This is a genomic window from Pseudomonas sp. S36, assembly GCF_016647875.1.
Lineage (GTDB): Bacteria > Pseudomonadota > Gammaproteobacteria > Pseudomonadales > Pseudomonadaceae > Aquipseudomonas > Aquipseudomonas parafulva.
Window position 1 is genome coordinate 56,813 of record NZ_JACVVG010000008.1, and the last position, 55,283, is coordinate 112,095.

Here is a 55,283-nt window from a genome sequence, read left to right on the forward strand (position 1 = left end):
CCGCCCAGGCTCAGGGTAAGGCTGTCGAACAGCAGATAGGACAGGTCCAGGTCGGTGATCCATTTGGCGCCGAAGCTGCGGTCCTGCGCTGCGTTCTGCTGCCAGGTCTCTACCTTGCCGTAGCGGGTGGTCTGCAAGGTGCCGGTGAAGTTGCCCAGCAGCCATTGTCCCCCCAGTACCCACTTGGTTTTCGGCGAGGCCGCCACCAGGTCGCCCTCACGGCCATGCCCGACTACCTGAATGCCCGCATCCGCCAGCGCTTGTGGCGTGCCACGGGTACCGCGCACGGTGGTCTTGTTCCAGTTGAAGCCCAGGGTCCAGCGAACATCGCCCAAGGCACCGAACTCGCTGGTGTGGTCGGCCACCAGGTCCAGCCCGCGGGTACGGGTGTCGAACGCGTTGGTGTAGTAGTTGATCCAGGTGGTGCGGGCCAGGCCGAGTGATGCAAGGATGTCGCCCACTGCGCCTCCACCGCCGGCGCGGTCGTAGAGGTTTTCGGTAAGCAGAATGCGGTCATCGATGTCGATCAGGTAGGTATCCAGGGTCACGCTGGTGCGGCGTGCCGGCTGCCAGGTAATGCCCAGGCCTGCGTTGCGCGACTTTTCCGGGTCCAGGGTGCCACCGCCGAAGGCCTGCGCTGCGGCGCTGCCCGGGGCTACGGTGCGCCGCAGCGCGGGCACCACATTGCCATCGGCATCCAGCGCGGTGCGGTTGTCGCTGACGGTGTAGCCAGACTGGGTCAGAGAAGGGGCCCGAAAGCCGCTACCCAATGTGCCGCGCACGGCCAGCGTGTCGGTGAGGGCGTAGCGTGAATTGAGCTTGAAGCTGGCCGTGTTACCCGACTCGTCGTCATAGTGCTCGAACCGCGCTGCCGTACCCAGGTACCAGCGCGGTGACAGGTCGAACCCCAGGTCGAGGTAGGCGGCGTAGTTGTTGCGTTTGACGTCCGCTTCATCTTCCGGGCGAATGGTCAGCGCCGCCTGGGCACCCACTGCGGTCTGGCCCCTGGCCAGTGCATACAGCGGGTTTGGCCTGCCATCGGCCAGCGTTGCCGGGTAGGTGTAGGGCCCCACGCTGTAGGCCAGCGGGTCGCCTGCGAACGTGCGGAAACGCTCCCAGCGATGTTCCAGGCCAGCCGATACGCGGGTGGGTACGGCCAGCCCGAACACACTGTCGAACGCGCGGGTGATGTCGAGGTTGTTGACCCACTGGTCGAATTGCAGGGTGGCCAGGTCGTCGAAGGACGTGGGCGAGGCGGGGCCGTAAGTGGGGTTGATGGTGAGGTCGCTGGACTGCTGGTTCTTGTTGCGCCCGTAGCTGGTGGACAGGTCCCAGTCCCAGTTGCCGGCAGCCCCTTTTGCCCCGAGCAGCCACTGGTAGTCGGTGTCCTTGATATTGTTGAGCGGGTAGTAGCCGTCAGGGAACAGCTCGGGGATGGACGCATTGCTGTTGGGCAGACGGTAGTTGTTGTAGGCCTCGAGCTTGCGTTCTGCATAGGTGGCGAACGAATAGAGCTTCAGGTCATCGCTCAGCGGCAGTTCGGCGTTGTAGCCCAGGTTGAAGGCGCGTAGGTCGGGGTCGCCGTTCTTCACGGCGCGGCGGTCCCAGGTGGCCTGGCGGTCATCTTCGAAATAGGCGCGGTAACCGGGCGCAGCCTTGTCGATCCAGCTGGCGGTACCTCGCTTGCGCGCCTCGCCCGACAAGTGCAGGAAGCCACCATCACCCAACACGAAGCCTTGGTCGCCGGCCAGCTTGAGGGTTTCGCCCTGGCCACTGTACAGCTGGCCGTAACTGCTTTCGTAATGGCCGCCGCTGCTGGTGTTCTTGAGGATGATGTTGATCACCCCGGCCACGGCATCGGAGCCGTACTGGGCTGCGGCGCTGTCTTTCAGCACCTCGATGTGCGACACCGCGCTCACCGGGATCATGTCGATATCGACGGCATTGGCACCGCTGTTGTCGGTCGAGCCGCTGGCCGGTACGGCGCTGTTGTGACGCCGCTTGCCGTTGACCAGCACCAGGGTGTACGCCGGGCCCAGGCTGCGATTGCTCAAGGGCCGCACACCGGACTGAAAGCCGGCGATGTTGGTACCGAAGTTGAACGACGGCAGTAGCCTGGCGATGGCCTCCGACAGCTCGGCGCGGCCGGTGCGCAGCAGTTGCTCGCTGCTGATGACGTCGATGGGGGCGGGGCTGTCGGCCACGGTGCGCTGGTTGCCGCGCATGCCGGTTGAGATCACCGTGACGGTATCCAGGCGTGGGTCCTCGGGGGCAGGCTCGGCATTGGCCAGGGGGGCAAGCAGGCAGGCCAGCGGCAAGGCGATGAAAGGGGGTTTGGGCATCATGTCCTCGAAAAGCACGCAGGGGGGTAGGCGCCAGGCGCCTCATGGGCCTGGCGATTCAAGGTTTGCGGTGTTCAGGGGGCCGTTGTCGGCCTTTTTGCGGCGCCCGCCACCCCTACAGGAACGGCGCCGTTCCTGCAGGGCTGGGCTGGCCTACCACGGGGTTGCGCCGTTTCAGGCGCTGCGGGTGCCCAGGCTGGCTTCCCGTTGTGCCACCAGCGCACGGATGCGCGGGATCAGGTGCTGGCCATAGTCCACGGCATCGCGCAATTGCTCGAACCCGCGGAACAGGAAGGTGGTCACGCCGAGGTCGTAATAGGCCAGGGCTGCCTCGGCCACCTGCTCGGCCGTACCTACCAGCGATGTGGAGTTGCCAGCGCCGCCGCCGAGCGCGGCAATCTCGGTCCACAGGCGGGTGTCATGCACCTTGCGTTGGCTGGCCAGCTGCACCAGGCGTTCGGAGCCGATGTTGCTGCGGCCGAAGTTCTTTTCGCGGCGGTTGCCCTGGCGGATGCCGATGACGTTCTGGGCATCGGCCAGAATCTGCTCGGCACGGGCCCAGGCTTCTTCTTCGGTGGCCCCCAGGATCGGCCGCAACGACAGGCTGAAGCGGATGTGGTTTTCCCGGCCGTAGCGGGCCGCCGCCTTGCGTACCTGGGCAATGCGCTCGCGCACCTGCTCCAGCGGTTCGCCCCACATCATGTACACGTCGGCATGTTTGGCGGCCACTTCCACGGCCGCGTCCGACGCGCCGGAAAAGTACACGGGCAACTGGCCAACCGGTTTCACCAGCGTGAGGTTGTCCTCCACCCGGTAATGGGTACCGGTGTGGTCGAACGGTTGCTGTTGGGTCCAGGTGTTGCGCAGCACGTCCAGGTACTCGTCAGTGCGGGCATAGCGGGCATCCTTGTCGAGGAAGTCGCCATCGCGCTGCAGGTCACCACTGTCGCCACCGGTAATGACGTTGATAGCGGCTCGGCCGCGGCTGAGCTGGTCCAAGGTAGCGAACTGGCGCGCGGCGAAAGTTGGCGCCTGAAAACCTGGGCGGTGCGCAACCAGCAGGCCGATGCGCTCGGTGACGGCTGCCACGTAGCTGGCCAGGATCAGGGAGTCGGGCGCGCTGGTGCTCACCGCCAGCAGCGCCTTGTCAAAGCCTGCGTACTCTTGGGCTTGGGCGAAGGCCTTGATGAACGCCAGGTCCACCACCGGGCCACGGGGTGCCTGGGATTCGCTGCTTTCCTGTGGGCCGATCAGGCCGATGAATTCGAGGCTCATGCAAAGTGCTCCTGCGTTACGGTTGGGAGACTCATGCGTGCTCCACTGCAGCACATGAGGTGAGTGCTCGGTGTGGCGGCCACTGCCTGGGGGTCAGACCGCCACGGGCAGTACGCTGCGTGAATGCCCGGGTATCGCTGCAACCAGGGCTTGGGTATAGGGGTGGCCCGGGTGGCCCAGTACCTGGGCTGCCGGCCCTTGTTCAACCACCTGGCCGTGGCGTAGCACCAGTACCTGGTCGGCCATGCTGGCGACCACGGCCAGGTCGTGGGAGACCAGCACATACGCCACCTTCAGCTCGCGCTGCAGGTCGTCCAGCAGTGCAAGAATCTGCGCCTGCACCGACACGTCCAGGGCACTGACCGGCTCGTCCAGCAACAGCACCTCGGGCGCCAGGGCCAGTGCACGGGCGATGGCTACCCGTTGGCGCTGGCCGCCGGACAGCTCGCGCGGCAAGCGGTCCAGGAACTGCTCGGGCAGGCCAACCCGGCGAATCAGCTCGACGGCCTTGTGCTCCAGTGCCGGGCCTTTGAGCAGGCCAAAGGCGACCAGCGGCTCGACGATGCTGTCGTACACCGTGAAGCGCGGGTCGAGGGCGGCGAACGGGTTCTGTTGCACCAGCTGAACGCGCCGGCGCAGGGGGCGGAACTGCCGCCAGCTGTAGCCGCTCACATCCACACCTGAATACTCCACGTGCCCTGTGCTTGGGGGTTCCAGGCCAAGGGCGATACGCAGCGCCGTGCTTTTCCCGGAGCCCGATTCGCCAACGATGGCCAGGGTTTGCCCGGCATGCAGGCTCAGGCTCAGGCCCTGCAGCGCGGTGAACGTGCCCGCGGGTGCAGGCAGTGCGAACTGCTTGCCCACGTTGTGCAGGCGCAGCAACGGCTGGTCCGGTTGGGCGCGGGGCCGGCGCCGTGGGACGAAAGCCGGAGCGGCATTGAGCAGGGCACGGGTGTAGGGCTGTTGGGCGCCCCATAGCACCTGCCGGGGAGTGGCCAGCTCCACCGGTTCACCCTGTTTCATCACCAGCAGGCGGTCTGCGCGGTCACAGGCCATGCCAAGGTCGTGGGTAATGATCAGCAGCGCGATACCCCTTTCAGCCGTCAGCTGCTGCAAGTGATCGAGAATGCGCCGTTGCACGGTCACATCCAGGGCGCTGGTGGGCTCGTCAGCAATGATCAGGCGTGGTTCCCCGGCCAGAGCGATGGCAATCAGCACCCGCTGGCGCATACCGCCAGAGAGCTCATGCGGGTACTGCCTGGCGCGCAAGGTGGGGTCGTCCAGGCCTACCTGGGCCAACAGGGCCTGCACGTCGGCGTCCACGCCCCGGTAGCGTCGGCCCCGGGCCAGCACCAGCGCCTCGGCGATCTGCCGGCCAATGCGCAGGGTAGGGTTGAGGCTGACCATCGGGTCTTGCGGCACCAGGCCGACGGTGCGCCCGCGCACTGTGCGCCAGGTACGCTCGCTGGCGTGGGCCACGTCGACCCCCTCCACCCACACCTGGCCCTGGTCGACACGGGCATTGCCTGGCAGCAACCCCAGCAAGGCGTTGGCCAAGGTCGACTTGCCCGAGCCGGACTCGCCAACGATGGCCAGTGTCTCGCCAGGTGCCAGGCTGAATGTCACCTGTTTCAATGCCTCTACACGCTCACCGGCCACGCTGTAGCTCACGGCAAGGTCACGCACTTCTACCAAGGGTGGGCGGCTCATCGTGCGTGCTCCTCGGCGCTGCGCGCCAGGTGGTTGAGGCTGAACACCACCGCCACCACAAACAGCCCTGGCAGCAGGGATACCCACGGCGCTGTGATGAGGAAGTGCCGGCCATTGGCGATCAGCGTGCCCCATTCAGCAGCCGGCGGCGCGGCGCCAAAACCCAGGAAGCTGAGCCCGGCGGTGGCCAGGATGGCTGCACCGAAGTCCAGCGTTGCGAGCACTGCCACGGGCCCCCAGGCATTGGGCAGCACGTGGCGCCACAGCGTGCGCACCCAACTGGCACCCCCCAGCCGTGCTGCCTCTACATAGGGAAGGGTCTTGATGCGCAGCACTTCGCCGCGTGTGGTGCGGGCAAAGCCCGGCAGGATCCCGACGCCAACGGCCACTGCTACCGGCACTGTGCCAAAACCGATGGCGGTGACGATGGCCAGTGCCAGCAACAGGCCGGGCAGCGCCAGCAGCACGTCGACCAGGCGCATCAGCAGCGCATCGGTGCGCCCCCCGGCGAACCCCGCCAGCACGCCCAGGCCCAGGCCACCGACCAGCGCAATGGCCACCGCCAGCAGGGCAGCCAATATGGACAGGCGTGCGCCGTATACCACCCGGGTATAGAGGTCGCGGCCGAGTTCGTCAGTACCAAACCAGTGGACAGCGTTGGGTGCGACCAGCTTGTCGGCCGGCGAAGTGGCGTACGGGTCGAAACCGGTCAGCACCTGCGGCGCCAGTGCAGCGAACAGCGCAAACAGCACCACCAGCAGGGCCAGGTTGAAACCAGGTTTGCGCAGCAAAGGCGCCAGGGCCTGCACGGCGCGTTGCAGCCGCGCACGGCGCTGCCACGGCGTAGCGGCCCGCCCGGCGTGGCGGGTGCGACCCCGTGTAGCGGGCACGGCTTCGATGGGGGGCAGGGGGATGTCGACGGTCATGTCAGCTTACCTTGGCAGTGTGGGTGATGCGCGGGTCCAGATACGGGTACAGCAGGTCCACGATCAGGTTCACCACCACGAAGGCGGCGGCCGATACCGCGACGATTGCCAGCACCACCGGAATGTCCTGGCGCAGCACCGCTTCCTGGGCCAGCCGGCCCACGCCATTGCGCGAGAAGATGGTTTCGACCAGCACCGCGCCTGACACCGTATTGCCCACCTGCAGGCCCACCAGCGTGAGCAGTGGCAGCGCGGCGTTGCGCAGGCCATGGCGTGCCTGCACCTGGGCGCGGCTCAAGCCCTTGGCGAATGCGGTGGCGATGTAAGGCTCCTGCCATACCCCCTGGAAGCCGCGCTGTAGTACCTGGGCATACACGGCCGCGCTGGGAATGGCGAGTGTGATGGCCGGTAGCACAAGGCTGGCCGTGCCCTGGCTGCCGGTGGCCGGGAACCAGCCCAGGCCGAAGGCGAACACCTGGATCAACAGCAAGCCCATCCAGAACACTGGCACGGAGAACCCCAGCGACGGCAGGCGCGCCAGTGCAGCCTTCAGCGGCCGCCATTGCACATAGGCCGTGAGGTAGGCCAGGCCGACCCCGGCCAGCAGGGAGAGCCCGATGGCGGTGCCGGCCAGCGCCAGGGTCTGCGGCAGGCGTTCAGCCAGCAGCGCGGTGACCGGCCGCCCCAGCGACAGCGACTGGCCAAGGTCGCCCTGCAGCGCCCCCCACAGCAGGGCGAAGTACTGCTCGAACACCCCCTTGTCCAGCCCGTAGAACGCCCGTGCCTGCGCCAGTTCCTGGGGCGACAGCCCGTCGGCTTCCATGCCCGACGCACTGAGCATGATTGCCAGGGTGTCGCCCGGCAGCAGGTAGAGGATGAAGTAGGTGACGGTATACGCCCCCCACAGCACCAGTACGGCCTGTGCCAGGCGGCCTGCCAGGAAGCCCTTCATGGCTGGGCCACCTGGATGTCACTGAGCAGCGCGAAGCCTTCTGCGGTCCAGCGGAAGTCTTTCACACGTGCTGCGGTAGCGGCTTGCCACACGCGTTCGTAGAGGGGGAACGCAGAGGCTTCATCAACCAGCAGGTCCTGCAGCTGGCCATAGGCATGCGCCCGCTGCGGTTCGGCAGTGGCGGTGATGCCGGTGTCGAACAGCGCCTGGGCTTTGGCCAGGGTCGCCGGCGCGTAGGTGTTGGTGGCCAGGGTGGCGCTGTTGGCCGCCCTGGGGTCCAGAATGGTCTGCAGGATAATGGGGTCGGCGCGGGTCATGTAGGTGGAGGTCAGGTCGTAGTTGCCCGACGCATTGCCCGCCACCCATTCGGCACGGGTCAGCACGTTCAGCCGCAGGTCGATGCCCACTTTGCGCAACTGGTCCTGCACCAGCACGTCGCCTGCGCTTTCAGCCGGGGTGAGGTTGTAGCGCAAGGTCAGGCGCTGGCCATTCTTGTGCCGGTAGCCGTCGTCGCCCTTGTGCCAGCCTGCGGCGTCAAGCAGCTGTTCTGCCGCTTTAGGGTCGTAGGCCAGTTTTTCGGCCTGGGGCTTGAAGAAGGGGGTGGTGACGTCGTACACGCCAGTGACCACAGGGAAGGCAGTGTTGTAGACGGTATGGGCGTAGCTGGTGCGGTCGATGGCCTTCTGCAGTGCCAGGCGCACCTGGCGGTCGCCCAGCAGCCGGCCGTTGCGGGTGTTGGGGTACAGGTTCAGGGCAGGGCCAGGCAGCGAGCGGCTCTGGATGGTGGCGCCCTTGCTTTGCAGCAGGTTGAGGTCTACCTCGGAGAATGGGTTGCGTGGCCACAGGATGTCGGCCTTGCCCTGCAGGAACAGGCCATTGCGCACGCTTTCTTCGGGGATGTAGCTGATGTCCACTGCCTCCACATGCGCCGGGCCTTTGTTTTGCACGTTGGCCGACGCCCAGGCGTAGTCGGCGCGCCGTGTCAGGCGGGCACCCACTTCAGGGGTGTAGTGGTCGAGCACGAACGGCCCGGTGCCGATGATCTTGCCCAACGAGCGCTCTTGCGCTGTAAGCCGGTAGGAGGCCGGCGCCAGCACTGCCAGGTTGGTGGTGGAGGTGGCCTGCAAAAAGCCTGCGTTGGGTTTGGACAACACCAGCCGCACGGTGAAGTCGTCGAGCACCTCGGCGTGGTCATAGCCTGCCAGGTAGGTGGCGCCGAAGGTGGCAGGCAACTGGGTGGCGAAGGCCTTGTTGCTGTCGAAGGCGGTCTTGACGGCGTGGGCATCAAAGCGCTCGCCATTGCTGAAAGTCACGTCCTGGCGCAGGTGGAAGGTGTAGTTCAAGGCATCTGCCGAAACCTCCCAACGCTGGGCCAGCCAGGGGATGATGCGACCGCTGTCCGGGTCCTGGTCGGTGAGCGATTCCACCACGTTGCGCAGCAGCACGCGGTGCTCCAGCCAGTAAACCTGGAACGGGTCGACGCTGACCAGGGTGGTGTTGTCACCCCAGAAAGCGATACGCAGGGTTTTGTCGGCGGCTGCGTTGTCAGTGGGCGAGCAGGCAGCCAGGGCCAGGGCCAGTGAACCGATGGCGAACAGGCGGTGCAGGGTGGGCATGGGGTGATCCTTCAGTGGCAGGGCAGGTAGTGCTTGAATCAGTCCTGATACGCGCGGCCTTCGCGGTCCAGTTGCCGGATCAGCGCATCCCAGTGCCGCTGGATGCCTTCGCCCTTGCCGTCGGAAAAACGCTTGGATTGTTCGTGGACCTTGGCGATGGCGGCAGGCGAGGCATGGCGCAGTTGGTCATTGCCGCCCGCCTGCGCGGCAATCTGGATGTTGCAGGCCCGCTCCAGGCCATGCAGCTCCCGGAAGGCGTGCTCCACGCTGATGCCCCCGGTGAGCAGCCCGTGGTTGCGCAGGATCAGGATGTTGCTGTCACCCAGGTTGGCGACCAGCCGCTGCTGCTCGTCCAGGTCCAGCGCCACGCCTTCGTACTCGTGGTACGCCACGCGGCTGTAGTACGCCAAGGCATGCTGGGAAATGGGCAGCAGGCCGTCGCGTTGTGCCGATACCGCGGCGCCGTCACGGGTGTGGGTGTGCAGCACCGCAGCAAGGTCAGGCCGGGCGCGGTGGATGGCGCTGTGGATTACATAACCGGCCTGGTTGATCCCCAACCCCAGCGGGTCATCGATCAGGGTGCCGTCCACATCCACCTTCACCAGGTTGGACGCGGTGATTTCGTCGAACAGCAGGCCGAAAGCGTTGATCAGGAAGTGTTCGTGGGGGCCGGGCACGCGGGCCGAGAAGTGCGTGTAGATATGGTCCGTCCAACGGAACAGGGCGGCCAGGCGGTAGGCGGCGGCCAGTTTTACCCGTACCTCCCATTCCTCGGGGCTGACGCGGTCGCGGACATGTTCGGCGACAGGGCTTATGGCGGACAGGGCGTTCATGATGGGGCTCCAGTAATCAATGACGGCATGTGTTACGCAGGGCGGTGGTTGGGGCGTTCATGGCGTGGCCTGGGCGAGGGCGGCGCGGCCGGCCTGGGCGAAGATCACGTCATCCTGCGGGGTATGGATACGGCTGCAGAGCACGTCGCGGTAGTGCCGCTCCAGCGGGTTGCGCCGTGACAAGCCGGGGTTGCCGGCGGCTTCGATTGCCAACTCGACAGCGCCGATGGCATTGGCGCTAACCAGGTGCTTGATCTGCCCGGCATGCAGCGGGTCGATGAAGCCGGCGGCGGCCGAGTCCAGCAGGCTACGGTTGGCGAAGAGCAAGGTATCGATACGCCCCACAACCTCCTGGAAGCGCGGCAGGCTGGCCAGTGGCGCCCCCAGGTTCGAGGGTGCGCGCCGGTTCAGAAACCCTGCCAGCCAGTCGCGTGCAGCCTGGGCTACGCCGTCGTAAACGGCAGGCAGCAGTACCGCCATCCATAGCAGGCTCTGGGGATCGAGGTCGGCGGTGGGGGCGCTGGCGGGGCTCAGGGCCACGGCGTGGTCCAGCGGAATCTGCACGTCATCGAAGCGAACCTCGTGGCTGCAGGTAGCCCGCATGCCCAGGTGGTCCCAGTCGTCGACGATGGTGATACCCGGGGTATCGCGGTGCACCAGGAAGCCGCCTACGCGCGGGTCGCTTTCATCCGTGCGGCCCCACACCAGCATCCAGGTCAGGCCATGGCTGCCGGTTGAGTAGATTTTTTGCCCACTGATGCGCCACCCAGCGGCGCTGCGGCGGGCGACGGTGCCAGGCAAGCCGCCGCGGGCCGGGGTGCCCAGTTCGTGCTCGACGCGCAAGGCATTGATCAGCGCGCCGTGCTGCACGGCATCCCGCGCCACGCGCTGGCGCAGGTGCTCCGGCCACTGCGTATTGGCCTGCAGGCGAGCGTGTTGCAGGTACTGCATCACCAGAATCAGGGCGGTGGCGGGGTCACCTTTGCCCACGGCACCGATCACCCGCCGAGCGGTGACGAGGTCTGCACCGCCGCCGCCCAGCGCCGTGGGTACGGTCAGGGCCAACAGGCCATGGCGGTGCAGCAGGTCGAAGTTGTCCTGAGGAAAGCTGGCACTGCGGTCATAACGTTCGGCGTTGGCGGCGAGCGCCAGCGTCAGCTCTGCAAGTGCGCTGTCGGACGGGTGACTCATGGGGCTTCATCCCTGAATGACGGTGTGTGGCTAAGACCGTATTCTTATGGATGGGCGCTGTAAAAGGCTTATTTGTTCTAAGCTAATTATTTGTTTTTATAATTTCAATTGTTTATTTTTATGCGTAACTTGCATTTAAAGCTTAGCGCTTTTTACTCAAGCAGCTGTTGCCCGGCCACGTTTCCGAACAGTTCGACCGGGTCCTGCAGGTTGCCCAGGTAGCGCGGATGAAACAGCCACAAGTCCACCTGTGGCTTGAAATCACTGACATTGAGCACTTCCAGTGCGTCGCGGTGGCGGCTGGCCTGCAGCAGCGGCTCTGGCACCAGCCCAAGGCCCTGGCCATTGGCAACCAGGCCCAGTTGCAGCTCGGTGCCGAAGGTTTCCAGGTTGATCGAAAGGCTCAGGCCCTGTTCGCTCAAGGCGCGCTGCAAGCCGGCGCGGAAGCCGCAACCGTCGGGGTTGAGCACCCAGCCGCGGGTGTAGCAGTCCCTGAGCTTGTAGCTGCGCTTGCTGGCGCCGCTTCTGGCTGCCACCACTTTCAGCGGCATGCGTCCGATCGAGCGGCTGGCAATGCCCTCGGGGAAGATCTTGCCTGGCGGAAACAACGCGGCAGCGGCATCCAGTTCGCCGTTTTCCATGCGCGTTACCAGGCTGCTGCCCCAACCACTGCTCACTTGAGTGCGCAGTTGCGGGTACACCTCGCGGATCTGCGCCAATGCCTGGAGCAACACCACATCACCCAGGGTTTGCGGTACACCCAGGCGCAAGGTGCCGGAGGGCGCGCCATCGTTGGCCACCAGCTCACGCAATGAGTCGATCTCGCGCAGGATCGCCTTGCATTGCTCGTATACCCGCAGCCCCATGGGCGTGGGCTTCAGCGGCTTGGTCTGGCGGTCGAGCAGGGTGGCCCCCAGGTCTTCCTCGAAGTTCTGCAAGCGCCGGGTGATCGCCGGCTGGGTGAGTTGCAGCGCCTCTGCAGCAAGGTTGGTGGACTGGCAACGAATGACCGCGACGAAGGCGTCCATATCATCGATTTTCATGAGCTGTGTTCACCAGATTGGGCGGGAAATAAGGGATTAGCATAATCGGGCATTAGCGTAATGCCTGCCATGTTACACGCAAGCCCCGGCGTGATAATGAGTTATGCATATTAGGTTATTCCTAAAATCAATTTAATCTATTTTTCACGATTGGTTAGAGTCGGTATCCCCGGCGCACCCTGCGCTGCTGCAATTGCTGAGGACCACCATGCCATTCCGATCCAAACTGCTCACCCTGGCAGCTGCGCTGCTGGTAGCGGCCCACGCCGGCGCCAGCGAGCGGCTGACCCTGCGCATTGGTGACCAGAAGGGCAACATGCGTGCCCAGTTGGAGGCCGCCGATGCGTTGCGCGACCTGCCGTATGACATCCGCTGGGCCGAGTTCCCCGCTGCGGCCCCGCTTGCCGAAGCGCTGAATGCGGGGGCCATTGATGCAGGCATCATCGGCGATGCCCCGCTGTTGTTCGTGCTGGCTTCGGGTGCGCCGGTAAAGGCCATTGCCGTGGACAAGTCCGACCCCTACGGCACGGCCTTGCTGGTGCGCCCCGATGCACCGTTGCACAGTGCCGCCGAGCTCAAGGGCAAGCGCATCGCAACCGGCCGCGGTTCCATAGGCCACCACCTCGCCCTCAAGGCACTGGACCAGGCAGGCCTCAGTGACAAGGACGTGGAGTTCCGCTTTCTTGGGCCGGTAGATGCCAAGATCGCCCTGGCCAACGGTTCGGTAGATGCCTGGTCGACCTGGGAGCCCTACACGGCGCTGGCAGAAACCAGCGGGCAGGGCAGGGTGCTGGTAAACGGGCGTGGGCTTTCCAGCGGCAACAGCTTTCTGGCAGCCACCGATCAAGCGCTGAGGCAGGTGGCCAAGCGTGAGGCACTACAGGACTACCTGAACCGCCTTGCAGGCGCACAAGGGTGGGCCTACCAGCACCTGGACAGCTACTCGAAAACCCTGGCGGCGATCATCGGTTTCCCGCAAGAGGCGGCCCGCCTGCAGTTCGAGCGCCGGCAGTTGCACTGGCAGGTCATCGACCCGCAGACCATTGGCGAGCAACAGGACACCGCCGACTTCTATCACGCCCACGGGCTGATGAGTCAGCGCCTGGACGTCGCCCCCACATTCGCCACAGGCTTCACCGTGCCCGCCAACGGCCCACTGGCCAAGCAACCCTGAACCGGAGACGTACATGCCTTTGAAGAACCTGCTCCAACTGGGCCTGGCGTTGCTGGCCAGTGCCTTGCTGCCGAACCTGGCCAGCGCCGAGCAGACCCTGCGGATTGGCTACCAGAAGTCCTCTACCCTGATTACCTTGCTCAAGGCCCGTGGCAGCCTGGAACAACGCCTGAGTACGCAGGGCATACGCGTCAGCTGGCACGAGTTCCCCAGTGGGTTGCCGCTGCTCGAAGCACTGAACCTGGGCAATGTGGACCTATCGGCTGACGTGGCCGACACGGTGCCGGTGTTCACCCAGGCCGCCGGCGCAAGGCTCACCTACTTTGCCCGGGAAGCACCGTCGCCCACTGCCCAGGCCATTCTGGTGCCGGCGGACTCGCCGCTCCGCACACTGGCTGATCTAAAGGGCAAGCGTGTTGCTGTCACCAAGGCGGCGGGCAGCCATTACCTGTTGATCCAGGCGCTGGCCAAGGCCGGGCTGACCTTCAAGGACATCACCCCGGCTTACCTTATCCCTGCCGATGGCCGCGCGGCCTTCGAGAACCACAAGGTGGACGCCTGGGTGACCTGGGACCCGTACGTCGCCAGTGCCCAGCGTCAGCAAAACGCACGGGTTCTGGCTGATGGCAGTCAGTTGGCCAGCTACCAGCGCTATTACCTGGCGGGCAGCGACTATGCCCAGGCGCACCCACAGGTGTTGCAGCAGGTGTACCTGGCCCTGCGCGACGTGGGCACCTGGACCAAAGCCAACCCCGTGGCGGCAGCGCGGATTCTGGGGCCTTTGTGGGGCAACCTGGACAGCCCGACGGTGCAGCAGGCCAACGCCCGGCGCAGCTATGACGTGCAGCCGGTGAGGCCGGAAAACCTGGTGGAGCAACAGCAGATTGCCGATGCGTTCTACCGTGAGGGGTTGCTACCCAAGGCGGTCGATGCGACGGCCGTGACGTTGTTCGAACCGGCTGCGCGTTGAGGCTGGGTGGGGCCGGTAATGCGGCCCCACCCGCACTCAACCCGGGAACAGAAACGGGTTGAAGCTGCTACGGGCAAACCCTTCGCGCTGCATTTCGGCATCGAGCACCAGCGAACCCAGGTCATCGGCCACCACCTCCAGCCCCTGGTCGTGCTCGTTGTACAACACTTTCAGGTAGCTGCCACAGTCACCACAGCTTTCGGCCTTCACCGGGCTGGCCTGCCGGTCCAGCGACCAGTAGTCCAACTTGCCGGTCTGTTCACAATTGCTGCATTTGGCTCGCACCATGTGCCAGCGGCTTTCGCACAGGCTGCAGTGCAGGTAGCGCAAGCCGTTGCGCTTGCCGGTCATGATCACGCTGGCGATGGGGGCGCTGCCGCATATCGGGCAATACTGGCGATGTTCGCCCACTGCGGCCTTGGCCGTGACCGGCAGGGCCGCAGCCAGTTGGCCGGCGTACAGCATCAACGCCGCCCACAGGAGCACGGCCTGGCCGCTGTTTACGTAGTCGTAGCGGCCCTGCAGCAGATGGTCAGCCGCCGCCTCGCGTTGCTCAGGGGGCGTGTTGGCCAGGCTCGCCAGCGCATCGGCCAGTACCGGACCGGCACCAGGCATCAGTTGCTCGATCAGTTGCTGCAGGGCTGCCTGCCAGTAGCCAGAGCGCGCCAGGCGCTCAGCCGCCAACGGCACGTGCGGGCCCAGGTTGGCCACCACCGCCTGCACCTCGTCCGATGGCACGGGAAAGCGCTGCAACAAGGCCTGTTGAGCCTGCGCCACCTGTGCAGCAAACAGCAGGTAGTCGGCCTGTTCATGCCCCTGCGCAAGGTGGCGCAGGCGTGCGGCCCGCTGTTGGTAATACTGGCCGGCGGGCGGCAGCAGCAACGGGGTGATCTCGTTGACGCCGCCGGTGGCTTGTTCCACGGGCACCACCGTGATGCTGCTCATTGCTTGTCACCCTTGGAGATCTGCTGATACCAGCGGTCATGGTGCGACTTGGCCCAGCGACGGCTCACGTAGCCGGTGACCATGCCGCGTATCGACCCTTTGACCCAAAACGCCAGGTACGCGTGGCCGATGATCAGCAGGATCAGACAGATTCCGGCCACTGCGTGGGTGAACAGCGCCACACGGATCAGGGCGATATCGAACAGGTGTGCGAACCATGGCCGCCAGATCACCACGCCGCTGAGCATCAGCAGGGTGATCAGGCCCATGATCCCCCAGAACAGCACCTTCTGCCCGGCATTGTACTTGCCAATCTGCAGCGGCTTGCTGTGGTCCCCGGCGAGTACGGTCTTCAAGTTGCGAAACCAGATGGCGTCCTGGCGCTCGGGCAGGTTGTATTTCACGAAGCGCGCAAACAGGAACATCAGCACCACGAACACCACCACCCCGAAGAACGGATGGAGGATGCGCGCCAGTTGCGGCGTGCCGAACACGCCGTTAAGCCAGTTCAGCGACGGGAAGAACCACGACAGCCCCGACAGGGCCACCAGAAAGAAGCAGATGACCATGAACCAGTGGCTGGCCCGGTCAATAAAGCGGGTACGCAGAATCAGTTTGTCCTTGTTCATCACGCGTGTTCCTCGTGGTCTTCTTCCACCTCATTCGGGCCAACGCCGATGTAATGGAATACGGTACCGGCCAGGGTGGCGAAGAACGCCGCCGCTGCCACCGGCTTCAGCCAGCCTTTCCAGCCACTGATGGCCGTGCTGATGCGCGGGTCCGGGTTGAGCTTGTGGTACAGCTCGGGTTTGTCCGCATGCTGCAGCACGTAGAACACGTGGGTGCCGCCGACGGCTTGTGGGTCGTAGATACCCGCGCCGGCAAAGCCGCGGCCATGCAGCTCGGTGACACGTTCCTCGGCCTGTACCAGCATGTCGGCCTTGCTGCCGAAGTTGATGGCGCCGGTGGGGCAGGTTTTCACACAGGCCGGTTCCTGGCCGACCGTGACCCGGTCGACGCACAGGGTGCACTTGTAGGCTTTGTTGTCCTTCTTGCTGATGCGTGGCACATCGAACGGGCAGCCGGCCACGCAGTAGCCGCAGCCGATGCAGTGCTCGGACTGGAAATCGACGATGCCGTTGGCGTACTGGATGATGGCGCCGGGTTGCGGGCAGGCTTTCAGGCAGCCGGGGTCGGCGCAGTGCATGCAGCCGTCCTTGCGGATCAGCCACTCCAGCTTGCCGGCCTCGTTCTCGTGCTCGTCAAAGCGCATCAGCGTCCAGGTGTCGGCTGTAAGGTCGGCCGGGTTGTCATAGACCCCCACGTTATGGCCGACCTCGTCGCGCAGGTCGTTCCATTCGTTGCAGGCCACCTGGCACGCCTTGCAGCCGATGCAGATGCTCACGTCGATCAGCTTGGCCACCTCGGCCTGGTGATCGCGTGCGCGGGGTGCCGGTGTGAAGGCGTGGGTGGCCGAGCGGCGGATGATGTCTTGGGATTGCAGGGACATAATGGGGCTCCGTCAGGCCTTTTCCACGTTCACCAGAAACGCTTTGTATTCCGGGGTATTGGTGTTCGATTCGCCCACCCCCGGGGTCAGGGTGTTGGCCAGAAAGCCCTTGCGGGTGGCGCCCTCGAAGCCCCAGTGGCAGGGCACGCCGATGGTGTCGACCGCCTGGCCGTCGATTTGCAGGCGGCGAATGCGCTTGGTCACCACGGCCTTGGCCTTGATGTAGCCCCGCTGGGTACTGACCCGCACCAGGTCGCCCTGCACGATGCCTTTGTCCTTGGCCAGCAGCTCGCCGATCTCGACGAACTGCTCAGGCTGGACGATGGCGTTGAGCCGGGAATGCTTGGTCCAGTGGCGGAACAGCTCAGTGATGGAGTAGGTGGTGGCCACGTAGGGGAACGCCTCCCGGCTGCCCATGCGTGCCCGGTCACTGTCATACAGCCGCGCGGTGGGGCTTTTGCTGACGGTGGGGTGCAGCGGGTTACTGGCCAGCGGGCTTTCGGTGGGCTCGTAGTGCTCAGGGAACGGGCCATCGTTCATCGCGCCTACCGAAAACAGCCGCCCGACCCCTTCGGGCAACATGATGAAAGGGTGGGTGGCGGTACCGGGGGCCACGGTTACCGGGAAGTCCGGCACGTCGATGCCGCTCCAGCGGCTGCCATCCCAGCCGATGACCTTGCGCTTGGCGTCCCACGGCTTGCCCTGTGGGTCGGCCGAGGCACGGTTGTACAGAATGCGGCGGTTCTGTGGCCAGGCCCAGGCCCAGCCCGGTGTGCAGCCCAGCCCGCTGTCGGCGTTGTCGCGCCGGGCCATCTGGTTGCCGGCTTCGGTCCAGCAGCCAGCGAACACCCAGTTGAAACAGGCGGTGCTGCCGTCGTCGCGCAACTGGCCGAAATTGTCCAGCAGCTGGCCCTTGCGCAGTACCAGGTTGCCCTGGTCGTCGTGCAGGTCAGCCAGGGCATAGCCATTGGACTCCTTGGCCACCTCTTCAGGTGCCGGGTCGTATGGGTCTTTGTAGTCCCAGGCCATATTCAGTACCTGCTCAGGGCAGGCGCCGCCTTCTTCCTGGTACAGCTCGCGCAGCTTCATGAACAGGTGGCCAAGGATCTTGCCGTCATGCCAGGCCTCGCCGGGCGGCGCAGCACCGGCCCAGTGCCACTGCAACCAGCGCCCGGAATTGACGATAGAGCCGTTTTCCTCGGCAAAGCAGCTGGAGGGCAGGCGGAACACTTCGGTCTGGATCTGTGCGGGGTCCACGTCATTGGACTCGCCATGGTTCTGCCAGAAGCTGGAGGTCTCGGTGGCCAGCGGGTCGATGATGACCAGGAACTTGAGCTTGGCCAGTGCCTCGGCCGCCTTGTTCTTGTCCGGGAACGCGGCGATGGGGTTGAAGCCTTGGGCGATATAGCCGTTGACCTTACCGTCATGCATGCGGTTGGCGAAGTTGAGCACGTCGTAGCTGTCGTCCCATTTGGGCAACCAGTCGAAACCCCAGTCGTTTTCGCGGGTGGCTTTTTCGCCGTACAGGCTCTTCATCAGGCTGATGAAGAACTTGGGCGTGTGCTGGTAGTAGTTCACCTGGTCGGGCAGCTGGGCCTTGGGCGTGGTTTGCTGCAAATAGGTGTGCAGGTCGGCCTGGCTGTCCGACGGCAGGTTCATGTAGCCCGGCAGACGCTGGGACAGCAGCCCCAGGTCGGTATAGCCCTGGATGTTGGAGTGGCCGCGCAGGGCGTTGACGCCACCACCGGCCATGCCGATGTTGCCCAGCAGCAGCTGGAGCATGCCGGAGCCGCGAATCATCTGCGCCCCGGTGGTGTGGTGGGTCCAGCCCAGGGCGTAAAGGAAGGTAGCAGTGCGATCTGGCACGCTGGTGCTGGCCAGGATGTCGCAGATCTCCAGGAAGTCGTTCTGCGGTGTGCCGCACAGCTGGCTGACCAGCTCCGGGGTGTAGCGGCTGACGTGCTGTTTGAGCAGGTTGAACACGCATCGGGGGTGGCTCAGGGTCATGTCCTGGCGGGCATGGCCGTTGTCATCCAGCTCGTAGGCCCAGGAGCTGCGGTCGTAGCGCCGTGCCTTGGCGTCGTAGCCGCTGAACAACCCGTCGTCGAAGTGGTAGTCGTTGCGCACAATGAGCGAGGCATTGGTATAGGCGCGTACGTATTCATGCTGGATACGGTCGTGGGTCATCAGGTAGTTGACCATGCCCATCAGGAAGGTGATGTCTGAGCCCGCACGCACCGGTGCGTAGATATCGGCCACTGAAGCGCTGCGGTTGAAGCGCGGGTCGACCACGATCACTTTGGCGCCGTTGCGGATCTTGGCCTCGATCACCCACTTGAACCCTACAGGGTGCGCTTCGGCCGGGTTGCCGCCCATGATCAGCACGACGTTGGCGTTCTTGATGTCCACCCAGTTGTTGGTCATCGCGCCGCGGCCGAAGGTGGGCGCAAGCGCGGCTACCGTAGGGGCATGGCACACCCTGGCCTGGCTGTCGGTGCCCAGGATGCCCAGCGCACGGGTAAAGCGTTGGTCCAGGGCGCCGGTTTCGCTGGAGGCGGCAGAGGAGCACAGCATGCCGGTCGACAACCAGCGGTTGACGGTGACGCCCTCGGCGTTGCGGGCAATGAAGTTGGCATCCCGGTCATCTTTCATCAGCCGGGCGATGCGGTCGATCGCGTAGTCCCAGCTCACCCGTTCCCATTTGTCGGAGCCGGCTGCGCGGTATTCGGGGTGCAGCAGGCGCTGTTCGCTGTGAATGTAGTCGACCAGGCCTGCGCCCTTCGGGCACAGCGAACCGCGGCTGACGGGGTGGTCGGGGTCGCCTTCGATGTGGAAGATGCGCGCCTTGGCATTCTTTGCGCCGTCACCCAGGCTATACATCAGGATGCCGCAGCCCACTGAACAATAGGTGCAGTTGTTACGGGTCTCCTTGGCACGCAACAACTTGTACTGCCGGGACTGGCTGGCATTGGCCACGGTGGCACCAAAGCCCAAAGAAGCAGCTGAAACAGCGGCGGCACCGGTGGTGCAAAGTTTAAAAAACTGCCGTCTGCCAAGATCCATTAACGTTCCTCCAACAGGCGTCGGGCTGCGCGGTGTGGCAGGCCCGGCCTGGGTTACATAAGGCCCCGGTTCAATGCAGGCAGCCGGGTGCCCGCCGGCCATTTGCCTGGCTGGCGCAATCAATAGGTATGCCCGTTGCAAGAAGGCGGCAGGTGGCCTGCCTGACCAATGAGAGGGTGCTGTTTCGTACGACGAAAGCGCAGCCGGTTATTCGAAATTTATAAGGACTGAATCACGGTCGTGCCGGGGCGTTTGCTAACGTGGCGGGGCAGAGTTTAATGGGTTGGCGGTGGGTGGGCTAATTGGCCGGCTCGATCAATTGATAGAGCGTTTCGATGAAGTAACTGATACGGTTAAATAATAAGGTACTGTATTGATCTGAATCAATAAACCCTTCGCGTGACCGCCCAGCAATTAAAAACAATACGACTAAAGTGCAACGCCCGGCGGGCTGACATTTCAGGCGCCGCCGGGCTGAGCAGCTATTGCAGCGTGCCTGGTTTGAGGGCGGGCGGTAGTTGTTTGATGGCGTCTTCCAGCAGTGCGATGGGCGCTTCCAGGGCCTGTGCTTCGCTGTGCCTGTTTTGCGAAATGAGCCGGTCGCGCTCAGTGCGCAGGTTCAGCAAGTTTTTCTGCAGTTTCAGGGCTGACGCGTTGTATGTGTCCATAAATTTCTCACGTAGGTAGCTTCCGTGCCGATGTAGGAAACACGGACGGTATCAGCTCGAATTTGTAGGAGAAACTGATGTTTCATACAGCGACTGGGTTTGATCGCGAAAAGTCCTACACGGCCGGGTAACCATTCCTACAAATTGGGAAGTCCACCGCCCGTAACTTCCTGCAAGCTGCAGGTTGCGCAGCCTCTGCTACGATCGATGTTTTCCCGGCCAAGGAGAGGCCTATGCACTATGTTGTGATCGAGAGCCACCGCAGTGAGTACCCGCGCCCTATTCGGTTCGCCAAGGGCACCTTGCTGGAAGTAGGCCCGCGTTACGAAGGTGAGCCGGGCTGGCAGGACTGGTACCTGTGCAGTTGCACCGGTCAGGAACCTGGCTGGGTGCCCGCGCAACTGATCGAGCGGTTGAGTGTTGGTCAGGGCAGGGCGCTTGACCATTATTCTGCCCATGAACTGGACGCTGAACCTGGGCAACTGGTGCAGATGCTGCGCCCCTTGAATGGTTGGCTATGGTGCCGCCGCCATGGCAATGGCGAGCTGGGATGGCTACCCGCTCAGAAGCTCAGGCAGCTCACCTGACGCGAGGCGCAGAGGGCTGGGCAGGGCAGGGATGATCCGGTCATTGCACGGCCAATCTGATCTGCTTTTTTTCTACAAACCTGCATCTGTAACCGTATCAGCTGAAGCGCGAAAATAGCTGCATCCCGTATCGTCATGTAGAGGTTCCAATGGGCAAGCTCGCGCTGTTCCTCGGTGGTTTTCTGGTCCTGACCATCCTTATCGGTTTGCTGGGTACCATCCCGCCAAGCTGATTGTTGGTCCTCAACCCTCCGGCCTGCCTTCTTCCCTCTGGCAGGCCCGCCTCTCCAGACACTGCAGACCAGCGGTAGGCAGCTGTCATTCTCAAGTACCAAGGCGTCGTGTAGTCTCCTGCCGCCGTTCATTCGGGCGGGTACTTATGCCTTGGAGTCCAGTCGTTGATAGAAAGCAAAAAGGGCGCTTCAGCGATGCTGGAGTGGCGTGCCCGTTTCCTGGCCAAGGGGGCGCTCGACGAGCCGCGTTACCACACGGCGTTACACGATGCGCAGGTGTTGGAGCAGGCGGGGCTTATCAGCACGCGGGAATGGATCGAGCTGGTCAAGCTAGCGAACGCCGCGTTGCTGGCTGTGGGATAAGTCATTCTCCACGCTCAGAAATCTGTCCACAAAAAACGTGGGTAGGTCTGTGGATAACGTGCTGAAAGCCAAGCCCACGGCGGCCTCTGTTAGATTGAGCAGAATTTGAGCAACTGCAGGGGGTGTTTTTTGGGGCGAGCACGTTGGGGCTCAGGCGGGGCAATCAGGCAGTAAAGCAGTGGGCCATGCCGCAACCCACTCAGATAACCCGGCGCATCGGTTCAGCCTGTTCTACACGGTTGCGGCCCTGTGCCTTAGCCCGGTATAGCGCCTTGTCGGCGCTTGCCAGCAGTGCGTCCAGCGCTGGGGTTGGCAGGCCGGCGTCGCAACCTGCAATACCAATGCTGACAGTAATCTGCACACGCTTGTCGGCCTGCTGCACATTCAGGTCCTGCACGGCCCGGCGAAGCCGCTCGGCGGTGAATTGGGCCCGGTCGGGGGCAAGGCCTGGCAGGATGACGACGAATTCCTCGCCGCCCATGCGCGCCAGCAGTTCATCGCTGTGCAACTGGTCCCGCAGGGTGTCGGCAAACTGGCGCAGTACCAGGTCCCCTACGGCGTGGCCATGGGCATCATTGATCGACTTGAAGTGGTCGATGTCGAGCATCATCAGGGTCATGGGCAGCAACTGGGCGTGCTGCTGCCGGCTGTCGAGCAGCGCGTTCGCGCGCCGTGTGAAGGCGCTGCGGGTCAGAGTACCGGTGAGGTGGTCGACGGTGGCCTGGTGCGCCAGGCGCGCCATCAGGCTGCGATTGGCCTGAGTGACGCAGGCAACCACCAGCGGGCCCAGCACTAGCATGGCGATGCCAAGGCGCGCTGACATCAGTGCCGTGACGCCTGATTCACTCTGCGGCACGCTGAAGTGCATGAGGTTTTGTGCCACTGCCACGATCAGCGTACTGCCGGCTGTGAGCGTGAGCAACGAAACCATGAACGGCGAGTAGGTCCAGGCACACCACAGCAATGCCGCGATGGGAAAGGCGATGGCGCCGGGCCCGCCGAATGCGATGCTGAATGCGAGCGACACCAGCATCACCAGCAGGGGTGACAAGCGTATGGCCTGCCCGCCGCTGCGGATCAGCGCCTGTGCTGTTGGGGCGGTGAGCAGCACCGGCAGCACCAGCACGCTGGTAGAAAACTGTTCACTGAACCAGGCCAGCCACGTGGCACGTACCGACTGTTCGAACCAGGGGGCCGCCATGGCTGCGGCCATGCTGGCGGCCACCATCGCACCGCCCGCACAGGCGCCAAATACGCACAGCACCCCGTGTGGGGTACGCAGGCGGCGGTGCAGGCGTGGCAAGCGCGACAGCAACTGCCAAAGGGTGGCTACCACCCCCATGTTGCACAGGTTGAACCACAGTGCCGGAGCCCACTCACTGCCGCATAGCAGGTCCGCAGCGACCATGCCCAGCCATATCAGCAGCAAGGCGGGCAATGTGGCGTGGTGCGGGTAGCGCAGCAGTACTCCGGCCAGTACCGCATTCACGGGCCAGAACAGCGAAAGGGATTCGATCGGACGTGCCAGGATGCCGCCAAGGGTCAGGGCAAAGGTCAGGCAGAGCAGAGCGACATATGAAAGCAGGCGCGATTGGGCTGGAAAAACCATTGGTTCGACCGACAAGCGGAAACGAAATCCAGGACAACGGCTGAAGGCACCTGGGGCAATGCTGATCAGTGTGTTTCGTCCTGCTAGTTGATGTCAATCTGCCCTAAGTCATGGCTTTTTGCTAGTGGCTGTGCTGTGTGGCCTCAAAGCCCGTAGAGCCAGGGCACCATCATCACTGCCACCAGCATCACCAGTAACGTGAACGGCACCCCGACTTTGACGAAGTCCGCGAAGCGGTATTGCCCGGGGCCCAGTACCAAGGTGTTTACCGGCGAGGAGACGGGTGTCATGAAGGCGGCCGAGGCGGCCAGCGCCACCGTCATGGCAAACGGGTAGGGCGACATGCCCAGCTGCGTGGCGGTGGTAATCGCCACCGGGGCCATCAATACCGCAGTCGCAGTGTTGGAGATGAACAGCCCGATCACGGCGGTGACCGCAAACAGGCACGCCAGGATGGCACTGGGGCCGGCCCCGCCAAGCAGGCTGACCAGGCCACTGACCGCCAGGTCGATCCCACCGGTTTTTTGCAGCGCCTGGGCAAAAGGCAGCATGCCCACGATCAGTATCAGGCTTTGCCAGTGAATGGATCGGTAGGCGCTGTTCATGTCGATGCAGCGGCCTGCGCCCATCAACAGGCAGCCGATGAGTGCGGCCAGCACATTGGGCACAGCACCGCTGACCATCAGCCCAACCATCACCGCCAGGCTCAGCAGCGCTTGTGGCGCGCGCCGGCGGGCCGGAGCCACCAAGTCGATTTCAGTGGGCAGGCTCAGCACCAGAAAGTCTCTGGGTTTGCTCTGCAACTGGCGCACTGCCTTCCATGGGCCCACCACCAGCAAGGTGTCGCCCAGGCGCAGCTTCTCCTCCACCAGTTGCTCTTCGATGGCGGCCTGCTCGCGGCGCAGGCCCACGACGTTGAGGTCATAGCGCGAACGGAAAGCCAGTTCGAGGATGCTCTTGCCAATCAGCTGCGAGCCGGGAGGCAGCGATACCTCGGCCATGCCCACTTCCTGGGATTGATCTATGAAGTAGGCAGCCTTGAAGTGCAGGGGCTCCAGCTGCATGGTCTGGCACAGGCTGCGCAGGTCGTCGCGTTTGGCGAACAGGTCCAGCAGCAGTACATCGCCTTGGTGCAGCACTGTGCCGGAGTCGGGCGCGATCACGCGGGTGGTGAATTTGTGCTGGCGCTCGATACCGATGACGTTGGCGCCGTGGTCCGTGCGCAACTTCAACTCGCCCAAGGTGTGGCCGATCAAGGGCGAGTGCGGGCGAATGCGCAGCCGGCGCTCGCGCCCATTGAGCTTGTAGTCCAGCACCAGGTCCAGCAGGGTGCGGCGGGTCTCCACGCGCCCGTCCTTGCGCACTTCACCGCTCAGCCAGTGGCGGGTCAGCAGCATGTAGCCCACGCCCAGCACCAGTATCACCAGGCCGAACGGGGTGAAGCTGAAAAAGCTGAAGCCCTGCTCGCCGTGGCGCACCAGCTCACTGTGCACCACCACGTTGGGCGGCGTGGCCACCAAGCTGAGCATGCCGCTGATCAGGCCGGCGAAGCTCAGTGGCATCATCAGGCGGCTGGGTGATAGTTGCAGGCGCGCCGCGATGCTGAGCACCACCGGGATGAAAATGGCCACCACACCGGTTGAGCTCATCACCGAACCCAGGCCCGCCACTGCCAGCATCAGCAGCACCAGCAGCCGTGCTTCGCTGTTGCCGGCCCGTTCGCTCATCCACTCGCCGATGCGGTACGCGATACCCGTGCGCACCAGGCCTTCGCCTATCACGAACAGCGCTGCGATCAGCACCACGTTAGGGTCGCTGAAGCCTGCAAGGGCCTGTTCGACGGTGAGGATGCCGGAAAGCGGCAATGCGAGAATGACCAACAGCGCCACCACGTCCATGCGCGGGCGGTTGATGACAAACAGGATGACCACGATGGCCAGCAGGCCGAGGACCCAAAACAGCTCTAGGTTCATTGGGAGGGGTGTTCCTTCACACAGGGCACGTTAAGCATTGATAGCTACCAGTGTGCCAGCAAGTGATGAAGGGCGTGTTGATGTGCTGCAGGTTTTGCCTGCCCGGGGCCGCATTCCGGCCCCAGGCGGAGGGTGTCAGTGGCGGTGGCGGCGGTGTTTTTTGCCGCCATTGTCGCCCATGTTGTTACCCACAGCGCCGCCAGCCGCGCCGCCCAGGCCTGCACCGATCGTTGAGCCGGTGCTGCCACCCAACGCGCCGCCGACAAGGGAGCCGCCTGCTGAGCCCAGGCCACCGCCTACAGCGGCTTTGGTACGGTTGCGCTTGGGAGCGCCGACCGCGCTGCCAGCGGCACCGCCCACGCCAGCACCAATGGCGGCACCGGTACGGCCCCCGAGTTGCTGGCCAACGACATTGCCCAAGGCGCCCCCCAGGCCACCGCCAATGGCTGCATTACCGTCACCGGCGAACGCGCCTTGGCAGAGCAGCAGGCCAAGGGCAAGGGAAGGCAGGGTCAGGCGCATGATGGAAACCTCGAATCAGTCAGGTGGCCGAATCCACGTTAACCACTGGGACTTCAAAACGTGCATTTGGTTTCCTGAGGTGTGCCAATCTGGAAGTGTGCATGACGGGCGGTGCTGGCAAGCGGCCTTTCTGTCTCAACCAGTCATGGCCGAGAGCCTTGAAGGGCTCTAAACTGCACATCAAGCCGCAACGAAGACGGCTGCCTGCCACCTGGTGAATCACGATGATCGCCCATACCCCTACGCTGTTCGCCGCCGTTGCATTGGTCGCAACCATTCTGGCTTTCTGCCTGTTGCTGGTCGGGCGCAGCAGCCCCCGCGACAACCTGCTGCTCACAGGTTGCGGGCTGCTGGTGCATGCACTGGCCTATGTTTGCTACACCGTTTATGCAGTGGCACCGTTGTGGCTGAGTTACGGGGTGGGCAACAGCCTGCTGTCGCTGGCGCTGGCGTTCTACACGGCCAGCTTGTTCAGGGTGCGCGAACAGGTGGTGCCGTGGCGCACCATCTTCGTTATCCCGGTGTGCATGCTGGTAGGCCTGATGCTGTTGCAGCACACCGTGGAGCCGCGGATGTTGCTGGCGACACTGGTGCTGATGGTGCAGTGCGCGATGATTCTGTACTGGGCGCGGCGCCATGCCGAGCGGCCCGGGCGTGCTCACCTGCTGCTGCAGATCGGGGCACTCATCAGCCTGGTGGGCCTGGGCATGCGCGTGGTGGCGGTGGCCACGGGCACGGCGGCGGACATGCGTTATGACACCAGCAACCTGAAACAAAGCGTCTCGGTGGCCATCGGCACCGTTACCGTGATGATGTACTCGATCGGCTTGGTGTTGATGGCCAAGGAGCGCAGCGAGTCGCGCTTGCAGCACCTGGCCTTGCGCGACGTGCTGACCGGCACCTTCAACCGGCGCGCCATTCTGGAACGCTTTGCGGTTGAGCTGGACCGGGCCCGTGCAAATGCCACCCACCTGGCGGTGGCAATGATCGACATCGACCACTTCAAGCGCATCAATGACCTGTACGGGCATCTGGCCGGGGATGAGGTGTTATGCCACTGCGTGCGTCAGTTGCAGCAGCGCCTGCGTGAAGGGGACAGCCTTGGCAGGTATGGCGGTGAAGAGTTTTTGCTGCTGCTGCCGGGAACCGACCATGCCGGGGCCATGGGCGCCGTGAACGGCTTGCGCGAGGCGATTGCGCAAAGCCCTGCCTGGTTTGCAGGTGACCGGATCGAGCTGCGCTTCAGTGTGGGCCTGTGGTGCGGCAAACCGGGGCGTGAAGACAGCACTGCAAGCTTGCTCGCACAAGCCGATGCGGCGCTCTACCGGGCCAAGGCTGCCGGGCGCAACACTGTGCACCTGGCAGCACTTGCTGATCTGGGGTGATCAACGGACGGGGCGAATAGCCAGGATTACGCCATTGGTGGTTTGCACCAGTACGTAATGGTCTTGCATCTTCACCCAGTGGCTTTCTTTCTCAGGCGCCGGCAGCCCTTTGGCTTTCCAGTCCTTGACCGCGGCATCCTCACGCTTGAATTGATCGGGAACCTTGTCACCCTCTTTCAATTCCCGGTTACGGGTGGAGGAGTTCTGGACACTGTCGTCTGTCGAGGTGGCCGCGTTGGCGGCCATTGGCAAGCAGGGCAGGGCGGCGAGCAGCAGGTAGTGCAGTTTCATGGCGATTTCCTTGTTGCGTCATGTTCCCCGTCAGACAGCGCAACGTGCGCCACAATTCACTCGCGATGCTGGCAGTGCTAGAGTCGCGTTCTTTTTCAAGACTTCGAGGACTGAACATGCGTGCGATTTTGCCCGTGGCCGTAGCGTTGGTGCTGGTCGGTTGTGCTTCGGCGACCATGGAGGCAGCCCGCAAAGGTGAGCCCACCGCCAAGCTCACCTCGCAAAAGGCAGCGGACCGGGTTGCCCAGTGCATCCAGTTCGGCTGGCAGGAGGAGCGCGTGTTCGGTCAGGATGCCAGCGGCTACCTGGAGCCCCGCCCACAGGGTGGTTTTACCGTGTACACCCGTGAGGCCGAGACGTTCGTCGACGTTTATCCGCAGGCAGGTGGGGTGCAGGTGGACTACTACGCACAGAAAAACGACGGGGTTTCCCTGCAGCACCGCGCGGCGGCCGCCACCTGCCTTTGACGGGCGCCGTGGTTCCAGGCTCGGGCAGCGCTGACGCGATCAAGCCAGATAACCGCCGTCGACGTTCAGCGCTGTGCCTGTGGTGTAGCTGGATGCATCACAGGCCAAGTACAGCACAGCCCCTGCCATTTCCTTGGGGTCGGCCACACGCTTGAGGGGAATTTGCTGCAGCGCAGCATTGAGTATCGCCTCGTTCTTGACCAGTGCAGACGCGAACTTGGTGTCGGTCAAGCCCGGCAGCAGGGCGTTGCAGCGTATGCCGAATTGTGCGCATTCCTTGGCGAATACCTTGGTCATGTTGATGACGGCAGCTTTGGTCACCGAGTAAATGCCTTGGTACAGCCCCGGTGAGACGCCGTTGATCGACGCTACGTTGATGATGCTGCCAGTGCCGTGCTCGCGCATCAGCTTGCCCGCCTCAACTGACATGAAGAAGTAACCCCGAATGTTCACGTCGACCGTTTTCTGGAACGCACCAGGGTCGGTGTCCAGGACGTTGCAGAACTGGGGGTTGGTGGCTGCGTTATTGACCAGAATATCCAGCTGCCCAAACTGCTGCCGGATGGCTGCGAAGGCCTGGCTGATCTGCTCCAGTTCACCAATGTGGCAGGGGATGGCGGTGGCCTGGCCGCCCGCCGCCACAATGGCATCGGCGACCTGCTGGCAGCCTTCCTGTTTACGGCTGGAAACAATCACGTGGGCGCCTTGCTGGGCAAGCAGGTGCGCAATCGCCTCGCCGATACCGCGGCTGGCGCCGGAAACGAAGGCGATCTTGCCCGTGAGGTCGAACAGCTGAGTCTGCGACATGGTGCGTTCCTTGGTAAGGGCCTTGGTGTGGGAAGGGCGGCTCAAAGGCTGGATTTTGCGATCACCTGAAGGGCCATCTGCTCCAGCAGCCGGTTCATGTGGATGAACTGGGCAAAGCGCTTGTCCTGGGTTTGCCCGTGGAAATAGCGGTAGTAGATTTGCTGCACAATGCCCGCCAGGCGGAACAGCCCGTAGCAATAGTAATAATCGAAATTGTCCAGCGGGATGCCGGCGCGCTGTGCGTAATACTCCACGAACTGGCGACGGCTGAGCATGCCAGGTGCATGGCTTGGCTGGCGGCGCATCAGTTGCACCGGGGCTGGGTCACCCGCCTCGATCCAGTAGGCCAGGCTGTTGCCCAAGTCCATCAGCGGGTCGCCCAACGTGGCCATCTCCCAGTCAAGCACCCCGATGATCTGCATGGGGTTGTCGGCGTCGAGGATCACGTTGTCGAAGCGGTAGTCGTTATGCACGATGGCCGGTTGCGGGTGGTCGGCGGGCATCTTGTCATGCAGCCAGGCCGTTACCCGCTGCCAGCGGGGCGCATCGGGGGTCAGGGCTTTTTCGTAACGACTGGTCCAGCCGGCGATTTGCCGTTGTACATAACCTTCAGGCTTGCCCAGGTCGGCAAGGCCGCAGGCGTCAAAGTCGACTTGGTGGAGCTCGACCAGCCGGTCGATGAAACTGTGGCACAGGGCCTGGGTGCGGGTAGCGTCCAGGTTCAGTTCGGCAGGGATGTCGGAGCGCAGGATAATCCCCTTGACCCGCTCCATCACATAGAACTCGCTGCCTATCAGGCCGGTATCGGTGCAGTGGGCATAGGCCTTGGGGCAGTAGGGGAAGCCGCTGTTCAGCTGGTTGAGGATGCGAAACTCACGGCCCATGTCATGCGCCGACTTGGCCTTTTGCCCGAAGGGCGGGCGACGCAGGACGAGATCACGGTCCGGGTAGCTGATCAGGTAGGTAAGGTTGGACGCGCCCCCTGGGAACTGGCTGACCTGTGGCATGCCGCCCAGGCCTTGGATGTGTGCCTTGAGGTACTGATCGATGAGGGCGGCATCGAGCTCTTCCCCTGGGCGGACCTGCGCTGACTGATCGGTGAGCGTCATGGGGTTTCCTTATTCTCGCTCGCAAGGACTATTTTGCAATCTAATGGCAATCAGCTAGTGGAACAAGCGTGCCAGTGGCTCATTGGTCGGGGTGTTGCTGGTGAATCAACGGGGTTGATGCGTGGCGCTTTTTGGGCGAAAAAAAACCGAAGCCAGGCTGGCTTCGGTTTCTGCCCTGCTGCGGCCCTGATATCAGGACGGGAACAGTTCGCTCAGTTTCATCGACAGCATCATGTCGCCCTCAACGCGCAGTTTGCCGCCCATGAACGCCTGCATGCCGTCGGTTTCACCGCTGACGATACCTTTAAGGGTTTCGCTGTCCATTACCAGGGTGCAATTGGCGTCCGGGTTTTCGCCCTCCTGCAATGCGCAAGTGCCATCCTTGACGATCAGGGCGTAGTGCTTGTCTTCGTCGGTGATATTGAAGCCGAACACCAGGTCCAGGCCGGCGGCAGCGGATGGGTTGAACTTCTCTTGCATCTTTTTAACGGCATCAGCTACGGAGGTCATGGTGCATTCCTTATAGAGTGGTTTTCACGTCCCCGAGGGGACACTGCAAGCCGGGGCTTATCGATAGGTGACAAGCGACGGTGTCCTCAACAGCTGCACATGTGCCTGGCTGTTGAAGGAAGCCAGTGCCACCTCGCGCCCGCGGAATTTAACCTGGGTGAGCGAGGTGTTGATTATCTGCCAGTTCAGGGCAAAGGCCTGATCCGGGGTAACGCCTGTAATGAGGTGCAACAGCGCTGCGATGGTGCCGCCTGAGGTGAAAATGGCGATATTGTCACCGCTGCCCGCACCATCCAGCACACGATCCAGGCCGCCCTGTACACGCCTGATGAATGCAGCCCAGCTTTCCAGGCCATCCAAGGCATGCTCACCGCGGTGCCAGCGTTGAACCATGATGGCGAACAACCGTTGGAATTCGCTTCGGTTGTTGGCGCAGTCCCGCAAAACGTCTAGTGCATTGGGCTCGTCTGCCATCAAGCCTGGCAACAGGGCGCGAATCACCCCGTCGGCATCGAACTCGTTGAACGCAGCGTCGGTCTCTATGGCCGGCACGGGGGACCCATCGTGGTGCAACGCTTGAAGTGCGAGCCGGGCGGTGTCCTGCTGGCGGCGCAGGTCGCCAGCCACGCAGCGGTCCAGACGCAGGCCCAGTTGAGCCAGGTGTTCACCCAGTGCCTGGCTCTGACGGACGCCGACGGGCGAAAGGACATCGTAGTCATCCGCACCGAAAGAAGCTTGGCCATGTCTGATCAGGTAAAGGTTGCCCACGTAAGCGTCCGGCCTGTTGGTGATTGCTGCCGAGGTTAGGACGCGAGAATCGGGCTGTCAACGAAAAACATACAAGCGTTTGAAAAGGTTGTTTGAAAGATGTTGCCGGCATTTGCAACCGCTGGCGGCACCCCAGGCGCACCGGTATGCTTGCTACAGTTACGCGCCAGATGGCGCAGCAATTCAAAGGAGTCAACGTGGAGTTTCTTGCCGAATACGCAAGCTTTCTCGCCAAAACCGCCACCTTGGTCATCGCCATTCTGGTGGTGCTTTCGGCTGTCGCCGGCCTGCGCGGCAAGGGCCGGCGCAAATCGGGTGGGCATTTGCAGGTTACAAAGCTGAACGATTTCTACAAGGATTTGCGCGAACGCCTGGAGTCAGGCCTGTTCGACAAAGCCGAGCTCAAGGCCTTGCGTAAGCAGCAGGGCAAGGCGGAAAAGAAGGTCAAGAAGGGCAAGGCTGACGATAAAGGCCGGGTTTACGTGCTGGATTTCGACGGCGATATCAAAGCTTCTGCCACCGAAAGCCTGCGTAACGAAATTACCGCGCTGCTCACCCTCGCCACCCCGCGGGACGAGGTGGTACTGCGGCTGGAAAGCGGCGGCGGCCTCGTGCACAGCTATGGCCTGGCAGCCTCGCAGTTGGCACGCATCCGGCAGGCGGGCATACCGCTGACGGTGTGCATCGACAAGGTAGCGGCCAGCGGTGGTTACATGATGGCCTGCATCGGCGAGAAGATCATCAGCGCACCCTTTGCCGTGCTCGGTTCGATCGGCGTGGTTGCCCAGTTGCCCAACGTGAACCGCCTGCTGAAGAAGCACGACATCGACGTCGAGGTGCTGACCGCCGGTGAGTACAAACGCACCCTTACCGTGTTGGGTGAAAATACCGAAAAGGGCCGGGAAAAATTCCAGGAAGACCTCGACGTCACCCATCAGTTGTTCAAGGACTTTGTCGCCCGGTATCGTCCGCAACTGCACATCGATGAGGTAGCCACTGGCGAAGTCTGGCTAGGCGTCTCGGCGCTCAACCGCCAACTGGTGGATGCCCTGCAAACCAGCGACGAGTACATCAGCGACCGCGCCCGCACCGCCAACGTGTTCCACCTGCATTACGCAGAGCGCAAGAGCCTGCAGGAGCGCATCGGCATGGCTGCCAGCGGCACGGTCGAGAACGCGGTGGTAGGGTTGTGGAGCAAACTCAACCGCCTGCGCTAACACCTTGAACCTGTTGAAATTTTTTTTCGATCAGGGGGTTGCAAGGTGAAACGAATGCAGACATAATGGCGCCCATCGAAACGCAGCGAGCTTTGAAAAAGGGTCAGCGTTTCAAGGAGATAGCGAAGCGTAAGCGGCTAACTCCGAACTTTGAGGCCGAGTAGCAAAGTGGTTATGCTCCGGATTGCAAATCCGTCTACGCCGGTTCGATTCCGACCTCGGCCTCCATATTTGAAAGCCCCGCAGATTAGCGTCTGCGGGGTTTTTCTTTATTGGCGGGGAAGTCCAAGCTTTCCGCATAAGTCTTCTATGGGGTTGGGCCTATCACCTCTAGCGCCCTTGGGTTGAATGGGAAAAGTAAGCGTATCGCTGTTAATGCAGCTCGAGCGCTTGAGTGACAACTCTATTTCTGCCGCTCTCTTTAGCTTCATACAGGGCGGTGTCCGCGGCTTCAAGTAATTTTCCAGCGATATCGCTAATCTCGTGTTTGAACTTGGGGCTTGGATGGTACGTTGATATTCCAATGCTCAGGGTTACAAATCCATATAGGCTTCCTGGGTGTGGCATATTCAGAGTCGCGATCGTGTTTTGTATGGAGTGTGCAATGGTAGCGGCGCTGGTGTCTGGCGTGTTCGGCAGTATCGCTGCAAATTCCTCACCTCCGTATCTCGCCGCCACGTCATAAGGACGTCGTAGGGAACTGCCAAATGATGCTGCGATCCGTTTTAGACACTGATCCCCTGCCAGGTGCCCATAGAGATCGTTATAGGGCTTGAAATTATCAACGTCCATCATTAATAGCGAGATTGGCGAGCCACGTCTCTGGCTGTTTCTGATTGACTTTTCGAGGTATGAGTCAAAAGCTCTGCGGTTACCAAGCATCGTGAGTGCGTCGGTTTCCGATAGGCGGCGGATGCCTTTGTTCTCTGTAATCAGTTTGCCTACTAAACCTGTAAGACGCGTCTCGATGTTTTTGTGTCGAGTGTACTTTCAAGTGGCGTTCTCATGAGGTTGGCATATTGCCTGTTGGCGGTCACGAATGCTAGAGATCGACTGATTAAGCATGAGGCGACTGGCAAGGAGTCGTAAATTCGGAATAGCGTATCTTTATCTAGTAACATTTCAGTAAGCTTCATGCTAACAGGTCGAGTAGTGGGCAATGCGTCTAAGAGGATGCCGATAAATCCGTCGCTAAAAGGTTTCAGCTGACGTCGTCCCTTGCTGAACCATTGTTGAGGTCTAAGCATTCTATCTCTACGGGCGGTAGGCGGTACGAGATGTCATACACGGTAACTGAAAAAACGGCGCGTCGATCGGTGGCTTAAATGCATCAAATGATCATTGTCTTTCATTTTCTAAAAGGCTATCAGCGATCATGAGAGTACACCCTTGGCTTTCGATGAACAGATACCTCGTACACATCGGTATGGGCGCTGGCAACTAATCGAAGACCCTGGTGCCTTGATGAAACACCATTTGCCAACCCTCTCCGTACGTTTCCCAAACGGAGCTACGCAGTGATAATGACACTTCGCCGTTAGCCGGGTGATGGCGGCACAGGTAGGTAGCCAGCGCGACGCTATCCGCAAGTCTACGCAGCTTGAAATCCTCAATCGTTCGTTTGATGAACGTCTCGGATTTGAGTTCAGCAATCACCTCCGCTTTCGTCCAGCCTTTGCCAGACGCTCCAAATTCAACGAAGTCTTCGACCAGCAGCCGTTTGAGCAACCGGTCATTTTTTCGCGTTTCTGGTTCCAGCAACAACGCTTCAAGCGCTAAAATCTGTAGACGGATATCCATTTCCCTCACCGACTCAGTGTGATCGCATAGGCTTCACAGGGCACAATACACTTTCGACCTAACGCGTTGTTTGATACCCCTCCCGATAACCATGCCCGCGCGTCGGAAGGTTTAGCTTCGATGGTCAATAACCGCCTCACAGGTGATGGGGAAGTTGACAGAGTTCGCAATGAAGCATTCGTGGTGAGCATCGTTATGCAAGCGCATTGCAAGATCCCTGTCGGATTGGCTATTGATAATGACGTGAGGCCTTAGCACGGCGTCCTTGAAGTGGCCCTTGCGCTGGCCATCGCCTTCAATCATCCGGCCTACGGGATAGTCGACGTATTCCAGTACGCACACGTTGTTGACGGCGCATAAATGTAGGTACCAGAGCTTGTGGCAGGCCGAGATCGAGGCCAGCAACATATCTTCCGGGTTCCAGCGTTCGGAGTTGCCGCGAAAAGCAGGGTCGGCTGAACCCAGGATGGGTGCTTTCCCTGGTGCTTCGACAGTGTAGTCTCGCTGGTAGGCTGTGTAGCTGGCAGTACCCTTACCAGTGTTACCTGTCCAATTCAGCGTGACAGCGTAATCGTGTTCTTTCATGATCAATCCTGTGTTAAAGAATGCCCGTAAAGTAATCCGCTGCTCAGGCATGCGCTGTCAACTACCAAGATGCTGGTCGATCAACTGCGTGACTGCCTCGGCGTGAGTATGGCCGAGATCATGACCCGCCTCGTGGAATACCTGCAGCCTGGCGTTGGGTATCAGCTCCGCCAGCCGCTGGCCAACCGAGACAGGGCTGATCGGTTCGACACCGCCACGACCATCGATTGCGCGACCAGGGCTAGAGGCCAGCCCAGTATTGCACCGCAATTGGCGTAGTGAGGGCTTCGGCGACAGATCTCCAGAATTCCATGTTGCAGAGGCGCCGGGTAGGAAAAGAATTTTTCCAAGGGGATGGTGACAGTTCGCGCTTTGGGTAACGATTGCACCTACGTACGGGCATTCACAGGCCCGCTGGCGATTTCTTTTGTGGGTGGTCACACCCTTAAAATAAAGATCCCTAATCCAGGAGCGATTTGATGATCACCTGCCATGTCCGTTACCTCATCGACCCCTACCAACTCGATGCTTTCGAACGCTATGCGCGCGCTTGGATACCCGTGGTCACCAAAATGGGTGGACAGCACCACGGCTACTTCCTTCCGGCAGAAGGCGCCAATAACGTTGCCTACTGTCTCTTCAGCTTCTCCAGTTTTGCCGATTACGAAAGGTATCGGCAAGAAACCGCAGTCGATCCTGAATGTATGCGCTTGGTTGAGGACGCGTCCGAATTGAAGTTCATCGTGAGCTACGAAAGAAGCTTCCTTCGCCCTTTGCTTGGGTGATGCCTGCTTATAGATGCTGCCCCTATGCTCAGCGCGACACTCACGCATGGACGGTCACCGCCTTGACTCAGCAGATAAGGAGGCTACGAACAGGGCGGACTAAGCGTTCGATGTCCTTGCCTAAATAGTAGTAGTCAAGGCATCCGCCTTCATAGCCCAAATGATAAGCGTAACTGGCGGAGAACTGTGAGCTCAGCCAATGCCACCGATCTTCGCGCAGGCTGACCAAGCCCTCGGCTTTGGCTGCCATCACCATCTGCCCCTCCAGGCAGGAGGGTATAAATGCACCCAGTTCCAAGGCCTTGATCGCGATCAAGCTGCCGCCTTCGGCCATGGCGCGGGTATTCGCTTCACCATCGCTGTAACTGTTAGCGTTTTCGATCATAGTGCTGGGTTCGCCCCAAACGCCTTGAAATTCATCATCCAAAAGAACCAAGGCGCGTTCTTGGCCATTTAGCCAGTAACGGGTGACGAAGAAGCCACCTGCCAAAGGGTGGCCACGCGGCGGCAACTCAGAAGCGTGAACAACGTGTTGCAAAGACTGAATCATGAATTTCTCTCGAGTGGAGGCCGAAGCCCAATGGCCCATCAGTACGTTTCAATCAAAACGGCACGGGGCGACTTCATGCATTGCTCATGGCCTGAATGGGCGGTGGATTTGAATGCCCATAACAATAACTATAGCAGGTGGCTGGTACTGTTTACATTGGCCCAAAACTTATAATTTTTTAGAGAAACTCTAGCGCTTTATAAAAATAATTGCCATTGATTGGTTTAAGTAGTTGCTTGTTTTACTGCTTCTATTCTGCGGCTAAAAAATGCGTATTCGCGGTTCAACGGCAGTTGAGCTACCCAGCTATCTTGAAGTGATGGCAAATAGCCATCTTAGTGAGTATTATTGCCTCCTGCCGATTCTGGTCATGCCAATTACGGCGGTAGGGAGCAGTATCTGATGGGGTTGTGGACGCTGATGGGTGTGCTGGTAGCGCCTGCTTTTTTGGCGGTTCAAGGGTGGATTTCCTGGGACACGATCGGATAATGCGTCGATGGAGCGAGTATTTCGTAGCTTGAAATCGGAGTGGATACCGACCACGGGGTACCTGACTGGGAAGCAAGCTCAACGAGACATCAGCCAATACCGGATGAGTCATTACAACTGGATCCGCACGCATCAATTCAACGATGCGCTGGCTCTGGCAATAGCTGAAGAAAAACTCAAAACTGTGTTCGGAATGAGTTGACCACTACAGAATATCATCGCACCACGACAGTTGGAGTGGGCTAATAGGAGCAGACGGGCCGCCCTCCCAACTCACCGCCTCACCGCCGATGAGCACGCTCCCTGTTGCGCGAGCTCGCGTAGTTTGTTACAAGTCATTTTTACTCAATGGAATGAGTAGATGCCCGCGAGCTTCAAGGTCGTAGCCAAACCCTGCGAATGGCGCCGCTTTGTTAAGCACAGATGGCATTTGCACATACTAAGGATCGGTCCATGGTTACTAAATTATCTACTCCCCTTGCTGTGTTGCTCCTGGCCCAGACGTTCCACGTTCAAGCCGACGTCGCCTCGAAACAGAGTTATTGCTGCCAGATCGTGGTGGGTGGCTCAGAGGCTCAGTATGCTAATGAACTGGAGGGTGCAGGCGTGCCTGCCGTCAGCATTAGAGGACACGAAGGCGGCGCTAAAATTCCTTTCGAAAATTTGAAGTCAGTTACGCCCGTCGACGCTAACGGTGTAACTCGATTGTCTTGGTCTGGCTTGCCGCCTGCAGACGGGACAGCGGGGCGGTTCAACTTCAAACAGGTTTCCAATCAGCACGTTTACTTTGGGGAATGGTCGCAGAGCGGATTGAACAACGCGCCGGAACGGATCGTCTACTATGCGGGTGATAACAGTGGGCGGGTGCTCCCTACAACGCCGGTCACGTATGCAGTGCAGGGCATTAGTAATTACGCTGGATCCAATATCATGTCAGGCGAGCTAACGGCAACCTTCGGCACAGCAGTCTCTGGCGTGGTTGGCAGTTTGGCTAATGCCCAATTGAAGGTAGAGATCGACGCGATCATAAACGGTGTTTGGTTCGATGGAGGCGCGACCGCTATTGATCCCAACACCAACGCTCAACTGTCGAAAGGCTGGTCGAAGGGGAGTTTCTTCGGCGCGGGCGAAACAGCCTCTTTGGCGGGTGTTGCGCACTTTGGTAATCGTGATTTTGATGTTGCGTTTGGTGGCGTCAAAAAGTAGCGCACAGAGCCCCCTATTAGAAGCGCCCCAGCAGCTGGGCGCTTGTGCTCATCGGTGAAGTTCGTAGTAATCCCCCAATAGAGTCAGGTAATGCCGCACTGCTATCGCTCGTTCGTTGGTATTTTCTTTGCTGTGTTTTTTCCGAGCCATGCTCAATCCGATCAGGATACAGACCTGCGGCTCAATCAGACAATTGACTACCGTGCCACCGTGGAAGACCGGGGTTTCCAGCAGGCGCCTGGCACCCTGTCTCTCCTGTCCGTGGATGGCCATACCTATCAAGTTGGCAATAACCTGGATGATCTGGGGCGGGCGCTGTATCTATCGGTACAGCGGCAGCAGTGGGCGGATGTGATCTTTTTTCGAGCACGCTACGCGGCACTTCCAGATCATGACCCCATGCTTCTGGCCTATGCCGATGGTGCACGCGCACGCGCCGATGGGCAATTGAGTCAAGCCGAAGTTGATTATCGGCACTTACTGGCCTTGCAGCCAGACTTCTTGCCAGGCCAACTCGAACTGGCGAGGGTGCTATTTGAAAATCGTAAAGATCGGGAGTCGGCGGACGCTTTCAGCCGTATCCGCTCGTCCCTTGACCCTGCAGACACGCAAAATCGAGGGTTGCTCCAGAGCATCAGTAGTTTCACCCAGGCACTCGATCGGCGAGGTCAATGGCAAGGCTCGTTGGCCGTAGGGCCCACGTGGAGTAATAACCTCAACCGGTCCTCGGAGAGCCGAACCACCTACCGCCTTGCATCCAGCGAGGGTGTATACGTGATAGAAAGAAGGATGCCCAAGGCCGTTTCTGGAGACGGCATAGATTACGAGGCGACCCTGAATAAACGCGCAGCCCTTTCTGGGCATCACGGCGCCTACATCCGAGCGCTTGCGTATGGCCAAGCCTATAAGGGGCAAGGCAAATATAACGAGGACACATTGACTGCTCATGCAGGCTACAGCTACCAAAATGCACGCAATCAATACAGCCTAGGACCACTTTTCGAGTTCAACCGCATGGGCAGTGATCCGATGTCAACTGCCTGGGGCCTGCGCGGCGAATGGATGCACAACCTGAGTGCCACACGTTTGCTCAAACTGGAGGTTGAATACAAAGACCTTGCCTACCGAGGGCTGTATGCAAGCGCTTACAATGGTAGCGTCACCTCGACGTACGCGACACTTTGGCAAGCAATGCCCCAACAATGGCTGCTGTTCGGAGGCTTCGATTTCACGGACCGGCGCGCGAAAAATGACGTTGAAACTTATTTCCAAAAGGGGCTGCGTGCGGGGGTAGCCAAGGAATTTGGTTCAGGCTTGAGTACAGTACTGTTCGCCTCTTGGCGGACCCGGCAATATGCCGGTTTCAGCGCGCCCCTTGATGCGCGCCGACACGAAGAGGAGAGTGGCTATACCTTCATCGCTCGAGCGCCGCGGTTGGCTGTTAGCGGGCTAGTACCCAGCCTCGTCGTCAAGTACAACGATGTGCGAAGCAATATAGCCTGGCTGTACAGCCATGAGCGTAGCAGTGTCAGCGTCAAGTTGGAAAAAGTGTTCTAGGTGCTGGGCTTAGTCAAACGGTGTTGAAAACCGTCGAGCGGCCCTAGGCTTCTATCCCTGTCCATTAGCGTACCGGCAACGGACCGGGGCAAACTGCGTTAGCCCAGAGCCACTCTGCAGTCAGGGCATGTGCTGGGCACATGGTCCACACTTTTGGGCCTGAGTATTTTGTCGACATACGGCCAAGGGGAGGTGACTCGGGAGCGAAATACTACGTGGTGCTTGGCAACTGGATCGCAAAAAAACGCCTTTCCGCTTTACAGGGCTGATTGTAGATCTGGGCCGTAGCAGTTTCCCATCAGCCAAAAGAGTCGTTCCCGAGCGGTTTCGACCATGAGGGAAACGCCTGCCCCTTGGCAGGGTGTTTCGGGCCGTCTCGATTGGCGACCTCATGACTGAGGGGCGGCACTGATAACCGAAGGTTTAAAACCATTTAGTGCTGTTTCATTTTTACAGGAGGGGACGTATGCGAATTCTGATCGGGGCAATCGTGGTGGCAGCACTGGCGGGGTGCGCAAGTGTCGGCGACACGCGAAGCAACCCGCCCCTGTTGGAGCTGAAGTCATCGAGGCAGCCTCAACAGGTTGCTGAATGCATCCGTGATGCCTGGCAGAACACTACGGTGCTGGGTGTAAGCGTAGGCGGCATCCTGCAGGCATCTGGAGCCCGCTACTCTGTCTTGGCACCTGACGCACAGGCCCCGCTACACCTGGTCGACGTTACTGCGGCGCCAGGCGGTTCGACCATTCGCTACCACTTTTACCGCACTTGGCAATCACCACTCGAGCGCGTCAAAGATGCGGTCAGGTCATGCAGCATGGGCGCCTGAAAGCACTTGCTGCGGCGCCCCAACTGGCCAAGCCTGACTGACAGGGCATATGAATACCGACAATCAGTTTATGAGGAGTATTAGCACAATCACATGCGAATTTTTATCACAATGGTGGGACTGGCTCTGCTGACGGGGTGTGTGTCGCCTGCGGATCTCGAAGCACGAGGGCCGGCCTTCGAGAGCCTGACTCAAAAGACCGCAAGAGATTTCTCTAAATGCCTCGCCCCGAAATGGCAGGACATGAGTAGCGGGGTAGCCTCGACGGAAACCGAAACGGGCTACCGCATTCGGTTAGACATTGATCTGGTGGGCACGCCGGTGATGGCGTTAGTGCAGAGCCGTGCGGTGGGTGCCAAGGTTCGCATTTACACGCGGAACAGTTCGTGGTCCAAATGGGTGAAGGTGGCGCGCACCTGCATTTGATCAGGTTCAAGACTAATGCTTCTTCGGGCGCCGCCATCGAAAAATGCTTGATAACGGAAGCACATATGAAGTGTTCAGGGCGCTGACGCGCCCCTTCCTGGTTTGAGGTAGAGATCAGCAGGCTTGACCCGTTGGGTATGTTTTTCGCCTGGCTCAGTTTGGCCGGGGATCCGTACGGCACTCAAGCTGCCAAGCCAATGGCCATTCAAGCATCACACTCGCTTTGGGGCGATGGCGATTTACTTCCGGCAGAAGGTGCCGATAAGGTTGCGTATTGCCTCTTCAGCTTCTCCAGCCTTGCCGAATACGAACGGTTTCGGCAAGAAGCCGCAGTCGATCCTTACTGTGTGCGCTTGGTTGAGGGAGCGTCCAGTACTGGAATGCGGGCCTACATCCAACCACTTATTTTGAGCGGCTCTCGCGAATCCAAGCTATCAAACGATTGAGCGCACCTTCACTACGCGGCTCCCGCTGATAACAGCCCGGCTGGTTGGGGGGAAAAGCATCGCAGGCAAGCACCGTGGGGCCGGTCGACTGCCCTGGACCGCTGCCGGAATAGTGGGAACAGCCAATTAGCAGGCATACCGTAACGCCAACAAGAAAACATCCTTTTTTCATAGCCCAACCTTAGCGAAGTGAACAGGCATTCGACGCCTGTACATGACAAAAGTCACCCCCCCATTGCCCGCTCCCTGGCCCCAGCACTGCCCCGAACTCATCCATGCACTGTAGAATCCCACCTCACGTATTCAACACAGGGAGCGCTTAATGATCCAGCCGGTAACCCGCAGGCAGTTGATCACATCGGGCATGATTTCAACGTTTGCCGCGGCGGCCTGGCCTACTTGGGCCGCTACCGACATCGACAGCGACCTATCCACTGTCGAGCACTCATTCAAGGTAACCCTGGGCGTCTGGGCCATTGACACGGCATCAGGCAAGACTGTCGCGTACCGCGCAGAGGACCGCTTTGCATTCTGCAGCACCTTCAAAGTCATCCTGGCGGCCGCCATCCTGGCAAAAAGCGCCGAAGACCAGGCGCTGCTCGACCGGCGAATCACTTACGCCCCAGACCAACTGGTGACCTATTCGCCGATTACCGAACAGCACGTCCAAGCCGGCATGACGGTTCGCGAACTCTGCGCTGCAGCGCTGCAGTACAGCGACAACACGGCGGGTAACCTGCTGTTTGAACTAGTCGGTGGGCCAGCAGGGTTGACGGCCTACGCCCGAACGTTGGGTGACCCAGCATTCAGATCAGACCGTAACGAGCCTTCACTGAACACCGCGCTACCCGGTGATCCTCGTGATACGACGACGCCGCTGGCCATGGGCGTGACCTTGCAGAAGTTGCTGCTTGGAAGTGGCCTTGGGGAGGATGCCCGTCAACAGTTGCAGGGCTGGCTGAAAGGCAATACCACCGGTGACAAACGCATTCGCGCCGGCGTGCCGCAGGGCTGGTTGGTCGGCGACAAGACCGGCTCTGGAGACTACGGTGTGGCAAACGACGTGGCAGTGATCTGGCCGCCCGGCAAAGCCCCCTGGATCGTTGTAGTGTTCTCGCGCGCCGAGACTAAAGCCTCTGAGTGGAACAATGACGCCATCGCCGCCTCCATGAAAGCGGTTGTCAGCGTACTGGGGCCCTAACCCCTTCTGGCAGGGCAGAAGCACCGTTGCCCTGGGGTCACTCCGACTGAAACAGCGCCCGGATCACCTCCCTCAACCAACGGTTACCCGCATCCTGGTGATAACGCCCATGCCAGTGCTGTTTGACCGTGAACCCCTCTACCGCAAAGGGGCAATCATGCACCCGGAGCCCGTGCATGTCGGCCAGCGTTTGCCCGATATGCCGGGGCAGGGTCGCGATCAAATCCGTAGACCCTAGAATCATGCCCAGGCCAAGGAAACCCGGTAGCTCCAGCATGATCCTGCGTTCGATCCCGGCCCGGGTGAGGCTGCCTTCCAGCAGCTTCTGGCCCGTGCCGGCACTGATCTGTACATGCCCTTCGGCCTGGTAGCAGGCAGTGGTCAGGGGCCCCTGCAAACGGAGGTGTTGCGGGTTGCTCAGGCACACCCAGTCCTGATTGAACAGCACCTGTTGGTACATGCCACCCCCCAGCCATGGCACAAAGCCTATCGCCAGGTCCGCTTCACCGGACTCCAGTGCGCTATCCGTATTGCCATCGATGCGCACGGCATCCAGGCGTATGCCCGGTGCATGGTTGCGCAGGTGGTTGAGGATACGGGGCAGTAACGTGATATGGCTGGCATCACTGACGCACAGGCGAAAGCGTCGCTGGGCAGCAGCCGGTGCAAACTGGGGCTCCCAGGTGGTCAGGCGCCGCAGGGATTCCAGCACCTCACGGCACGGGCCGATCAGCTGGTCGGCGCGCGGCGTTGGCGCCATGCCGCCAAGTGTGCGCACGAACAGAGGGTCTTTGAGCTGCTCGCGCAGGCGTGCCAGCCAGATACTGACGGTGGGCTGGCTTTGCCCAAGCTGCTCGGCGGCCCGTGTGACGCTGCGGCAGTGATACAGCACGTCAAACAGCTGCAGCAACTTAGGCTCAGGAAGGTGCTGCAACTCACTCATTATTGCGATTCTTAATGATTGTATTGAGGCCATTGTATAGCGCGAATAAGCGCTGCCGCCTAGTGTGGTCGCAAGCCGAAGGAGGTTTGCGACTTGAAAATATGCATTCTGGGCGCTGGTGCCCTGGGTTGCGCCATTGGCGCGACCTTGAGCGAAGCCGGGCATGAAACCTGGCTGTTGAATCGCGGGCGTGCGCATGTGGACGCCATCAATCGGGAGGGGCTGCGGGTACAGGACGAACGCGGCGAGCGATGGGTGAAGGTAAATGCCACATCCGACGCGGCGGATGCAGGCATAGCCGACCTGGTCCTGGTGCTTGTGAAGTCGTTCCACACTGCCGAGGCCATCGCCGGGGCTGCCGCACTCATCGGCCCGCAGACCGTGGTGCTGTCGCTGCAGAACGGGCTGGGGCATGAGGACATCCTGGCAGCCGCCGTGGGCCGCGAGCGGGTGCTGGCTGGCAAGACCTACGTCGGTGGCGTGATGCTGGCGCCGGGCTGCATCCGTGCCGGCGTGGCCGGCAAGCAGACCTACATCGGCGAGCTGGACGGGACCGTGACGCACCGGGTGCAGGCCATCGCCGACGCCTTCACTGGTGCGGGGCTGGCGACCGCCGTCAGCGACAACATTCTTGGCACCATGTGGGACAAGTTGCTGGTCAACGTGGCTACCGGCGCACTCACCGGCATTACCGCCCTCAGCTATGGGCAGTTGTACAGCGAACCCCTGCTGGAACGGACCGCCAAGGCCGCTGTGGCTGAAGCCATGGCCGTTGCCGAGCGTGCCGGGATTTGCCTGGGCCTCACCAGCGCCGATGCCGTCTGGGCCCTCGCCGCTGAAGGGCTGCCGCCAAGTTTTCGCACCTCGATGTTGCAGAGCCTGGAAAAAGGCTCGGTGACTGAAATCGACTTCATCAACGGCTCCGTCGTGCGCTGGGGCGAACGCCACGGCGTGGCCACACCGGTCAACGCCACACTGGTGGCCTGCATCAAGGGCATCGAACGCGCCATGGCCGACAAGCAGAAGGAAACCCTATGAGCCAGCCAAAGGCCTACCTCGAACACGTTGCGTTCTGGGTGAGCGACATCCAGTGGCATATCCGCTTTTTCAGCGAGGTGTGTGGCATGACCATGCGCGAAGTGCAGGGGAGTGTTGAGCAGCCCTCCCAGTACTGGACGCTGGGTGGTTTGCAGTTCATTCACCAACCCGGCTTCGCCGGCCCGGAAGGCCGCATGGCCCACCTGGGCATCATGTGCGAAGACCTCGCAGCAGCCCTGGCAGCCGCACAGCGTTTTGACGTGAGCGAGATGCCTCAAGGGCGCAACTGGCTGCGCCTGCCGGACGGTCTGGCTGTTGAGTTCATCCAGGCGCAACCAGCGAGCTGCGTGGCCAAGGCGTTGGCCATTGACCCGCGCGCGGAGGTGCAGGCATGAGTGTGGTGGAAAAATACTGGGACGATGCCCGTGAAGGTGACGAATGCCTGAGCCCCACCTACACGGTCACCCGTGAACGGATCCTGGCCTACGCCGACCTCACCGGTGACCACACCCCGGTGCATGTGGATGAGGCCTATGCCAACGCCAGCCACTTCGGTTGCCTGGTGGCCCATGGCCTGTTTGGGTTGTCGATTGCCGACGGCTTGAAAACCCAGTGCGAGTACCGCTTTGTACCGGGCATGTCGTTGGGCTGGACCTGGGACTTCGTGCTGCCGATCAAGGTCAACGATGTGCTGCAGGTGCGCATGCGCGTGGGCTCGATGCGCCCGAGCAACAGCAGGCCAGGCTGGGGCATTGTGGTGCTGCCCTCCGAGTTGATCAACCAGCACGGCCAGGTGGTGCAGCGCGGCGAGCACCGCTTGATGGTGCCCAGGAGGGCTGCAGCATGAGCCAGGCCCTACCATTGGCAGGTATCCGTGTGATCGACTACAGCCACTTCCTGGCCGGGCCATACGTGGGCCGTTGCCTGGCCGCCCTGGGCGCTGAAGTGATCAAGGTCGAGCGGCCAGGCAGCGGCGATGCCGGGCGCCAGCATGCATATGCACTGGATGACCAGCAGAGCGGCTATTTTCTGCAACTGAACATGGGCAAGCAGGGCGTCAGCGTGAACATGAAGGACCCGCGCGGCAAAGCCTTCATGCAAAGGCTGACCGACTCAGCGGACGTATTCATCGAAAACTATCGCCCGGGCGCCCTGGACAAGCTGGGCCTGGGTTACGCCGAACTGTCAGCGCGCAACCCGCGCCTGGTGTACTGCTCCATATCGGCTTACGGGCATACCGGCCCGGATGCACACCGTGCCGGTTTCGGGCTGATCGCCGAAGCCAAGAGCGGCATCATGCAGATGGTCGGTGTGCCAGGGGAGGCGCCACCGTTGCTGCGTATCTCGCTGGGTGACATGTACACCGGCATTCATGCGGTGGCGGCGATCAATGCCGCGCTGTTGGGGCGGGTGAACAGCGGCGTTGGTCAACACATCGACATGGCGCTGTACGACACGCTGGTGTCGATGCACGAGTATGCCGTGCAGTGCTACACGCTGTCTGACGGTACGGTGTTGCCGGAGCAAACCGGCCATGACATGCCCACCTCGACCTTGTACGGGGTGTTCCGCGCGGCCGATGGCGACCTGGTGATCGCGGCCCAGGTCGACGATGCTTGGCAGCGCTTTGCCGCCATGCTCGAAGCCAATGGCGGGCCAGCAGGCTTTGGCAGTGACGCCCGCTATCACAACCTCAACGGCCGTAACACCCACCGCGAATCCATTCTGGCAGTGGTCCGCCGCTGGGTAGGCGCCCGCTCGGTGGCCGATGTACTCGCCTTGCTCGATGCCGTCGACATCCCCAGTGCCAAGGTACAGCGCATTGATGAGGTATTGGCCGACCCGCAAATCCAGGCGCGCAACATGGTGCTTGAGCAAGAGCACCCGCGCTACGGCACCTTGCGCCTGCCCAACCTGCCATTCCGCTTTTCGGGTTGCGATACCACGGTGCATCAAGTTGCCCCGGACCTGGGCGAGCACAACGCGCAAGTCGCGGCTGGGCTTGGCTTCAGCCCCGAAGAAATCACCGCCATGCAGGCGGACGGTGTGTTATTCAGACACGGAGATGCACGATGAGCGACCGCTATGCAGTGATCGGCCGGCCGATCAACCACACCAAATCCCCGTTGATTCATGGCCTGTTTGCCAACGCCACTGGCCAGCAGCTGGAATACGGCGCCATCGAAGGTTCGCTTGAGGCGTTCGAGGCCCAGGTGCATCAATTTCGCGACAGTGGCGGCCTCGGCATGAATATCACCGCACCCTTCAAACTGCGCGCCTTCGAGCTGGCCGACCAGCGCAGTGAGCGTGCCCGGCTGGCCCGCGCGGCCAATGCGCTGAAGTTCGAAAATGGCTGCATCACCGCTGAGAACTTTGATGGCATAGGCCTGTTGCGCGATATTGAAGTCAACCTGGGTGAGCCACTGCGCAACCGTCGGGTGCTGATGCTGGGTGCTGGTGGTGCGGTACGGGGGGCTTTGCTGCCGTTCCTGGATGCTGAACCTGCCGAACTGGTGGTTGCCAACCGCGACATGGCAAAAGCCATGGCATTGCGCAACGAGCTGGACCATCCACGGCTGCGCATCAGCCGCTATGAGGCGCTGGAGGGTCAGGCGTTCGATATCGTGATCAACGCCACCTCGGCGAGCCTGGTGGGTGAACGGCCGCCGCTGCCCGGTCAAGTATTGGGCACTGCACAGTTGGCCTATGAACTGGCCTACGGCAAAGGGCTCACGCCGTTTTTACGGCTGGCACGGGAGCAGGGCGTTGGACGCCTGGCCGACGGTGTAGGCATGCTGGTGGAGCAAGCGGCCGAAGCGTTTGCCTGGTGGCGGGGCGTGCGCCCGGATACGCGGGCAGTGATCGACCAACTGACCATCCCGCTGGAGTGAGCCATGGGTCGCCACGTGCGGGTTTGGCTTGAAGCCCGCTCGCGCCGTGGCGAGGTGTTTCATTGAACTGCGCCGGGTGAGTTCGGGTCGGTGAGTTAAAGAGGGAGGATCCGCAATGCCAGTCACACTCAGAACACTGACCGATGACGAAATACCGCAGGCTTACCGCGAACCTGACCTCGCCGAGCTGTACGAGGTCGACGACGGGGAGGGTGAGGTTCACTACCTGAAAAGTGACGCAGACGCAGCCAAGCTGGTCGTCGAACTGACAGAGAAACACGCGTCAGCCTGATGAGCCGCCCTGGAGGAGTACTGCGGCGCGCCAGGCACTGGTTGTCGCGACGCTGGATGACCCCCGCCCGCCAGCGATGGGCGGGCGTTTTGCTGATTATCCTCGGGCTTGTGGGGTGGTGCCTGAACCCCGGCAGCAGGTGGCCGTGGGTGCTGGCAACAGGGGTGATCTGGCTGCTTGCGGCATGCCCCGCAACCTGGTTTACCAGGAGCTCGCTCCGCTCACGCTTCGGAAAGCGTCGGGGTTGAGGTGTGAGCCATGAGTCACGCTTGTCCGAATTTCAAAGCAGGTGTGGGCAATATCTTCGCCATTCGTACGAATTGGCTGATATATTTTCTCCCTCGCCACGTCGTGGCTCATAACAAGTAGTAGGCTCCTCATGACTTACCAACTCTCCTCTGATCTGGGGCCAAACCACCCGCCGGTGACGGATATCCTCAACGCCCCCGGTGTCTGGGTAGAAGAACCCAATATCCGCAGAGGCGGCGAAAGCGGGGTGCTTAAGGTTGAGGTGGAAGGTTTCACCTTCTACAAAAAACAGCAGGTTGGGCATATCTACCGCAGCCTGTTGCACCCGTTCGGCTACCCAACGGTTGCCCGCGAAGCCAAGGCCTTGCGCGCTGCCGCTTCGCTTGGCGTGGCTACGCCTGCGCTGCTGCATAGCCATGTGCACAAACAAGCGGGCGAATGGCAGGCCGTGATGGTTACCGCCGCGCTGGACGGGTACTTGTCGCTGGAGGACTTCTACCTGCAAGGCGTGGATAAAACCGTTGGGCCTCGGCGCCATCACGAGATCCTTGAGGCATACGGGCGTGCGCTGGCCAGGTTGAACCTTGGGCGTTGGCAGCATGGTTGCCTGTACCTGAAACATGTGTTCGTCGATTTCAGCGAGTCGAGCATCAAGGTTGCCTTGCTCGATTTCGAAAAAGCCCGCCAACGCATGACGGCGACCAAAGCCAGCCGCCACGACCTGCGGCAGGTCAAACGCAGGTCTGGCTGGGAGGCTGCGGAATGGGAGGCATTCTGCAGAGGCTACCGCTATGGTTACGGCGCTGACGTGGAGCGTTTTCTCTAATCACTCGGATCAACGTGGTGGGGGGGCGCCCACTTTCAGATTTGTCTGAGGATATTTCTCCTGCGGGTCCAGTCGGTAGCAATAACGACTGGACCACCGCTTTTGTGCAGGAGACCTCATGAGTGCCACCAAACGGGAACGTCAGTATCAGGCGTACCAAGCGCTGAAGCGGCTCAGTGATGCTGCCGGCGAAACCATGAAACAGATTGCCTACGACCAGTTTGATCACATCGACTGGCAGGAAACCTGCCGGCTCCACCGCGAGGTATTCGAGCGGTGGATCATCTATGCCCAGGCTCAAGGCCAGCTTCTTTCGAACCCGAATTCCGATACGCTCAACGCGCTGCCGCAATCGGTGGGCGGTTGCCTGCCCACGCGGCGAGGGTGTTAATGACAAATGCAGGTGTGCGCGTGCGGGGTTCTCTGTCTAGAGTTTTCAGTCGAAACACTGATTTCCAAACCACGGAGAATTACCCATGAAGATAAGGACACTTGCGGCTGCAAGCTTGGCGCTTGCCGCCATGTTGGGGATGTCGGCCGCCCAGGCTGAAGGCGAACTCGGCAAGGGTGTGCGGCACGATGTACGGGAAGTCGACAAAGGTGTGGACCACAGCGCCGATGAAGTCGATAAAGGTCTCCACCACGATGGCGAGGAGATGGAGAAAGGCGCCGACCACCTGGACAAGGAACGCCACAAGGCAGACAAGCACGTTGATAAAGAGGTCAAGAAGGACCTGTAGCCGTTCTGGACAACCTAAACGTTGAGGTGCGTTGAATGAAAACTATCATCGCAGTGGCGTTCGGCATTCTGCTGGCCCCAGGTTTTGCACTGGCCAAGGACCACCAGCATGAATGCGAGGCGGCCTTGGATAAACTGAAGGCAGCGACAGAAACAGACTTCACGCAAAACGGTCATCATGAGCATCAGCAGGCCAAGGAAGCGCATGCATCCGGGGACTACAAGAAGTGCGCTGACCAGGCCAACAAGGCGCTGTCTCATCAGAAGAACAGCTGATGAAGTAGTTAGAAAAGAGCCCAGGGTGCGCTGGGCTCATCGCCCTCAGTACTTCGCCCGCACCGTAAGCAGGTAGTTGCGGGGCTCCCCGTAGAAGTTGCCATACTCCGCCATGCCCACCGTCGAGTAGTACTTCTTGTCCGTCAGGTTGTTGGCGTTGAGTGACACCGTCCAGTGTGTGTCCAGCGCGTATTCGGCGTGCGCATTCCACAAGGCATAGCCCGCCTGCGAAAAGGCGTAGGTGTTGGACGTTTCTTCCAGTTCCCCGTCTGCGCCCCTGGCGTATACCGTACCGCTGACGTAGGCGGGCGTCTGCGCGACAACGCCGCCGCCTACCTTGAACTTGTTCAAGGCGCCCGGAAGTTGGTAGGTGGCAAACAATTTGAACAGGTGCTTGGGCGTTACCGTGTTGTAGGCATTGCCGGCAATGTTGTTGCGGGTGGTGTTGAACGTGTACCCCAAGGTCGCCTGGAGGCCGTCCGCCAACTGGCCGCTGACTTCCAGGTCTATGCCCTTGCTCACATTTTTGCCGCCGTCACGGTAGCAGCAGTCGGATGCGTCGCCTGGGCGGTCGTAAATGCCTTCGCCGTCGCGGTTCACGTAATAGATGGCCGCGTAGGTATTCACGCGGCCATCGAACAGCTCGCCCTTGATACCAAACTCGTTGCTCACACCGGTGATGGGTTGCAGCGGTGCGCCTGAACGGTCACGCAATGAGGCCTGGGACTTGTAGATATCGGCGCGGCTGAAGTACAGGCTCCAGGCCGGCGAAAGCGCATAGGTGGCCCCGTAGAAGGGCGTTAGCACGTCCCGGTCGCGGAAGAACGTACCCGATGAAGAACCGTTGGCGTTGCGGCGCGTGTAGCGTTGTTCATAGTTGCTGTAGCGGGTGCCGACAATGAGGTGCAGAGGCTCGGCGATGTGTATCCGCCAGCTGCCGTACAGGCCTTTTTGTTCGATGCGCTGGACGTCCCGATAACTGAACGCCGAGTCGCTCGCTGAGGAGGGGTAGTCGTGGGGGTCGAACACATAGATATTATCGATTTCCCGATACGCCCCCTGGCGGTGATCGGACCCAAAGTAGTTGTTTGTCCAGCTGGCCCCAAGCAGGAAGTCGTTCTCGAAACCGCCGAGGGTTTCCGAGCCTTTCACGTTCAGGTCATAGGCCCTGGAATAGTAACCCTGCTGTTGACCCTGCCAATTGGCGGCAGACCCGGCACCGGTTGCCGGATCGATGGCGCCGTAAAAGTTGTAGTAACTGCGGTCTTGGTCCATCACCGCCACCGTGATGTCCAGGGTGGCAGCCCAGCGCTCGCCCAGCTGTTGGTTCAGGGTGGCGAAGTAGGATTGGGTCTTGCTGTTCTTGTAGTCATGAGCCCCGCCCAAGAAGGTGCTGCGTGGCAACTTCAAGTCTGCACCGTCCAGTGCCCGTGGCCAGCCGTACGCCTGGTCTGCGGACTTCGCGTCGTCGTTGGTCAGGCCTGCCAGCACGGTGGTGGTGTCGGTGATGTCAGCTTCGATCACGCCATAGAACAGGCTGCGCTCGGCATTGGCGGTGTCGTAGAACATATCGCGGTTGTTGTAGACCACCACCGTCCGCCCGCGCACCTTGCCGTCCAGAGCCAGCGGGCCGCTCACGTCCAGCTGTGTGCGGTAGTTGTGCCAACTGCCCACGGATGTTTCCAGGCCATACTGGTTCTCGAAGGTAGGCTTCTTCCTGACCAGGTTGATGGTGCCGCCTGGCTCGCCGGCGCCGGAGAACAGGCCGTCGGAGCCGCGCAGTACTTCCACCCGGTCATAGATGGCCATGTCGTGGTCTTTGGGCGAGTAGGTGGCGTTGTCGATAGGTGCACCGCCATCCACCCGGTAACTGGTGATTTCAAACCCCCGCGACAGGTAACGGGAGTTGGTGAGGCTGCCCTGATAGGGCGTGATGCCGGTGGTTTGCAGCATCACGTCGTTGATGGAGTTGAGGCCCTGGTCTTCGATCCTTTGCCGGGTCATCACGCTCACAGTTTGCGGCGTGTCCTTGATCGACTGGGGCGTCTTGCCGAGGGTGACCTGCCCCGTGGTGTAGGAACCAGTGCCTTCACTGACCGTACCTGACCAGCCTGCCGACGCATTGACGTCGGTTGGCTGCAGCTGCAGGGCGTGCTCGTCGCTGGCAACCAGGGTGTAGCTGTTGGCCGAGCGCTCCAACGCCTGCAGGCCGGTACCCTGCAACAGCGCGTGCAGCGCTGCTGCGCCAGTGAGGTGGCCCTTTACCCCCATCGAGCGCTTGGCCAGCGTGGTGGCGGGTTCGAACGACAGGTTTGCCCCGGTGACGCGGGCATAGTCAGCGATGGCGTTCTCCAGGTTACCGCCAGCGATATTGAAGTCGTACTGTGCTGCACTGCCCTGCGCCCAGGCCGCCAATGGATAGACGCTGGCCGCCATCGGTGCGGTGAGCAGGGCTGCAGTGATCACCACTGAGCATGCGCGTTTGTTGAAGGGCGGTGAGGGGTGGGCACTCTGTAGCATGTCGGGTCCTTAAGGTGGCAGTGAAGGGCGTCTTTGCGCCTCTACTGACCTAGTCGGACGAGAATCAAAAACACCAACCCCTGGGCGCTGAATTCACGCAGGTTCCACCGTGGCCCAATAGCGGGTGAAGCGGTTGATACGCACAGGCAGTGTGCCGCTGAGGTTGTCCAGCACCCGGTCGGTGTCCCCCAACTGGAATGCCCCCGACACACGCAACCCCGCAACCGCAGGGTCACAGGCCAGGTGCCCGGGGCGGTAGCGTGACAGCTCGTCGATGAACGCCCCCAGGGGCCAGCCACTGACCTCCAGCTGGCCGCCACTCCATGCGCCGGCGCCTGCCTGCAGCGGCAGCACCGCGCCGTGGGACGAGGCAGTGAAGCGCAGCTGCTGGCCGGCCTCAAGGTGTACCGTGGCGTCTGCATTAGCCACCTCAATGGCCTGTTCAAGCACGCTGGCCTGGGCCCAGGCGTTCTCGCTGCGCACCAGAAACCGCGCGGCGTGGGTATGAATTCGGCCTTGTGCAAGCTGCACGATCAGAGGCCGCTGCCCCGGGTCAGCCGCTGTGCCCACCAGCAGTTCGCCATGGTGCAGGGTGATCAGCCGCTGGGTGGCGCTGAAGTCGATGCCCATGGCCGTGCGGGTGTTGAGCGTGACCTGCGTGCCATCCGGCAGCCGCACCTGCTGACGCTGGGCAGTGGCTGTACGATAGGTGGCCAGCGCGCCTTGCCAGGGTGTGACGCTTGCCGCCAGGCCCGCCGCGCTGGCTGCCATGAGCACCCCCAAGACTTTCAACACACTGCGCCTGTCGACGACGGTGGCCTGCAGCAGGGGCCGTGCCGTGACCCCGTCCAGGCGCCCGAAGCTGGCCTGCAAGCGTTCTACCCGCGCCCAGGCCTGAGCGTGGTGCGGGTGGCTGCGTAACCATTCGGCGTGGGCCTTGCAGGCCTGCTCATCGCCCTGGTTGAGGGCAACGTACCAGGTAGCAGCTGCCTCCAGCGTTTTGATGTCCAGCGTATCGCTCAAGGCTCAGTCATCCATCAGCAGCAGGCAATGGGTCATGGCCCGTACGAAATGTTTGCTCACGGTATTGGTCGACAACCCCAGCTGGCGTGCGATTTCCACGTGCTTCAACCCGTCGAGCTGTGCCAGCAAAAACACCTCGCGGGTGCGTGTACCCAGGCCGTCCAACAGTTTGTCGATCTGCACAAGGGCTTGCATGATCATCTCGCGCTGCTCGGCGCAGATCGCAACAGGTGTGGGCGCGGCTGCCAGGCTGTCCAGATAGGCTTGCTCCAGTAGCCGACGCCGGTACTGGTCGATCATCAGGCTGCGGGCGATGCGGCTCAGGTAGCCGCGAGGGAAGCTCAGGCGAACCTGCTGGCGCTGCGCGAGCAAGCGCACGAATGTGTCCTGTGCGATATCGGCAGCCTGTTCACGGCACCCCAACTTGCGTCTTAGCCAGTGGCGCAGCCATTCGCTGTGTTCAGCATACAGGGCGTGAAACGATTGAGGTTCGGAGGTGTGGGACATCAACAGCAAACCCGTAGGCAGTTTTACTGATAATGTATCTCATTAGTATATTGCCTGCCTACAGGGTGCCCGTCGCGCCTCCCACCGCATTCACGCCCTCCAGTGTGGTAAACGAAATATCTTTGGCGGTGAGCAGAAAGTCGCTCATGTAAGCCATCTCCAGCATGTCGCTTCGTACCCCGGCGTACAGCGTTGCCTGCACGCCTTCAGCGCCCAGGCGCCTGGCGAGCACGTAGCCACGGGTGGTGTATTCATGCACCGCCCAGTTTGGCAGGCAGCAGACACCCCGGCCGCTGGCCACCAGTTGCATCATCATGATGGTCATTTCTGCCGTGCGCACCTGTGCGGGTTCAAGGTCGGCCGGGTCCAGGAAGCGGGTGAAGATGTCCAGCCGGTCGCGCTCGATGGGGTAGGTGATCAAGGTCTGCCCGGTGAGGTCGGCAGGTTCCACGTAGGCTTTTGCACGCAGCGCATGGTGTTTGTCGATGGCCAGCACGGCCTCGTACCCGAACAGCGGCACGTAGGTGATGCCGGGCAGAGGAATGGGGTCGGAGGTGACCACCAGGTCCAGGTCGCCGCGTGCCAAGGCCGGCAGTGGCGCAAACGACAGCCCCGACGCGAGGTCCAGTTCCACCTCTGGCCAGGCGCTGCGAAACGCGTCCAGCGAGGGCATCAGCCACTGGTAGCAACTGTGGCATTCGATGGCGATGTGCAACCGGTCCGCCGCACCGCCTGCCAGTTTGGCCAGGTTACGCTCGGTGCTGCGGATAAGCGGCAGCACCTGGTCCGCCAACTGCAACAGCTTCAAGCCTGCAGTGGTGAAACGCACCGGTTTGGACTTGCGCACGAACACCGGCATGCCCACCCGGCTTTCCAGCTCGCGAAACTGATGCGACAGCGCCGACTGGGTCAGGTGCAGGCGTTCGGCAGCGTCGGGCAGGCTATCGGCCTCGCGCAGGGCACGCAGGGTGCGCAGGTGTCTGAGGTCGATCACGGGCAGCGCTAAGGCAGTTGCTGCGCAGCGAGCTCACGGCGCACGATGTCGGCACCTGCACTCAGCGCCCGCAGCTTGCCACTGGCCACCTGGCGGGGCAGGGGTGCCATGCCGCAGTTGGTGCACGGGTACAGCTTGTCGGCATCGACAAACGCCAGTGCCTTGCGCAGCGTATTGGCCACTTCCTCTGGCGTTTCGACGGTGTGGGTTGCCACGTCGATGGCGCCTACCATCACCTTCTTGCCACGGATCAGTTCGATGAGGTCCATGGGCACGCGTGAGTTGTGGCACTCCAGCGAAACAATGTCGATGCTGGACTGCTGCAGTTTCGGGAACGCTTCCTCGTACTGGCGCCACTCCGAACCCAGTGTCTTTTTCCAGTCGGTGTTGGCCTTGATGCCGTAGCCGTAACAGATATGCACGGCGGTTTCGCATTTCAGGCCTTCGATTGCCCGCTCCAGCGTTGCCACACCCCAGTCGTTCACTTCGTCGAAGAACACATTGAACGCGGGTTCGTCGAACTGGATGATATCCACGCCAGCCGCTTCCAGCTCGCGCGCTTCCTGGTTGAGAATCTTGGCGAACTCCCAGGCCAGCTTTTCGCGGCTCTTGTAGTGGCTGTCGTAGAGCGTGTCGATCATGGTCATCGGGCCAGGCAATGCCCACTTGATAGGCTGCCGGGTTTGCTGGCGCAGGAACCGCGCATCCTCTACGAACACCGGCTTGAGGCGGGCTACCTCGCCGACCACCGTGGGCACGCTGGCATCGTAGCGGTCACGGATTCGGACGGTTTCGCGCTTTTCGAAATCGACGCCGCTGAGGTGTTCGATGAACGTGGTAACGAAGTGCTGACGGGTCTGTTCGCCGTCGCTGACAATATCGATGCCGGCGTGCTGTTGTTCTTGCAGCGCCAGGCGCAATGCATCCTGCTTGCCTTCGCGCAAGCCTGCGTCTTGCAGCTTCCACGGTGACCACAGGGTTTCAGGCTCTGCGAGCCAGGAGGGTTTCGGCAAGCTGCCGGCGGTGGAAGTGGGCAGTAACGTTTTCATGGA

Annotated in this window: 57 protein-coding genes and 1 tRNA gene (1 of these 58 cut by a window edge); 26 read left to right on the forward strand and 32 right to left on the reverse strand. The window is 61.5% G+C overall.

Annotated elements, in window-relative coordinates; genetic code table 11:
- From IAE36_RS06605 to IAE36_RS06645, 9 genes are all read right to left on the reverse strand, one after another.
- A protein-coding gene (locus IAE36_RS06605; RefSeq protein WP_201211286.1) for a TonB-dependent receptor plug domain-containing protein crosses the window boundary here: on the reverse strand, positions 1–2,342 show its 5' portion. 133 nt of this gene lie to the left of the window's left edge; the window shows 2,342 of its 2,475 coding nt (coding positions 1–2,342); the start codon lies at positions 2,340–2,342; its stop codon lies off the left edge, out of view.
- A 174-nt stretch (positions 2,343–2,516) separates the two neighbouring features.
- The gene (locus tag IAE36_RS06610) at positions 2,517–3,617 is read right to left on the reverse strand and encodes an LLM class flavin-dependent oxidoreductase (protein ID WP_060482651.1); all 1,101 of its coding nucleotides are present in this window, start codon (positions 3,615–3,617) and stop codon (positions 2,517–2,519) included.
- A gap of 93 nt (positions 3,618–3,710) precedes the next feature.
- On the reverse strand, positions 3,711–5,327 hold the full coding sequence (locus IAE36_RS06615; RefSeq protein ID WP_201211288.1) for a dipeptide ABC transporter ATP-binding protein: 1,617 nt from the start codon (positions 5,325–5,327) through the stop codon (positions 3,711–3,713).
- Positions 5,324–6,253 (reverse strand): ABC transporter permease, encoded by a 930-nt coding sequence (locus IAE36_RS06620; RefSeq protein ID WP_201211290.1) that lies wholly within the window; start codon positions 6,251–6,253, stop codon positions 5,324–5,326. Before IAE36_RS06620 ends, IAE36_RS06615 begins: the two co-directional genes overlap by 4 nt.
- A 1-nt stretch (position 6,254) precedes the next feature.
- Complete coding sequence (locus tag IAE36_RS06625; protein WP_201211292.1) at positions 6,255–7,205, reverse strand: ABC transporter permease; 951 nt, start codon at positions 7,203–7,205, stop codon at positions 6,255–6,257.
- Entirely contained in the window at positions 7,202–8,821 is a 1,620-nt protein-coding gene (locus tag IAE36_RS06630; RefSeq protein WP_060482655.1) for an ABC transporter substrate-binding protein, read from the reverse strand. The genes IAE36_RS06625 and IAE36_RS06630 overlap by 4 nt, the downstream gene beginning before the upstream one ends.
- A gap of 38 nt (positions 8,822–8,859) precedes the next feature.
- Entirely contained in the window at positions 8,860–9,654 is a 795-nt protein-coding gene (locus tag IAE36_RS06635; RefSeq protein WP_201211294.1) for a class II aldolase/adducin family protein, read from the reverse strand.
- Between the two features lie 57 nt (positions 9,655–9,711).
- On the reverse strand, positions 9,712–10,845 hold the full coding sequence (locus tag IAE36_RS06640) for an acyl-CoA dehydrogenase family protein (RefSeq protein ID WP_201211296.1): 1,134 nt from the start codon (positions 10,843–10,845) through the stop codon (positions 9,712–9,714).
- Between the two features lie 152 nt (positions 10,846–10,997).
- Positions 10,998–11,888: a LysR family transcriptional regulator gene (locus IAE36_RS06645; RefSeq protein ID WP_028633579.1), complete on the reverse strand. Its 891-nt coding sequence runs from the start codon at positions 11,886–11,888 to the stop codon at positions 10,998–11,000.
- 208 nt (positions 11,889–12,096) lie between these two features.
- On the opposite strand from IAE36_RS06645, the gene IAE36_RS06650 reads away from it, so the two are divergent.
- Positions 12,097–13,062, forward strand: coding sequence for an ABC transporter substrate-binding protein (locus tag IAE36_RS06650; RefSeq protein WP_201211298.1), 966 nt, complete (start codon positions 12,097–12,099; stop codon positions 13,060–13,062).
- Positions 13,063–13,075: 13 nt separating this feature from the next.
- Positions 13,076–14,032, forward strand: coding sequence for an aliphatic sulfonate ABC transporter substrate-binding protein (locus tag IAE36_RS06655; protein ID WP_201211300.1), 957 nt, complete (start codon positions 13,076–13,078; stop codon positions 14,030–14,032).
- Between the two features lie 36 nt (positions 14,033–14,068).
- Here IAE36_RS06655 and fdhE read toward each other — a convergent pair whose 3' ends face one another.
- From fdhE to IAE36_RS06680, 5 genes are all read right to left on the reverse strand, one after another.
- Positions 14,069–14,977, reverse strand: coding sequence for a formate dehydrogenase accessory protein FdhE (gene fdhE / locus IAE36_RS06660; protein WP_201211308.1), 909 nt, complete (start codon positions 14,975–14,977; stop codon positions 14,069–14,071).
- Positions 14,974–15,606: a formate dehydrogenase subunit gamma gene (locus IAE36_RS06665; protein ID WP_201211310.1), complete on the reverse strand. Its 633-nt coding sequence runs from the start codon at positions 15,604–15,606 to the stop codon at positions 14,974–14,976. Before IAE36_RS06665 ends, fdhE begins: the two co-directional genes overlap by 4 nt.
- Positions 15,606–16,487 (reverse strand): formate dehydrogenase subunit beta, encoded by an 882-nt coding sequence (gene fdxH / locus IAE36_RS06670; protein ID WP_028633574.1) that lies wholly within the window; start codon positions 16,485–16,487, stop codon positions 15,606–15,608. Before fdxH ends, IAE36_RS06665 begins: the two co-directional genes overlap by 1 nt.
- A gap of 12 nt (positions 16,488–16,499) precedes the next feature.
- Positions 16,500–19,550 (reverse strand): formate dehydrogenase-N subunit alpha, encoded by a 3,051-nt coding sequence (gene fdnG, locus IAE36_RS06675; protein ID WP_201211318.1) that lies wholly within the window; start codon positions 19,548–19,550, stop codon positions 16,500–16,502.
- Positions 19,551–20,032: 482 nt separating this feature from the next.
- The gene (locus IAE36_RS06680) at positions 20,033–20,218 is read right to left on the reverse strand and encodes a hypothetical protein (protein ID WP_028633572.1); all 186 of its coding nucleotides are present in this window, start codon (positions 20,216–20,218) and stop codon (positions 20,033–20,035) included.
- Positions 20,219–20,451: 233 nt separating this feature from the next.
- Here IAE36_RS06680 and IAE36_RS06685 point away from each other — a divergent pair, with 233 nt between their 5' ends.
- Entirely contained in the window at positions 20,452–20,805 is a 354-nt protein-coding gene (locus IAE36_RS06685) for an SH3 domain-containing protein (RefSeq protein WP_028633571.1), read from the forward strand.
- 401 nt (positions 20,806–21,206) lie between these two features.
- On the forward strand, positions 21,207–21,401 hold the full coding sequence (locus IAE36_RS06690; RefSeq protein WP_201211476.1) for a hypothetical protein: 195 nt from the start codon (positions 21,207–21,209) through the stop codon (positions 21,399–21,401).
- Between the two features lie 199 nt (positions 21,402–21,600).
- Here IAE36_RS06690 and IAE36_RS06695 read toward each other — a convergent pair whose 3' ends face one another.
- From IAE36_RS06695 to IAE36_RS06705, 3 genes are all read right to left on the reverse strand, one after another.
- Entirely contained in the window at positions 21,601–23,025 is a 1,425-nt protein-coding gene (locus IAE36_RS06695; RefSeq protein WP_028633569.1) for a GGDEF domain-containing protein, read from the reverse strand.
- A 128-nt stretch (positions 23,026–23,153) separates the two neighbouring features.
- Positions 23,154–24,983, reverse strand: a complete 1,830-nt coding sequence (locus IAE36_RS06700) for an SLC13 family permease (RefSeq protein ID WP_201211320.1) — start codon at positions 24,981–24,983, stop codon at positions 23,154–23,156.
- A gap of 135 nt (positions 24,984–25,118) precedes the next feature.
- Positions 25,119–25,505, reverse strand: a complete 387-nt coding sequence (locus IAE36_RS06705; protein WP_201162420.1) for a glycine zipper domain-containing protein — start codon at positions 25,503–25,505, stop codon at positions 25,119–25,121.
- 224 nt (positions 25,506–25,729) lie between these two features.
- On the opposite strand from IAE36_RS06705, the gene IAE36_RS06710 reads away from it, so the two are divergent.
- On the forward strand, positions 25,730–26,890 hold the full coding sequence (locus IAE36_RS06710; protein WP_201211322.1) for a GGDEF domain-containing protein: 1,161 nt from the start codon (positions 25,730–25,732) through the stop codon (positions 26,888–26,890).
- Here the strand turns inward: IAE36_RS06710 and IAE36_RS06715 are convergent, their stop codons facing one another.
- The gene (locus tag IAE36_RS06715) at positions 26,891–27,181 is read right to left on the reverse strand and encodes an RcnB family protein (protein WP_201211324.1); all 291 of its coding nucleotides are present in this window, start codon (positions 27,179–27,181) and stop codon (positions 26,891–26,893) included. It lies immediately after the preceding gene.
- A 116-nt stretch (positions 27,182–27,297) separates the two neighbouring features.
- Between IAE36_RS06715 and IAE36_RS06720 the strand changes: the two genes are divergently transcribed.
- Positions 27,298–27,648, forward strand: a complete 351-nt coding sequence (locus tag IAE36_RS06720) for a hypothetical protein (RefSeq protein ID WP_028633564.1) — start codon at positions 27,298–27,300, stop codon at positions 27,646–27,648.
- A gap of 39 nt (positions 27,649–27,687) precedes the next feature.
- Here the strand turns inward: IAE36_RS06720 and IAE36_RS06725 are convergent, their stop codons facing one another.
- The 4 genes from IAE36_RS06725 to IAE36_RS06740 form a co-directional block, all read right to left on the reverse strand.
- Positions 27,688–28,455: an SDR family oxidoreductase gene (locus tag IAE36_RS06725; RefSeq protein WP_201211326.1), complete on the reverse strand. Its 768-nt coding sequence runs from the start codon at positions 28,453–28,455 to the stop codon at positions 27,688–27,690.
- 41 nt (positions 28,456–28,496) lie between these two features.
- Positions 28,497–29,564, reverse strand: coding sequence for a phosphotransferase family protein (locus tag IAE36_RS06730; protein ID WP_201211328.1), 1,068 nt, complete (start codon positions 29,562–29,564; stop codon positions 28,497–28,499).
- Positions 29,565–29,756: 192 nt separating this feature from the next.
- Positions 29,757–30,074, reverse strand: coding sequence for an SCP2 sterol-binding domain-containing protein (locus IAE36_RS06735; protein ID WP_028633561.1), 318 nt, complete (start codon positions 30,072–30,074; stop codon positions 29,757–29,759).
- 57 nt (positions 30,075–30,131) lie between these two features.
- Positions 30,132–30,842 (reverse strand): histidine phosphatase family protein, encoded by a 711-nt coding sequence (locus IAE36_RS06740; RefSeq protein WP_201211330.1) that lies wholly within the window; start codon positions 30,840–30,842, stop codon positions 30,132–30,134.
- Positions 30,843–31,039: 197 nt separating this feature from the next.
- On the opposite strand from IAE36_RS06740, the gene sohB reads away from it, so the two are divergent.
- Entirely contained in the window at positions 31,040–32,059 is a 1,020-nt protein-coding gene (gene sohB / locus IAE36_RS06745) for a protease SohB (RefSeq protein WP_028633559.1), read from the forward strand.
- A 154-nt stretch (positions 32,060–32,213) separates the two neighbouring features.
- Positions 32,214–32,287 (forward strand) — tRNA-Cys (locus tag IAE36_RS06750).
- Between the two features lie 144 nt (positions 32,288–32,431).
- On the opposite strand, the gene IAE36_RS24020 is transcribed toward IAE36_RS06750, so the two are convergent.
- The 3 genes from IAE36_RS24020 to IAE36_RS06765 all read right to left on the reverse strand — a co-directional run bounded on the left by IAE36_RS24020 (position 32,432) and on the right by IAE36_RS06765 (position 34,444).
- Entirely contained in the window at positions 32,432–33,028 is a 597-nt protein-coding gene (locus IAE36_RS24020; RefSeq protein WP_442967444.1) for a GGDEF domain-containing protein, read from the reverse strand.
- Positions 33,029–33,499: 471 nt separating this feature from the next.
- Entirely contained in the window at positions 33,500–33,859 is a 360-nt protein-coding gene (locus IAE36_RS06760; protein WP_201211334.1) for a nuclear transport factor 2 family protein, read from the reverse strand.
- Between the two features lie 111 nt (positions 33,860–33,970).
- A complete protein-coding gene (locus IAE36_RS06765; RefSeq protein ID WP_201211336.1) occupies positions 33,971–34,444 on the reverse strand; it encodes an OsmC family protein in 474 nt (157 codons plus the stop codon).
- A 479-nt stretch (positions 34,445–34,923) separates the two neighbouring features.
- On the opposite strand from IAE36_RS06765, the gene IAE36_RS06770 reads away from it, so the two are divergent.
- The gene (locus tag IAE36_RS06770) at positions 34,924–35,229 is read left to right on the forward strand and encodes an NIPSNAP family protein (protein WP_201211338.1); all 306 of its coding nucleotides are present in this window, start codon (positions 34,924–34,926) and stop codon (positions 35,227–35,229) included.
- Positions 35,230–35,296: 67 nt separating this feature from the next.
- On the opposite strand, the gene IAE36_RS06775 is transcribed toward IAE36_RS06770, so the two are convergent.
- Positions 35,297–35,779 (reverse strand): hypothetical protein, encoded by a 483-nt coding sequence (locus tag IAE36_RS06775; protein ID WP_201211339.1) that lies wholly within the window; start codon positions 35,777–35,779, stop codon positions 35,297–35,299.
- Between the two features lie 439 nt (positions 35,780–36,218).
- Here IAE36_RS06775 and IAE36_RS06780 point away from each other — a divergent pair, with 439 nt between their 5' ends.
- The 7 genes from IAE36_RS06780 to bla all read left to right on the forward strand — a co-directional run bounded on the left by IAE36_RS06780 (position 36,219) and on the right by bla (position 41,933).
- The gene (locus IAE36_RS06780; protein ID WP_268933063.1) at positions 36,219–36,470 is read left to right on the forward strand and encodes an integrase core domain-containing protein; all 252 of its coding nucleotides are present in this window, start codon (positions 36,219–36,221) and stop codon (positions 36,468–36,470) included.
- A gap of 251 nt (positions 36,471–36,721) precedes the next feature.
- Positions 36,722–37,474: a Slam-dependent surface lipoprotein gene (locus IAE36_RS06785; protein WP_201211343.1), complete on the forward strand. Its 753-nt coding sequence runs from the start codon at positions 36,722–36,724 to the stop codon at positions 37,472–37,474.
- Positions 37,475–37,564: 90 nt separating this feature from the next.
- On the forward strand, positions 37,565–39,031 hold the full coding sequence (locus tag IAE36_RS06790) for a surface lipoprotein assembly modifier (protein WP_201211345.1): 1,467 nt from the start codon (positions 37,565–37,567) through the stop codon (positions 39,029–39,031).
- Positions 39,032–39,497: 466 nt separating this feature from the next.
- Entirely contained in the window at positions 39,498–39,860 is a 363-nt protein-coding gene (locus IAE36_RS06795) for a hypothetical protein (protein WP_201211347.1), read from the forward strand.
- 93 nt (positions 39,861–39,953) lie between these two features.
- Positions 39,954–40,286 (forward strand): hypothetical protein, encoded by a 333-nt coding sequence (locus IAE36_RS06800; RefSeq protein WP_201211349.1) that lies wholly within the window; start codon positions 39,954–39,956, stop codon positions 40,284–40,286.
- A 137-nt stretch (positions 40,287–40,423) separates the two neighbouring features.
- Complete coding sequence (locus tag IAE36_RS23630) at positions 40,424–40,732, forward strand: hypothetical protein (protein ID WP_442967442.1); 309 nt, start codon at positions 40,424–40,426, stop codon at positions 40,730–40,732.
- Between the two features lie 322 nt (positions 40,733–41,054).
- Positions 41,055–41,933 carry a class A beta-lactamase gene (gene bla, locus IAE36_RS06810; protein ID WP_201211351.1) on the forward strand — a complete coding sequence of 293 codons (879 nt, stop codon included), beginning with the start codon at positions 41,055–41,057 and terminating at the stop codon, positions 41,931–41,933.
- 37 nt (positions 41,934–41,970) lie between these two features.
- Here the strand turns inward: bla and IAE36_RS06815 are convergent, their stop codons facing one another.
- Complete coding sequence (locus IAE36_RS06815; protein ID WP_201211353.1) at positions 41,971–42,876, reverse strand: LysR family transcriptional regulator; 906 nt, start codon at positions 42,874–42,876, stop codon at positions 41,971–41,973.
- 93 nt (positions 42,877–42,969) lie between these two features.
- Here IAE36_RS06815 and IAE36_RS06820 point away from each other — a divergent pair, with 93 nt between their 5' ends.
- From IAE36_RS06820 to IAE36_RS06865, 10 genes are all read left to right on the forward strand, one after another.
- Positions 42,970–43,914, forward strand: a complete 945-nt coding sequence (locus tag IAE36_RS06820; RefSeq protein WP_201211355.1) for a ketopantoate reductase family protein — start codon at positions 42,970–42,972, stop codon at positions 43,912–43,914.
- Complete coding sequence (locus tag IAE36_RS06825; RefSeq protein WP_201211357.1) at positions 43,911–44,309, forward strand: VOC family protein; 399 nt, start codon at positions 43,911–43,913, stop codon at positions 44,307–44,309. Before IAE36_RS06820 ends, IAE36_RS06825 begins: the two co-directional genes overlap by 4 nt.
- Complete coding sequence (locus tag IAE36_RS06830; protein WP_028633423.1) at positions 44,306–44,761, forward strand: MaoC family dehydratase; 456 nt, start codon at positions 44,306–44,308, stop codon at positions 44,759–44,761. The genes IAE36_RS06825 and IAE36_RS06830 overlap by 4 nt, the downstream gene beginning before the upstream one ends.
- Entirely contained in the window at positions 44,758–45,990 is a 1,233-nt protein-coding gene (locus IAE36_RS06835) for a CaiB/BaiF CoA transferase family protein (protein ID WP_201211359.1), read from the forward strand. Before IAE36_RS06830 ends, IAE36_RS06835 begins: the two co-directional genes overlap by 4 nt.
- Positions 45,987–46,805, forward strand: coding sequence for a shikimate dehydrogenase (aroE, locus tag IAE36_RS06840; RefSeq protein WP_201211361.1), 819 nt, complete (start codon positions 45,987–45,989; stop codon positions 46,803–46,805). The genes IAE36_RS06835 and aroE overlap by 4 nt, the downstream gene beginning before the upstream one ends.
- 115 nt (positions 46,806–46,920) lie before the next feature.
- Positions 46,921–47,097, forward strand: coding sequence for a hypothetical protein (locus IAE36_RS06845; RefSeq protein ID WP_154660064.1), 177 nt, complete (start codon positions 46,921–46,923; stop codon positions 47,095–47,097).
- A 379-nt stretch (positions 47,098–47,476) separates the two neighbouring features.
- Positions 47,477–48,172: a lipopolysaccharide kinase InaA family protein gene (locus tag IAE36_RS06850; RefSeq protein ID WP_201211363.1), complete on the forward strand. Its 696-nt coding sequence runs from the start codon at positions 47,477–47,479 to the stop codon at positions 48,170–48,172.
- Between the two features lie 118 nt (positions 48,173–48,290).
- On the forward strand, positions 48,291–48,563 hold the full coding sequence (locus tag IAE36_RS06855; protein WP_201211365.1) for a hypothetical protein: 273 nt from the start codon (positions 48,291–48,293) through the stop codon (positions 48,561–48,563).
- Between the two features lie 85 nt (positions 48,564–48,648).
- Positions 48,649–48,912: a hypothetical protein gene (locus tag IAE36_RS06860; RefSeq protein WP_201211367.1), complete on the forward strand. Its 264-nt coding sequence runs from the start codon at positions 48,649–48,651 to the stop codon at positions 48,910–48,912.
- Between the two features lie 35 nt (positions 48,913–48,947).
- The gene (locus IAE36_RS06865; protein ID WP_201211369.1) at positions 48,948–49,187 is read left to right on the forward strand and encodes a hypothetical protein; all 240 of its coding nucleotides are present in this window, start codon (positions 48,948–48,950) and stop codon (positions 49,185–49,187) included.
- 45 nt (positions 49,188–49,232) lie between these two features.
- On the opposite strand, the gene IAE36_RS06870 is transcribed toward IAE36_RS06865, so the two are convergent.
- From IAE36_RS06870 to IAE36_RS06890, 5 genes are all read right to left on the reverse strand, one after another.
- A complete protein-coding gene (locus IAE36_RS06870; protein ID WP_201211371.1) occupies positions 49,233–51,707 on the reverse strand; it encodes a TonB-dependent siderophore receptor in 2,475 nt (824 codons plus the stop codon).
- Between the two features lie 93 nt (positions 51,708–51,800).
- Positions 51,801–52,730 carry a FecR domain-containing protein gene (locus IAE36_RS06875; protein ID WP_201211372.1) on the reverse strand — a complete coding sequence of 310 codons (930 nt, stop codon included), beginning with the start codon at positions 52,728–52,730 and terminating at the stop codon, positions 51,801–51,803.
- A 3-nt stretch (positions 52,731–52,733) separates the two neighbouring features.
- Positions 52,734–53,237 (reverse strand): sigma-70 family RNA polymerase sigma factor, encoded by a 504-nt coding sequence (locus tag IAE36_RS06880; protein ID WP_028633415.1) that lies wholly within the window; start codon positions 53,235–53,237, stop codon positions 52,734–52,736.
- A gap of 58 nt (positions 53,238–53,295) precedes the next feature.
- The gene (locus tag IAE36_RS06885) at positions 53,296–54,231 is read right to left on the reverse strand and encodes a LysR family transcriptional regulator (RefSeq protein WP_201211374.1); all 936 of its coding nucleotides are present in this window, start codon (positions 54,229–54,231) and stop codon (positions 53,296–53,298) included.
- Positions 54,232–54,239: 8 nt separating this feature from the next.
- Entirely contained in the window at positions 54,240–55,280 is a 1,041-nt protein-coding gene (locus tag IAE36_RS06890) for a methionine synthase (protein ID WP_028633413.1), read from the reverse strand.
- Between the last annotated feature and the right edge of the window lie 3 nt (positions 55,281–55,283).

Bases quoted from the DNA above. Each gene is read 5' to 3' on its own strand.
- IAE36_RS06610 (WP_060482651.1), bottom strand. From the start codon at position 3,617: ATGAGCCTCGAATTCATCGGCCTGATCGGCCCACAGGAAAGCAGCGAA.
- IAE36_RS06615 (WP_201211288.1), bottom strand. From the start codon at position 5,327: ATGAGCCGCCCACCCTTGGTAGAAGTGCGTGACCTTGCCGTGAGCTAC.
- IAE36_RS06620 (WP_201211290.1), bottom strand. From the start codon at position 6,253: ATGACCGTCGACATCCCCCTGCCCCCCATCGAAGCCGTGCCCGCTACA.
- IAE36_RS06625 (WP_201211292.1), bottom strand. From the start codon at position 7,205: ATGAAGGGCTTCCTGGCAGGCCGCCTGGCACAGGCCGTACTGGTGCTG.
- IAE36_RS06630 (WP_060482655.1), bottom strand. From the start codon at position 8,821: ATGCCCACCCTGCACCGCCTGTTCGCCATCGGTTCACTGGCCCTGGCC.
- IAE36_RS06635 (WP_201211294.1), bottom strand. From the start codon at position 9,654: ATGAACGCCCTGTCCGCCATAAGCCCTGTCGCCGAACATGTCCGCGAC.
- IAE36_RS06640 (WP_201211296.1), bottom strand. From the start codon at position 10,845: ATGAGTCACCCGTCCGACAGCGCACTTGCAGAGCTGACGCTGGCGCTC.
- IAE36_RS06645 (WP_028633579.1), bottom strand. From the start codon at position 11,888: ATGAAAATCGATGATATGGACGCCTTCGTCGCGGTCATTCGTTGCCAG.
- IAE36_RS06650 (WP_201211298.1), top strand. From the start codon at position 12,097: ATGCCATTCCGATCCAAACTGCTCACCCTGGCAGCTGCGCTGCTGGTA.
- IAE36_RS06655 (WP_201211300.1), top strand. From the start codon at position 13,076: ATGCCTTTGAAGAACCTGCTCCAACTGGGCCTGGCGTTGCTGGCCAGT.
- fdhE (WP_201211308.1), bottom strand. From the start codon at position 14,977: ATGAGCAGCATCACGGTGGTGCCCGTGGAACAAGCCACCGGCGGCGTC.
- IAE36_RS06665 (WP_201211310.1), bottom strand. From the start codon at position 15,606: ATGAACAAGGACAAACTGATTCTGCGTACCCGCTTTATTGACCGGGCC.
- fdxH (WP_028633574.1), bottom strand. From the start codon at position 16,487: ATGTCCCTGCAATCCCAAGACATCATCCGCCGCTCGGCCACCCACGCC.
- fdnG (WP_201211318.1), bottom strand. From the start codon at position 19,550: ATGGATCTTGGCAGACGGCAGTTTTTTAAACTTTGCACCACCGGTGCC.
- IAE36_RS06680 (WP_028633572.1), bottom strand. From the start codon at position 20,218: ATGGACACATACAACGCGTCAGCCCTGAAACTGCAGAAAAACTTGCTG.
- IAE36_RS06685 (WP_028633571.1), top strand. From the start codon at position 20,452: ATGCACTATGTTGTGATCGAGAGCCACCGCAGTGAGTACCCGCGCCCT.
- IAE36_RS06700 (WP_201211320.1), bottom strand. From the start codon at position 24,983: ATGAACCTAGAGCTGTTTTGGGTCCTCGGCCTGCTGGCCATCGTGGTC.
- IAE36_RS06705 (WP_201162420.1), bottom strand. From the start codon at position 25,505: ATGCGCCTGACCCTGCCTTCCCTTGCCCTTGGCCTGCTGCTCTGCCAA.
- IAE36_RS06710 (WP_201211322.1), top strand. From the start codon at position 25,730: ATGATCGCCCATACCCCTACGCTGTTCGCCGCCGTTGCATTGGTCGCA.
- IAE36_RS06715 (WP_201211324.1), bottom strand. From the start codon at position 27,181: ATGAAACTGCACTACCTGCTGCTCGCCGCCCTGCCCTGCTTGCCAATG.
- IAE36_RS06720 (WP_028633564.1), top strand. From the start codon at position 27,298: ATGCGTGCGATTTTGCCCGTGGCCGTAGCGTTGGTGCTGGTCGGTTGT.
- IAE36_RS06725 (WP_201211326.1), bottom strand. From the start codon at position 28,455: ATGTCGCAGACTCAGCTGTTCGACCTCACGGGCAAGATCGCCTTCGTT.
- IAE36_RS06730 (WP_201211328.1), bottom strand. From the start codon at position 29,564: ATGACGCTCACCGATCAGTCAGCGCAGGTCCGCCCAGGGGAAGAGCTC.
- IAE36_RS06735 (WP_028633561.1), bottom strand. From the start codon at position 30,074: ATGACCTCCGTAGCTGATGCCGTTAAAAAGATGCAAGAGAAGTTCAAC.
- IAE36_RS06760 (WP_201211334.1), bottom strand. From the start codon at position 33,859: ATGGATATCCGTCTACAGATTTTAGCGCTTGAAGCGTTGTTGCTGGAA.
- IAE36_RS06765 (WP_201211336.1), bottom strand. From the start codon at position 34,444: ATGAAAGAACACGATTACGCTGTCACGCTGAATTGGACAGGTAACACT.
- IAE36_RS06770 (WP_201211338.1), top strand. From the start codon at position 34,924: ATGATCACCTGCCATGTCCGTTACCTCATCGACCCCTACCAACTCGAT.
- IAE36_RS06775 (WP_201211339.1), bottom strand. From the start codon at position 35,779: ATGATTCAGTCTTTGCAACACGTTGTTCACGCTTCTGAGTTGCCGCCG.
- IAE36_RS06785 (WP_201211343.1), top strand. From the start codon at position 36,722: ATGGTTACTAAATTATCTACTCCCCTTGCTGTGTTGCTCCTGGCCCAG.
- IAE36_RS06790 (WP_201211345.1), top strand. From the start codon at position 37,565: ATGCCGCACTGCTATCGCTCGTTCGTTGGTATTTTCTTTGCTGTGTTT.
- IAE36_RS06795 (WP_201211347.1), top strand. From the start codon at position 39,498: ATGCGAATTCTGATCGGGGCAATCGTGGTGGCAGCACTGGCGGGGTGC.
- IAE36_RS06800 (WP_201211349.1), top strand. From the start codon at position 39,954: ATGCGAATTTTTATCACAATGGTGGGACTGGCTCTGCTGACGGGGTGT.
- IAE36_RS23630 (WP_442967442.1), top strand. From the start codon at position 40,424: ATGTTTTTCGCCTGGCTCAGTTTGGCCGGGGATCCGTACGGCACTCAA.
- bla (WP_201211351.1), top strand. From the start codon at position 41,055: ATGATCCAGCCGGTAACCCGCAGGCAGTTGATCACATCGGGCATGATT.
- IAE36_RS06815 (WP_201211353.1), bottom strand. From the start codon at position 42,876: ATGAGTGAGTTGCAGCACCTTCCTGAGCCTAAGTTGCTGCAGCTGTTT.
- IAE36_RS06825 (WP_201211357.1), top strand. From the start codon at position 43,911: ATGAGCCAGCCAAAGGCCTACCTCGAACACGTTGCGTTCTGGGTGAGC.
- IAE36_RS06830 (WP_028633423.1), top strand. From the start codon at position 44,306: ATGAGTGTGGTGGAAAAATACTGGGACGATGCCCGTGAAGGTGACGAA.
- IAE36_RS06835 (WP_201211359.1), top strand. From the start codon at position 44,758: ATGAGCCAGGCCCTACCATTGGCAGGTATCCGTGTGATCGACTACAGC.
- aroE (WP_201211361.1), top strand. From the start codon at position 45,987: ATGAGCGACCGCTATGCAGTGATCGGCCGGCCGATCAACCACACCAAA.
- IAE36_RS06845 (WP_154660064.1), top strand. From the start codon at position 46,921: ATGCCAGTCACACTCAGAACACTGACCGATGACGAAATACCGCAGGCT.
- IAE36_RS06850 (WP_201211363.1), top strand. From the start codon at position 47,477: ATGACTTACCAACTCTCCTCTGATCTGGGGCCAAACCACCCGCCGGTG.
- IAE36_RS06855 (WP_201211365.1), top strand. From the start codon at position 48,291: ATGAGTGCCACCAAACGGGAACGTCAGTATCAGGCGTACCAAGCGCTG.
- IAE36_RS06860 (WP_201211367.1), top strand. From the start codon at position 48,649: ATGAAGATAAGGACACTTGCGGCTGCAAGCTTGGCGCTTGCCGCCATG.
- IAE36_RS06865 (WP_201211369.1), top strand. From the start codon at position 48,948: ATGAAAACTATCATCGCAGTGGCGTTCGGCATTCTGCTGGCCCCAGGT.
- IAE36_RS06870 (WP_201211371.1), bottom strand. From the start codon at position 51,707: ATGCTACAGAGTGCCCACCCCTCACCGCCCTTCAACAAACGCGCATGC.
- IAE36_RS06880 (WP_028633415.1), bottom strand. From the start codon at position 53,237: ATGTCCCACACCTCCGAACCTCAATCGTTTCACGCCCTGTATGCTGAA.
- IAE36_RS06890 (WP_028633413.1), bottom strand. From the start codon at position 55,280: ATGAAAACGTTACTGCCCACTTCCACCGCCGGCAGCTTGCCGAAACCC.